The sequence below is a fragment of the Streptomyces sp. SAS_281 genome (assembly GCF_052542855.1).
This window is the reverse complement of sequence record NZ_JBMNDO010000002.1, coordinates 54,716-112,386: the sequence shown is the minus strand read 5'-3', so window position 1 is coordinate 112,386 and position 57,671 is coordinate 54,716. Positions and strand designations below refer to the sequence as shown.

Annotated in this window: 45 protein-coding genes (2 of these 45 running past the window's edge); 20 read left to right on the top strand and 25 right to left on the bottom strand. The window is 69.3% G+C overall.

The genetic code is table 11. The features are described 5' to 3' along the window. The 15 genes from ACN6LM_RS01750 to ACN6LM_RS01680 form a co-directional block, all read left to right on the top strand. Nucleotides 1-74, top strand: partial view of a hypothetical protein gene (locus tag ACN6LM_RS01750; RefSeq protein ID WP_445063521.1) — the end only. It extends 346 nt beyond the left edge of the window; the window shows 74 of its 420 coding nt (coding positions 347-420); the start codon falls outside the window, past its left edge; the stop codon is at nucleotides 72-74. A 10-nt stretch (nucleotides 75-84) separates the two neighbouring features. Then, nucleotides 85-498 (top strand): hypothetical protein, encoded by a 414-nt coding sequence (locus tag ACN6LM_RS01745; protein ID WP_445063467.1) that lies wholly within the window; start codon nucleotides 85-87, stop codon nucleotides 496-498. Nucleotides 499-539: 41 nt separating this feature from the next. Continuing rightward, nucleotides 540-1,337, top strand: a complete 798-nt coding sequence (locus tag ACN6LM_RS01740) for a winged helix-turn-helix transcriptional regulator (RefSeq protein WP_445063466.1) — start codon at nucleotides 540-542, stop codon at nucleotides 1,335-1,337. After that, complete coding sequence (locus tag ACN6LM_RS01735; protein WP_445063465.1) at nucleotides 1,334-1,852, top strand: regulator; 519 nt, start codon at nucleotides 1,334-1,336, stop codon at nucleotides 1,850-1,852. The genes ACN6LM_RS01740 and ACN6LM_RS01735 overlap by 4 nt, the downstream gene beginning before the upstream one ends. Further along, nucleotides 1,849-3,084: an MFS transporter gene (locus ACN6LM_RS01730; RefSeq protein WP_445063464.1), complete on the top strand. Its 1,236-nt coding sequence runs from the start codon at nucleotides 1,849-1,851 to the stop codon at nucleotides 3,082-3,084. Before ACN6LM_RS01735 ends, ACN6LM_RS01730 begins: the two co-directional genes overlap by 4 nt. A 35-nt stretch (nucleotides 3,085-3,119) precedes the next feature. Then, a complete protein-coding gene (locus ACN6LM_RS01725) occupies nucleotides 3,120-3,422 on the top strand; it encodes a hypothetical protein (protein ID WP_445063463.1) in 303 nt (100 codons plus the stop codon). Between the two features lie 42 nt (nucleotides 3,423-3,464). After that, on the top strand, nucleotides 3,465-4,694 hold the full coding sequence (locus tag ACN6LM_RS01720; protein ID WP_445063462.1) for an ATP-grasp domain-containing protein: 1,230 nt from the start codon (nucleotides 3,465-3,467) through the stop codon (nucleotides 4,692-4,694). Further along, on the top strand, nucleotides 4,691-5,563 hold the full coding sequence (locus ACN6LM_RS01715) for a DUF317 domain-containing protein (RefSeq protein WP_445063461.1): 873 nt from the start codon (nucleotides 4,691-4,693) through the stop codon (nucleotides 5,561-5,563). Before ACN6LM_RS01720 ends, ACN6LM_RS01715 begins: the two co-directional genes overlap by 4 nt. Before the next feature lie 30 nt (nucleotides 5,564-5,593). Further along, the gene (locus tag ACN6LM_RS01710) at nucleotides 5,594-6,082 is read left to right on the top strand and encodes a hypothetical protein (protein ID WP_445063460.1); all 489 of its coding nucleotides are present in this window, start codon (nucleotides 5,594-5,596) and stop codon (nucleotides 6,080-6,082) included. Between the two features lie 112 nt (nucleotides 6,083-6,194). Continuing rightward, nucleotides 6,195-7,928 carry an MSCRAMM family protein gene (locus tag ACN6LM_RS01705; RefSeq protein ID WP_445063459.1) on the top strand — a complete coding sequence of 578 codons (1,734 nt, stop codon included), beginning with the start codon at nucleotides 6,195-6,197 and terminating at the stop codon, nucleotides 7,926-7,928. 49 nt (nucleotides 7,929-7,977) lie between these two features. Further along, on the top strand, nucleotides 7,978-9,048 hold the full coding sequence (locus ACN6LM_RS01700) for an MSCRAMM family protein (RefSeq protein ID WP_445063458.1): 1,071 nt from the start codon (nucleotides 7,978-7,980) through the stop codon (nucleotides 9,046-9,048). Nucleotides 9,049-9,220: 172 nt separating this feature from the next. Further along, nucleotides 9,221-10,117, top strand: coding sequence for a DUF7019 family protein (locus tag ACN6LM_RS01695; protein ID WP_445063457.1), 897 nt, complete (start codon nucleotides 9,221-9,223; stop codon nucleotides 10,115-10,117). 248 nt (nucleotides 10,118-10,365) lie between these two features. Next, nucleotides 10,366-10,719, top strand: coding sequence for a DUF317 domain-containing protein (locus ACN6LM_RS01690; protein ID WP_445063456.1), 354 nt, complete (start codon nucleotides 10,366-10,368; stop codon nucleotides 10,717-10,719). Between the two features lie 98 nt (nucleotides 10,720-10,817). Continuing rightward, on the top strand, nucleotides 10,818-11,108 hold the full coding sequence (locus ACN6LM_RS01685) for a hypothetical protein (protein WP_445063455.1): 291 nt from the start codon (nucleotides 10,818-10,820) through the stop codon (nucleotides 11,106-11,108). 15 nt (nucleotides 11,109-11,123) lie between these two features. Further along, nucleotides 11,124-11,936, top strand: a complete 813-nt coding sequence (locus ACN6LM_RS01680) for a DUF317 domain-containing protein (protein WP_445063454.1) — start codon at nucleotides 11,124-11,126, stop codon at nucleotides 11,934-11,936. A 232-nt stretch (nucleotides 11,937-12,168) separates the two neighbouring features. Here ACN6LM_RS01680 and ACN6LM_RS01675 read toward each other — a convergent pair whose 3' ends face one another. The 3 genes from ACN6LM_RS01675 to ACN6LM_RS01665 all read right to left on the bottom strand — a co-directional run bounded on the left by ACN6LM_RS01675 (nucleotide 12,169) and on the right by ACN6LM_RS01665 (nucleotide 15,293). Continuing rightward, the gene (locus tag ACN6LM_RS01675) at nucleotides 12,169-12,864 is read right to left on the bottom strand and encodes a hypothetical protein (protein WP_445063453.1); all 696 of its coding nucleotides are present in this window, start codon (nucleotides 12,862-12,864) and stop codon (nucleotides 12,169-12,171) included. A 78-nt stretch (nucleotides 12,865-12,942) separates the two neighbouring features. Next, on the bottom strand, nucleotides 12,943-13,386 hold the full coding sequence (locus ACN6LM_RS01670; protein ID WP_445063452.1) for a hypothetical protein: 444 nt from the start codon (nucleotides 13,384-13,386) through the stop codon (nucleotides 12,943-12,945). A 164-nt stretch (nucleotides 13,387-13,550) separates the two neighbouring features. Further along, on the bottom strand, nucleotides 13,551-15,293 hold the full coding sequence (locus ACN6LM_RS01665) for a relaxase/mobilization nuclease domain-containing protein (protein ID WP_445063451.1): 1,743 nt from the start codon (nucleotides 15,291-15,293) through the stop codon (nucleotides 13,551-13,553). Nucleotides 15,294-15,377: 84 nt separating this feature from the next. Here ACN6LM_RS01665 and ACN6LM_RS01660 point away from each other — a divergent pair, with 84 nt between their 5' ends. Beyond that, nucleotides 15,378-15,863 (top strand): hypothetical protein, encoded by a 486-nt coding sequence (locus tag ACN6LM_RS01660; RefSeq protein ID WP_445063450.1) that lies wholly within the window; start codon nucleotides 15,378-15,380, stop codon nucleotides 15,861-15,863. A 9-nt stretch (nucleotides 15,864-15,872) separates the two neighbouring features. Here the strand turns inward: ACN6LM_RS01660 and ACN6LM_RS01655 are convergent, their stop codons facing one another. From ACN6LM_RS01655 to ACN6LM_RS01625, 7 genes are all read right to left on the bottom strand, one after another. Continuing rightward, a complete protein-coding gene (locus tag ACN6LM_RS01655) occupies nucleotides 15,873-16,298 on the bottom strand; it encodes a plasmid mobilization protein (RefSeq protein WP_445063449.1) in 426 nt (141 codons plus the stop codon). A 203-nt stretch (nucleotides 16,299-16,501) separates the two neighbouring features. Next, on the bottom strand, nucleotides 16,502-16,738 hold the full coding sequence (locus ACN6LM_RS01650) for a hypothetical protein (protein ID WP_445063448.1): 237 nt from the start codon (nucleotides 16,736-16,738) through the stop codon (nucleotides 16,502-16,504). Nucleotides 16,739-16,825: 87 nt separating this feature from the next. Beyond that, the gene (locus ACN6LM_RS01645; RefSeq protein ID WP_190044128.1) at nucleotides 16,826-17,017 is read right to left on the bottom strand and encodes a hypothetical protein; all 192 of its coding nucleotides are present in this window, start codon (nucleotides 17,015-17,017) and stop codon (nucleotides 16,826-16,828) included. Then, nucleotides 17,014-18,663 carry a hypothetical protein gene (locus ACN6LM_RS01640; protein WP_445063447.1) on the bottom strand — a complete coding sequence of 550 codons (1,650 nt, stop codon included), beginning with the start codon at nucleotides 18,661-18,663 and terminating at the stop codon, nucleotides 17,014-17,016. The genes ACN6LM_RS01645 and ACN6LM_RS01640 overlap by 4 nt, the downstream gene beginning before the upstream one ends. Then, nucleotides 18,660-19,301, bottom strand: a complete 642-nt coding sequence (locus ACN6LM_RS01635; RefSeq protein ID WP_445063446.1) for a WhiB family transcriptional regulator — start codon at nucleotides 19,299-19,301, stop codon at nucleotides 18,660-18,662. The genes ACN6LM_RS01640 and ACN6LM_RS01635 overlap by 4 nt, the downstream gene beginning before the upstream one ends. Nucleotides 19,302-19,459: 158 nt before the next feature. Continuing rightward, nucleotides 19,460-20,155, bottom strand: a complete 696-nt coding sequence (locus ACN6LM_RS01630) for a zinc finger domain-containing protein (protein ID WP_445063445.1) — start codon at nucleotides 20,153-20,155, stop codon at nucleotides 19,460-19,462. A 2-nt stretch (nucleotides 20,156-20,157) separates the two neighbouring features. After that, nucleotides 20,158-21,042: a helix-turn-helix domain-containing protein gene (locus ACN6LM_RS01625; RefSeq protein ID WP_445063444.1), complete on the bottom strand. Its 885-nt coding sequence runs from the start codon at nucleotides 21,040-21,042 to the stop codon at nucleotides 20,158-20,160. A gap of 837 nt (nucleotides 21,043-21,879) precedes the next feature. Between ACN6LM_RS01625 and ACN6LM_RS01620 the strand changes: the two genes are divergently transcribed. Then, a complete protein-coding gene (locus ACN6LM_RS01620; RefSeq protein WP_445063443.1) occupies nucleotides 21,880-22,821 on the top strand; it encodes a quinone oxidoreductase family protein in 942 nt (313 codons plus the stop codon). 86 nt (nucleotides 22,822-22,907) lie between these two features. Here ACN6LM_RS01620 and ACN6LM_RS01615 read toward each other — a convergent pair whose 3' ends face one another. Then, nucleotides 22,908-24,185, bottom strand: coding sequence for a helix-turn-helix transcriptional regulator (locus ACN6LM_RS01615; RefSeq protein ID WP_445063442.1), 1,278 nt, complete (start codon nucleotides 24,183-24,185; stop codon nucleotides 22,908-22,910). A gap of 270 nt (nucleotides 24,186-24,455) precedes the next feature. On the opposite strand from ACN6LM_RS01615, the gene ACN6LM_RS01610 reads away from it, so the two are divergent. Then, nucleotides 24,456-25,262: a helix-turn-helix domain-containing protein gene (locus ACN6LM_RS01610; protein WP_445063441.1), complete on the top strand. Its 807-nt coding sequence runs from the start codon at nucleotides 24,456-24,458 to the stop codon at nucleotides 25,260-25,262. Nucleotides 25,263-25,264: 2 nt separating this feature from the next. Beyond that, on the top strand, nucleotides 25,265-25,636 hold the full coding sequence (locus ACN6LM_RS01605) for a hypothetical protein (RefSeq protein WP_445063440.1): 372 nt from the start codon (nucleotides 25,265-25,267) through the stop codon (nucleotides 25,634-25,636). A 141-nt stretch (nucleotides 25,637-25,777) separates the two neighbouring features. On the opposite strand, the gene ACN6LM_RS01600 is transcribed toward ACN6LM_RS01605, so the two are convergent. The 5 genes from ACN6LM_RS01600 to metG all read right to left on the bottom strand — a co-directional run bounded on the left by ACN6LM_RS01600 (nucleotide 25,778) and on the right by metG (nucleotide 30,944). Beyond that, entirely contained in the window at nucleotides 25,778-26,074 is a 297-nt protein-coding gene (locus ACN6LM_RS01600) for a hypothetical protein (RefSeq protein ID WP_445063439.1), read from the bottom strand. Nucleotides 26,075-26,297: 223 nt separating this feature from the next. Beyond that, nucleotides 26,298-26,657, bottom strand: a complete 360-nt coding sequence (locus ACN6LM_RS01595; RefSeq protein ID WP_445063438.1) for a hypothetical protein — start codon at nucleotides 26,655-26,657, stop codon at nucleotides 26,298-26,300. Between the two features lie 92 nt (nucleotides 26,658-26,749). Then, the gene (locus ACN6LM_RS01590; RefSeq protein ID WP_445063437.1) at nucleotides 26,750-27,703 is read right to left on the bottom strand and encodes an FAD-dependent oxidoreductase; all 954 of its coding nucleotides are present in this window, start codon (nucleotides 27,701-27,703) and stop codon (nucleotides 26,750-26,752) included. A gap of 10 nt (nucleotides 27,704-27,713) precedes the next feature. Further along, nucleotides 27,714-28,928, bottom strand: coding sequence for a transcriptional regulator (locus tag ACN6LM_RS01585; protein WP_445063520.1), 1,215 nt, complete (start codon nucleotides 28,926-28,928; stop codon nucleotides 27,714-27,716). 291 nt (nucleotides 28,929-29,219) lie between these two features. After that, nucleotides 29,220-30,944, bottom strand: coding sequence for a methionine--tRNA ligase (gene metG, locus ACN6LM_RS01580; RefSeq protein ID WP_445063436.1), 1,725 nt, complete (start codon nucleotides 30,942-30,944; stop codon nucleotides 29,220-29,222). Nucleotides 30,945-31,299: 355 nt separating this feature from the next. On the opposite strand from metG, the gene ACN6LM_RS01575 reads away from it, so the two are divergent. After that, a complete protein-coding gene (locus tag ACN6LM_RS01575; protein ID WP_445063435.1) occupies nucleotides 31,300-32,013 on the top strand; it encodes a creatininase family protein in 714 nt (237 codons plus the stop codon). Between the two features lie 493 nt (nucleotides 32,014-32,506). On the opposite strand, the gene ACN6LM_RS01570 is transcribed toward ACN6LM_RS01575, so the two are convergent. The 9 genes from ACN6LM_RS01570 to ACN6LM_RS01530 form a co-directional block, all read right to left on the bottom strand. Continuing rightward, complete coding sequence (locus ACN6LM_RS01570; RefSeq protein ID WP_445063434.1) at nucleotides 32,507-34,651, bottom strand: UvrD-helicase domain-containing protein; 2,145 nt, start codon at nucleotides 34,649-34,651, stop codon at nucleotides 32,507-32,509. Further along, nucleotides 34,651-41,256: a DEAD/DEAH box helicase gene (locus ACN6LM_RS01565; protein WP_445063433.1), complete on the bottom strand. Its 6,606-nt coding sequence runs from the start codon at nucleotides 41,254-41,256 to the stop codon at nucleotides 34,651-34,653. Before ACN6LM_RS01565 ends, ACN6LM_RS01570 begins: the two co-directional genes overlap by 1 nt. A gap of 9 nt (nucleotides 41,257-41,265) precedes the next feature. Then, nucleotides 41,266-46,182, bottom strand: a complete 4,917-nt coding sequence (locus ACN6LM_RS01560; RefSeq protein WP_445063432.1) for an Eco57I restriction-modification methylase domain-containing protein — start codon at nucleotides 46,180-46,182, stop codon at nucleotides 41,266-41,268. Beyond that, a complete protein-coding gene (locus ACN6LM_RS01555; RefSeq protein WP_445063431.1) occupies nucleotides 46,179-49,115 on the bottom strand; it encodes a helicase-related protein in 2,937 nt (978 codons plus the stop codon). The genes ACN6LM_RS01560 and ACN6LM_RS01555 overlap by 4 nt, the downstream gene beginning before the upstream one ends. A 74-nt stretch (nucleotides 49,116-49,189) precedes the next feature. After that, nucleotides 49,190-50,260 (bottom strand): serine/threonine-protein kinase, encoded by a 1,071-nt coding sequence (locus tag ACN6LM_RS01550; protein WP_445063430.1) that lies wholly within the window; start codon nucleotides 50,258-50,260, stop codon nucleotides 49,190-49,192. Between the two features lie 54 nt (nucleotides 50,261-50,314). Further along, nucleotides 50,315-51,637, bottom strand: a complete 1,323-nt coding sequence (locus ACN6LM_RS01545) for a TIGR02679 family protein (protein ID WP_445063429.1) — start codon at nucleotides 51,635-51,637, stop codon at nucleotides 50,315-50,317. Continuing rightward, the gene (locus ACN6LM_RS01540) at nucleotides 51,634-55,953 is read right to left on the bottom strand and encodes an SbcC/MukB-like Walker B domain-containing protein (protein ID WP_445063428.1); all 4,320 of its coding nucleotides are present in this window, start codon (nucleotides 55,951-55,953) and stop codon (nucleotides 51,634-51,636) included. The genes ACN6LM_RS01545 and ACN6LM_RS01540 overlap by 4 nt, the downstream gene beginning before the upstream one ends. Then, nucleotides 55,950-57,344 (bottom strand): DUF2398 family protein, encoded by a 1,395-nt coding sequence (locus ACN6LM_RS01535; RefSeq protein WP_445063427.1) that lies wholly within the window; start codon nucleotides 57,342-57,344, stop codon nucleotides 55,950-55,952. The genes ACN6LM_RS01540 and ACN6LM_RS01535 overlap by 4 nt, the downstream gene beginning before the upstream one ends. A gap of 26 nt (nucleotides 57,345-57,370) precedes the next feature. Then, nucleotides 57,371-57,671, bottom strand: the 3' portion of a protein-coding gene (locus ACN6LM_RS01530; protein WP_445063426.1) for a TIGR02677 family protein. It continues 1,268 nt past the right edge of the window; 301 of the gene's 1,569 nt are visible here — the last part of the coding sequence; its start codon lies off the right edge, out of view; its stop codon occupies nucleotides 57,371-57,373.

The following is a 57,671-nucleotide window of genomic DNA, read 5'->3' as shown; positions in this document are numbered from 1 at the left end:
CCACCACCACCCTGGCCCCGCCTGCCGCCCCGGCACCTCCGCATGCCGGGGCGGCCCGGCCCCGCCGACCGTGAAAGCCCCCGCTTGCCCCATCCCACGTCCATCGAGATGGCCGGACGGATCGAGGACCTGTACGGCGCTCCGCTCGCCGACCTCGAAGCCTGTGCCCAAGACCAGCCACCCGGGATGCTCTCCGCCCTGCTCGGCATGCACACCGACCTCGCCCTCGCCGAGCGCAGCATCGACTTCCACCGTGATCAGCTCGCCCGGCTCCTGAACCCGGAACGGCAGATCGACCGGCACGAGGTCTCCCACCTCCTCGACGGAGCCCGCCGACTCGCCGAAGCCGTCGCCGTCCGCGACGCCCAGACCAAGTCGGCCTCCGCAGTTCTGCAGAGCCTGACCCGTACCTCGGCCCCGGCACCCTCACCGCCAGCCTCCGCGCCGCCCGTACCGGCTCCGCCCCGCCCGGCCCCAAGCGCGCCCCGAAGCCGCTGACCCGCAGGCGAATCCCTCTTCACTTCCCAGGAGTTCCTCCCTTGGCCATCACCGCTCTGCCTCCCGACACCGACGCCGACATCGCCCGGGTCACCGAGGCCCTCGCCATGATCACTCCGCGCTGGAACGTCAGGATCATGCTGGCGCTCTCCGGTCCGCCGCTGCGCTACAGCGAGCTGGCGGCCCGGGTGCCCTGGCTGCAGAACGGCCAGCTCCACCCCAAGCTCAAGTCACTGTGCGACGCCGGGCTCGTCGAGCGCACCGAACACACCGCGCGGCACGTCACCTACGGCCACACCGACCGTGGTGCCGCCCTGCTGCCGGTGCTGCCGGTGATCGTCGCCTGGGCCGAGGAGCACCTGGAGAAGCCGGACCGCCCGCTGCCCGCGATCGAGCAGGTCGAGGACAGCCTCATCCTGCTCACCCGGCGTCACGCCGCCGCCCTGCTGTGGGTGCTCAAGCAGCGCGGAGAAGTCAGCGGCCGGGCGCTCGCCAGGATGGTCATGCCCAGCAGCGACTGGACCAACGTCTACCCGCCGCTGCGCCAGCTGGTGGCCGACGGCCTGGTCGACACCGACGGGATCGGCCGGCCCTACCGTCTGTCCGCGGCGGGCGACGGCCTGGGGCCCGTTCTCGGAGCCCTGTCCGCGTGGTCCGCCGGCCAGCCCCTCAGCAAGGCCGGCCAGCATCCGGTCTGGGGGCATCCCCAGCTCACGCCCGCGCCGAAGGGATGGGTCAGCAACCAGTCCCGGCCGACGTGGCGCAACCGCGACCTCTTCTCCCACGCCACGCCCGCCCGCCCGGTGGCGGCCGTCCCGGCGGGAGGCCCGCGCCGATGACCACCCTGCTCACCTCCGCCGAACTGGACAAGGCCATCGTGCTGCTGGCCTCGCCGCCGCTGGTCCGGCTCATCACCGAGATCGACGACAACGGGGCGATACCGCCGCGACGGCTGGCCGGCATCCTCCACGACCTGTCCCCGCACCACCTGCGCTGTGCTGTCGAGACGGGCCGCGGCCACGGTCTCGTCCGGTCCGTACCCGGCGTCGGACTGGAACTCACCGAGGCCGGTTCGGCCCTGGCGGACCTCTACGACGCGACCGCCCGATGGGCCCGCCGCCAGAACTGTCCGGAGCCGGTCAGTGATTTCGGCAGTCGCGTCCGGCACACCTTCGATCTCCTGGCGACCTCGCTCGCGACCGAGCAGGCCGAGGGCTCCGCTTCCGCGGACACCGGGTCCTTGTCCGGCTCGGGGCGCGAGAGGGACCTCGGTGTTCTTCGCGACCTGCTGATCCAGTGGCTGAACCGTAATCCGCAGGTCACCGCGCTGCCCGAGCCTGAGCCGGTCGCGTGAGCGCAGCGGTCATGCCCCGGCACGCGCGCCATACCGCCGGGCTGGTGGGCGGCATCTACCTGCCGCGTACGGCGGACGCCCTGGCGTTCGCCATGTCCACCTACGGCATCCCGCTCCTGGTCCTGGCCACCACACGCTCCGCCACGCTGACCGGCGCCGCGTTCGCGCTGGAGTGGATTCCGAGGCTGGCGGCGTTCGGGTGGGCCGGGTCGGTCGTCGACCGGCGCGGAGCCTCCGTCGTCTTCCACCTCGCCTCGCTGGGGCGGGCGCTGGCCCTCGCCGCCGGCGCGGTCCTTCTCTACCTTCATCCGTCCGGCATCGTGGCGAGCGTGACCGTGATGGCGCTCGCGGCGACCACCGGCGTGCTCACGGAGTTCAGTTACATCGCGGCCGAGACCGCGGGTGCCGCCGCCGGCCGCCGGGCCGGTGCACGTGCCCACCGGGTCCAGGCCGTTCTGCTCGGGATCGACCAGACCGCGACCCTGACCGGCCCCGCGCTTGCCGGACTGCTCCTGCTCACCGGCCCGCCGCAGATGCTCGCGGTGATCACCGCGCTCTCGCTGCTCGCCGCGCTGCTCGCCCTGCGCACACCCCCCTCGCCCGTCGCCCCGGCGCGAATTCCCAAGGGGCAGACGAACGCCGGCCTGCTCACCGGATGGCGCACCATCCGCTCCCTGCCCGCGCTCGGCTGGCTCGTGACCGGGCTCACTGTGTCCAACCTGGCCACGGGCCTCTTCCAGGCGGCCGGCCCCGTGATCGTCGTCCAGCACTTCGGGCAGTCGACCACCGCCGTCGGCCTGGTCTGGTCCGCCGCCGCAGCAGCGACGCTCCTGGCCGTCACCATCTGCCGGTTCGCGATCGACCGCCTGGGCCTGTGGCCGGTCGGCGCCGCCTGCGCCGCCCTCGCCTCGCTCGCCTGTCTCGCCGCCGCCCAGGCCCCCGACTACCGCTCCTACCTGATCCTCGTCGCCCTCCTCATGGCGGGCGAAGGCGGCATGACGGTGGTCCTGCGCACCCTGCGCTCCCACCTCATCCCGCCGGAGAAGTTCGGCAGCACCCTGTCGGTGACCATCCTCATCCTCCTGCTGCCCTTCCCCGTCGCCGGCGTGCTGACCGCGCTCACCCCGCCCGAGGCACTCGGCCACGTCATCACCGCCTGCGCCGCCCTGCAGGCGCTCGGGCTGTTCTGCGCCTTCGCCCGCCTGCGCACCGATCCCGCCCTGCGCGCCTGACCCGGCCACGCTTTCCCCAGCCTGTGGAGACCCCCATGCCCGCTGTCGTTCTCGGCCCGAACCCTGCGCGCGGTCGCACCATCACCGAGCAGTTTCACGCCTTCGACGCACACAACCCGCACGTGTACCGAGCCCTGGAACGCCTGGCCGCCCGCCGTCTTGCCGCCGGTGCCACCCGCGTCGGCGTGAAGGACCTCTTCGAGGACCTGCGCCGCCAACTCCCGCACGGCGTCGCCGGGCTGAACAACAACTTCACCGCCCTCTACGCCCGCTGTCTGGTCGACGACCACCCCCGCTGGGCCGGCGCGTTCGAACTGCGCCGCCGCCGCGCCGCCTGACCTCCCCCGTCCCGCCCTCCACCGATACGGAGAAGCCCCTTCTTGTCTGCTCGCCCTCGCCTCCTCGTCGTCTCGCCGGGCGATGAGATCTATCGTGGCTACTGCCTTGAGCAGGTGGCCGCCGCGTACGACGTCGTCCTGCTGACCGGCACCCAGCCGTCGTGGGAGAAGCCGTACATCGTCGACCACGCCGTCGCCGACCTCGACAGCACCACCGACCTGCTCGCCGCCGGCCGCGCCCTCGCCGAACGTCACGAACTCGCCGGCGTCGTCACCTGGACGGAGTGGCATCTCGTGCCCACCGCCCGCCTCGCCCGCGCGCTCGGACTGCAGACGAACTCCGTCGAGGTGATGCGGGCCTGCCGCAACAAGGCCACCGCCCGCACCCTGTTCGCCCGCCACGGCGTGCCCTCGGCCGCCTCGATGAAGGCACGGTCCCTGGTGGAGGCCGGGCTGGCGACGATGACCATCGGCTACCCCGCCGTCATCAAGCCCGCCGCGTTCGCCGGAAGCATCGGCGTGATCCGCATCGACCGGCCCGAGCAGCTGCCCGACGCCTTCACTTTCGCCTCCGCCGGTGCCGACCAGAGCCGCGAGGACACCGCGGTCCTGGTCGAGGAGTACCTCGACGGCCCCGAAATCTCGGTCGAGTGCGTCACCCACCACGGCGAGACCACCGCCGTCGCCGTCACCCGCAAGAGCCTCGGCCCGGCACCGTACTTCGAGGAGACCGGCCACACCGTCGACCCAGACGACCCGCTCCTCGCCCAGGCCACGCCGGTCGCCGCCGCCGCGATCAACGCCCTGGGCATCACCGACGGCGTCCAGCACGTCGAGATGCGCCTGGTCGACGGCCGCCCCCGCCTGATCGAAGTCAACGCCCGCATCGGCGGCGACATGATCGGCCACCTCGTCCGCCTCGCCACCGGCATCGACCTGCCCAAGGCCGCAGCCGACCTCGCCTGCGGCCGTACCCCCCACCTCACCCCGACCCGGCACGAGACCGCCGGTATCCGCATGCTCTACCCGACAGCCTCCGGCACCCTCACCCAGCGCCACATCAACCAGGAATTCGCGGCCCGCACCCCCTGGCTGCGCCAGGTGCAGTGGACCCGCCAGATCGGCGACCCGATCCTCCTGCCGCCCCACGGGGACCTGTTCACCGCCCGGGCCGGGTTCTACATCGTCACCGGCCGCGACACCACCGAGGTCAACGAGCGCCTCGACACCGCCGCCCACGAGATCACCGTCACCACCCAGGCGGTCCGATGAGCCCCGCGCCCGACCCGCGCTCCGACATCGACGGAGACGTCTACGTCTCCCCGCGCCATCTCGCCGGCTCCCTCGCGATCGGCGACCCCGCACTCGCCCCACTCCGCGCCCTCGGCTGGGACCTGGAGCACGACGACCTCGGCAACGTCTACGTCAACTCCCCGGACCGCAAGATCCGCCTCGGCTTCCTCCCCGAAGGCGAGGACGACGGCCTGTGGCGGATTAACGCCTACAAGGACCCGTTCGGCCCGCCCGCGTGGGGCGTGTGCTTCAACGACTCCACCCCGACCGAGTTCGTGACCGCCTTCACTACCGCGCTCGCCGAAGCGTATGAACAGGGCCCCGACGCCTACCTCACACGCCCCGTGGCCGACAGCGCGGAGCACAACCCGTTCCACGCCGTCGCCGTGCTCGTAAACCGAGGCTGGCAGCTCGACCGACCCGAGCCCGACACATTCGCGGTCAAGGCCCCCGACGGGCTCGCCGCACTCCACTTCACCATCGGTCACCTCGCCCCGGAGGGCGAGCTGGCCACGCGCGCGGCCCGCTGGGAGATCTGGGCGGGCACCTCCCTCGACCGACCCTTCTGGTACGCCACCGCCAGCACCGACACCCCCGTCGCCCTGCTCAAGGCCGTCACCGAGTGCGTCTCCGACCCGGCCCCGCTGCCGCGCTGGCGTCAGGACACCCGCAGCTATGTCGAGGGCATGGCCCAGCTCACCTCCATCGTCCCGCCAAGGCCGCCGGCCCCGACCCCGCTCGACGTGAAGCGGGCCGTCGCATCTCACCGCCCGGCCACGCTCCCGGCCGCCAGCGTCCCGCGCTGGAGCACCACCAGTAGCCCGGCCCTGCCCGGTCCGCGCCGCTGACACCAGCTCGACCTCGACCGGAGACGCCGCTTGTCCCTGCTTGCCCCCGAGTTCTTCGCCGAACTGTGCCTCCCTTTCCCCGACAGCACGGTCGTCGGCACCTCCTACTACGCCACCCCCATCGCGGGCGCACCGCTGCGGCTGCGGATCGACTTCAGCCGCACCTTCCACGCGGACACGTACGGTGGCCTACGCCTGGCGGTCGTCCACCCCGACCGGGGCGAGATCGACGCGGTCGTGCTCGACTTCGTGGACCACGGCACCTTTCACCGCCGCGACGAGGCTCGCAACACCATGGTGAACAGCAAGCACTACGGCACGTTCGCCACGTACCGCCGGCCCGGAAGGCCGCCCTGGGAGGGCGCCGTCACCACCGGGCTGCGTGACGCCATCGAGCAGTACGCGGCCGTCTGGTTCCCCGGCGCGTGGGCCGAGCCCGCGCCGTCACGCACCGCAGGCCGTACCGCTCACAGGACCCCCGCTCTGCCGGCCGCCCGCACTGGTGGCCGCGCCCGGTGAGCCGAGCCTTCCCACCCCGTGCCGAGCGATTCGCTCAGCGCCTCCCAAGGGCGTCGGCCTCGGCCGATCTCTCTGAACTTCTTCCTCTCACTCGCACCAAGGAGTCTTTCTCGTGCATGCCCGTACCGTTCGCGGTGCCCTCCGAATCCTGGCCGTGGCCACCGCCGCCGGCGTGGCCGGCACCCTGGCCTGGACTCCCGCCCAGGCAGCCCCCGCTCCCGTCTCCTTGGGCCCCGGCTACACGATCCCGGACTCCGGGGGCAACGCCGACGCCTCCCACATCGGCGCCTACGGCCCGCCCGGCCCGGCCGTCCACGGAGATACCGAGACCTACTGCGCCGACCCTGAGCGCAAGGGCCCGGCCGACGCCGGCGGCTACGGCGCCCCGCGGCCGGTCAGCTCCTGGACGTCTTCGGTGACCGGCAAGACCATGCCGAAGGAGCGTCTCGCCCAGGCGGCGTACGTGATCGGCAAGTACGGGCAGACCCACGACAACGCGCAGGCGGCAGCCGTCGACGCCGTGGTGTACGAGTACCTGGCCGGCGGCACGTACGCCCTCGACGGCGCCCGCGGAAAGCAGCGCCTCGCCTACCCCGTCGTCTCGCCGACCGCCCGCACCCTCGCCCAGGGCTACATCGCCGAGGCCAAGCGGCTCGCCAGCCCCTACACGCTCACGATCACCCCGTCGGTGACGACCACCACCGCCGGGACGAAGGTCACCGTCGCCGTGAAGGTCGCCACGAGCGCGGGCGCCCCCGTGCCGAAGGTGACCGTCGCGCTGGCCGAGTCCGGCTCCGGCACCGCCTCGGGGAAGGTCACCACGAGCGCGAGCGGCACCGCCCAGTGGGAGTTCACCGCGAAGACCGCGGGCACCGCCAGCGTCACCGCGAAGGCCGACGGCCTGCCCGCCACCGACCTGCAAGTCCTCACCCCGAAGAACCCCGCCGCTCAGCGCATGCTTGTCGCCAGCGGCACCACGAGCGCGGAGGACTGGGCCACCGTCACCGTGGACGAGGCGACCGGCGGCGTCACCATCCGGAAAAAGGACCCCGAGGGCAGCCGCCTGGTCGGCGCCGCCTTCGAGCTCCTGGACAAGGACGGGAAGAAGGTCGCCGCGGGCACGACCGACGAGCACGGTGTCCTCGCCTTCGACCAGCTCCAGGCCGGCACCTACCGCCTGCGCGAGACCTCCTCCGGCAGCCCCGTCCACGACCTCGTGCCCGAGCAGACCATCACCATCACCGCCGGACGCACCGCACAGGCCAACCCCCTCGACGTGATCGACCCGTTCAAGAAGGCTGATCTGTCGGTGAAGAAGATCGACAGGAACACCGGCCGGGTGCTCGCCGGCGCGGTCATCGCCATCCAGGCCGACGAGACGGACAAGACCGGCAAGCACGTCCCCGGCAAGGTCGTCACCACGCTGACCACCGGCACGAACGGCACCGCCGAGGCCGACCTCGACGTCCTCATCAAGGCCGGAACCCGCTACTGGGCCGCCGAGACCAAGGCCCCCGACGGCTACCAGCTCGACACCACCCCCGTCGCGTTCACCGCGAAGCCCGGCGCCGACGTCACGGTCACCCTCGCCGACCAGCCCGTCCCGACCACCCCGCCGCCGAGCCCCAGCACCCCGCCCCCGGCACCGCCGACCACGCCGCCGGCCCCGCCCACGACGCCGCCGACCGCGCCGAGCACGCCCCCGGCCCCGCCGTCCGGCTCACTCGCCCACACCGGCGCGGACACCACACCGTGGCTGATCGCCGGCGCGACCGCTCTGCTCGCCAGCGGCTCGGGCCTTTACCTGTTCAGCCGCCGCCGGCGCACGAGCGACATGGCCAGCTGACCGTCGAGCGCACCCTCCCCGTACCGACCGCCAGCCCGGAGTTCCCGCTATGAAGCACCATCAGATCCTGCCCACGCTCGCCCTGACCACCGCGGCCGTGCTCGCCACGCCCGCTGCCGCCGTCGCCGCCCCGTCCCCCGAGCCGACTCCCTCAGCGACGGCCGCCCGCGCCGAGGCACCTACCCCCGAGGCGGGCAGCGTCGAGATCACCAAGAAGGACCAGGCCGGGGACGTGCTCTCCGGCGCCGCGTTCCTGCTGCTCGACGCCACCGGCCAGGAGGTCGGGGGTGGGAAGACGGACGTCCAGGGGAAGCTCACCTTCCCCGACCTCGCGCCGGGCGTCTACCGGCTCAAGGAGACGGCCTCCGGCAGCCCGCTCCACGAGGTTGTGGCTGACCAGGACGTCATCGTCACACCGGGCGCGGCCACCCGGCTGACGATCACCGACCCCTTCAAGGCTGCCAAGGTCCGCCTGCAGGCCAAGGACAGCAAGACCGGCAAGCTCCTGCCCGGCGCCACCGTGAACATCGGCACCGGCGGCTCCACGCTCCTGACGCTCACCACCGGGGCCGGGGGCACGGCCACCGGGGAACTGCCGGTGTCGAGCCGGAAGGCGCAGTTCTGGGTCGAGCAGACCAAGGCCCCCGCCGGCTACGACCTCTACAAGCCGTTGAAGACGTTCACTGCCGGCCCCGGCGCCCCGGTGACCGTGACCGTCACCAACGCCAAGAGCGCAACCGGTCCGAAGCCCACCCCCTCGGACAAGCCGACGCACAAGCCCACCAGCATCCCGTCCACTCCTACGGTCAAGCCGAGCAGCAGCCAGACCAGCGTGCCGAAGCCTGTGCCGACGGACGCCAACAAGCTGGGCGACGGCTCCTCGCCTACCGCTTCTGCGAACCAGTCGGCCTCCACCTCATCCACTGCCTCCGCAGCCCCGGCCGGCGACTCCACGCCCGCCACCCCGGCAGGAGCCCTCGCCCACACCGGCTCGGACGCCCTCGCGTGGATTATCGGCGGGGCCGGCGGACTGCTCGTCGCCATCGGTACGGCCACCGTGATCGCCACATCACGCCGTGTCTCGGCCGAGCCCGAACCGGACGACCAGGAGACCTTCTAGACCACAGAGCCCCTTCGACGCGCAGCCCCCGGGACACCCTTCCCGGGGGCTGTTCCGCATACCGTCTCGTCCCCGCTGCGGTCACACGTTTCGCCGAACTCGGAGCGATCCCGGGCAGAACGCCTAGAGTCCGGTGAAGCGGAGGACAGGTGCGGGAAGCGAAGGGGAACCCGTGGCACGAAGAGATACCGCCGGGCGGTACTTGTACTGGTCCGACCGCCGAGTGCGTGCTGTCGCCGAGGAAGTCGGCCTGTCCCTGGAACGTGGCTGGCGATGGAACTTCACCGTCAACCTGCCCATGACGCAGTTCCAGATCGGCGAAGGGAACCGCGCCCAGAGCCGGCTGCGGACGGCACAACGGCTCCTGCGCAAGCTCGGTCCTCTTGCCGCTACCTCCTTCGACGGCCCCCCTCCACTTTCTTACGTCCACGGCATCGGACATGTGGAGTTCGCCGAGTTCGTCGGCACCTACGCCACGAACAAGGCCGTGCTGTGCCACATCCGGACCCGCTGCCGAGAGGGACGCAGGGTGGACGTCGTTCTCTTCGGAAGCATGGAACACGTCGAAGGCTTCCGCCCCGCCGACGCGCTCGACGAGGGCTGGGTCTCATCCGCAGCCCCGGCGATCGAGGAACTGCTCCGCAGCCGAGGTACAGAGAACACCTGGCAGTGGGACGACGACCAATCCCGCGCCGTGGAAGCCCTCAAGATCGCCGTACAGCAGGGCCAGCGCCCGTACCAGGAACATGAAGGACGCCCCTGGACCCGCGGATACACCCTCGGCCACGACCGCCAAGCCCACTGGTGTGCCGAGATCTACGCCGACGTTGTTCTGGACGATGCCCGCTGGAACTTCGACGGATGGTTCGACCTCGCCGACGCCCACCGAATCGTGATCGGGGCTCCCCTATGGGTACGGGCGTTGCGGCCGGACACCCTCGTCCGCTACCAGGGGAGAAACGCTGGATGGCTCCGTCGCCTGCGCAGACACCGTATGCCCTCCGTGGAGCAGAGCCCGCCAACCCTCACGGCTCCCCGTAGCCCTCAGCGCGTCCGAGCGCCGGAATGAATGAGCAAGAGAGGCCGCCGTACGACACCTGCGCGCCGTACGGAAAACCGAGAGTGGGCCTCTTCGAGGGCCGATAGGGGCTTCGGTGCGATACAGGTGAGCAGCGCATCTGGCGGCAGCCTCTTCATCTGAAACCCAGTTCGCCGGGGGCAGACAGGAAAGACCTCGGAAAGACTGGCCAAGGCGGGCAGGGGCATGTCAACGTAGACGACCTCGTCAGAAAGCCCAGGTCAAAGAGGTGATAGCCCGTGACTGTGGCTCCCGTGAGCCCTGGATTCTCCACGAACGTGAAAGCACTTCGGCTTCGCGAGTGGCAACTCGGTCCCGGCCAGCCCGCGATCGTCATGGACCTGTTCTCCGCGGAGGATTTCCACCTCATTGTGGACGACCGCGCGGACGTGCACGTCAGCTCGAAGGACGGTCGGTTCTACCTTGGCTGGTTCCCGCTCGGCCGCCCCGGTACCAACGGGGAGGGATGGAAGATCGCCGTCACCGGTACGGCCAAGGTGCCCGGCTACTCCCTGTTGTTCGACACCGAGACGCCGGCCGAGATCGTGGCCGCCACCATAGCGCGCGTGCTGGAGACCTCACGCCGCGTGTGACAACGCGAGTATCCCTCTGAGCCCCTCGCTTCGAGGCGGCCGGCGGACCGCCGGCCGGTTCCACCGCTCATCGTTTTTCCCCACCCAGGAGGTACTTCGTGACGTCCCCGGAGATGACTGTCGGCGACCTCGCCGACCTCTTGTCCCGCTGTGACCGTGATGCTCCGGTCCGCCAGGCCATGAACCCGTTTTTTCCGGCGGCCCACCGGCTGGCGCAGGTCGTGCAGTCCGTGGATCAGACCGGCCGAACCGTCGTCTACCTCGCCGAGGGCCGGGACGAGAACAGCCAATTCGGTCACCTGCCCCCCGAGGTCGCCGTCGCCCTGACCTGGCAGGAACCCGTCCAGTCACCCCCACGCCGCCCCCGCCGCAGTGCCGGCGGCAAGTAGAACCGCATCGAGCCCTTGGAGGCGCCCCTGTACCCCGACTTTCCGCTCGTCCCGTCCACGCCGCCCGGCGGACAGCCCGCGTTCTGGGTTGGCCCCCGGCACCTGGCCGGTGATGACAAGCGCCTCTATGACACCGTCGCCGACACGCTCTCCGGCCTGGGCTGGTCGAGCCTGACGATCGTCCGCGGTCGCGACGAGCCGGACGGGGACCGCCAGGTCCTGCGCAGCACCGTCCTGCACATCAGCCCCGACACCCTCCGGTGGGCCCAATGGTGTCTGCCGGACGAGCCGTTCTATCTGGGGGAGCTGCCGATCGCCTGGCAGATCTCCGCCCGTCCGGGCACGAGCAGTCCGCTCGCTGGGTGGTCGGCCTACTTCACCCCCGATGTCCCCGGCGAGGCCGTGGCCGACTTCCTCGTCGCGCTCGACGCCCGGGACCAGCCCGTCGTGCCGTTCACCGGCCCGGAGGCGGTCCTCGACGCGGTCGCCGCACACGGCTGGCTCCGCGACATCGACCAGCCCGAGGCGGCAGCGACGGACCCGACCTTCACCTCGCACATCAGCCTCGGTGAGGTACCGCCCCTCATTCAGGACGGCGACCCGCGCGCGCTGACCACCAGCGCCGACGAGGCGGGACCGGCAGGGTGGCAGGCATGGGCCGAGCCCGCGCTCGGCGCACCGTGCCTGTGGGTGGCGTCGTTCGGCAGCAGCGTTCCGCACGACCTTGTCGCCGCCTTCGCCTCTTCCCTCAGTTCGACCGCACCGGTCCTGCGACGGGTCCTGCCCGAGGCCACCCACGAGCGGCTCCTGCGCGCGCCGGCCATCTAACGCCTGGCGGCCCCTCTTGCCCGACGCATACAGCCCGGCCTCCCTGTGGGAGAGCCGGGCTCCTTGCTGTTCGGGCCGGCCCACCTGCACACGATGCCGCCCCGCGTCGTCGAGGCCGACGCAGCATGTCGGTGGCGGCCCAAGCGGCACGCACTGACGGTCGGTGGACGCGCGGATGCCCCCGACCCGCCCCAGGGGGGCGGAGCCGGGGGCATCCGCGGATCGGGACCGGTCAGCTCGTCGCAGTGGCCTTGGTGAGGGCCTTGTCGAGGTGGCGGTCGACCAGGCCCGGCGAGCCGGAGACGATCAGCAGCAGACCGCCGTCGCGGACCGCGGTCTGCTTCACCACGGTGCTCCGCCCTCCGGCGGAGAACGTCAGGAGCTGGCTCCACCGCTCGTCGCCGAGCCCATAGGGTGCGGTCAGCTTCTGCGAGGCCATGTCGATCGGGGTCCCGCCCGCGACGACCTGATAGCTCGGGCAGCCGGTCATGGCGTCGAAGATCCGGCCTATGCCGTCGGACAGCTTGTCCGCGCTGTCGCTGTACAGCTCCTCGGAGACCTCGGAGGCGCTGTCGGCGTAGGCGAAGGTGACCTTCGCCTTGCGGGGGAAGGCGAGCGTGCCGCCGGTGGCCGCCTCGCCGCCCAGCTCGCTCAGGGCCGGACAGCCGATGACGGTGACGTCGTCGTGCTGGCTGGGGCGCTCCGGCTTGCGCGCGTAGCCACTGCCGAGATCGCTCTCGTCGAGCAGGCGCGTCTTCAGGATGTCCGAAGACAGCGGGGCGGCGTTCCGGTCGGAGCGGGCCGGCTTCCCGGCGGGGGAGGAGGTGGTGGTGTCGGGCTTCGTGCTGGGGGCGCCGCTGGTGCAGGCGGGTACGGCGAGGAGGGCGGCGGTGATGCCGAGGGCGGTGGTGGCGACGCGAACGCGCATGACGGTACTGACCCCTTGGTGCTTGGAGACGGGTGGTCAGTGCGGGCCCGCGGGCCCGGTGGGTTGTAGGGGTGGGGGTCAGTGGCCGAGGTGGCGCAGGCAGTCCTCGAACGTGGCGTGCGTCGCGTCCGCCGGCCCGGCGCTCCGGTTGTACCAGGCGGTGTCGAGGCGGGTCTCCTGCTGCTGGTGGCCGGCCCGGCAGCGCAGCCAGATCTCGTCGCGGGTGGAGAGGACGAGCCAGTCCCGGTACGCGCCGCACTCGGTGCAGGCGACCATCTCGCCGTCGAGGACGAGCGGCTGTCCCCAGGGCATCATGCGGCCGTCGAGCTGGTCGTGGCTGGGCACCCGCAGCTCCGGCGGAAGGAAGTCGTCCACCACGGCGACGGGCTCACCGCGCCCGGGTTCAGCCGCCGGCTTCCCGACGCCCGGCGGGACCCGGTCCTGCAGCCGTGCCGACATCTCGAAGAATCGGCGCTGCGCCTCGCTGGGCTCCGCCGCCCGGCGGCGTATCCGGTGAAACATCCTGACGTCCTCCTTCGCCTCGTCCTGCTCGCGTCATGATCGTGCCCCACACCTCCGGGAGCTTCAATTCACAAAGTCCACAGTGACCCTCGAGGAGGCCAGGACGGCGGCGGTGTCCCTGTTCCCGAACGCGTGCCGACACGCACACGTCCTGGCCGCAGGGCCTACCGGGTCTTTCCGACGGCGCCCTCCCCGCCGCGCCGTCGGCCAGGCGCGGAGGCCCGGGCTGCCGCCCTGCGCGTCGGGGACGAGCCGCCTGCCGTGCCGTGCGCGGGCAGTTCCGAGGCGTCGGCGGGCAGGTCGGCCATCCTCCGCATCCGCCACACCAGCACGTCGCTGACCGACTCCGCGGTGTCGAGTTCGCGGCGCTCGACCGCGTCGGACAGGAGGGCGGCGGGGTCGTGGCCGACGGCTTCGGCGTCCGCGATGGTGGCCGCCAGGGCGTACCAGCCGGGCTCGGCGAGGATTTGCTCGGCCAGTCCGGGCAGCGCCTCGCGCAGCACCACGGTCTGGCGCTGGAGCAGGGGCCGGTTCAGGCTCCGGCCGCGCTGGTAGAGCACGCCGAGGGGGCCGGCGGCGGCCTCCTGGTAGGCGGAGCGCAGGTGCTCGGCGGCCCGCGCGGCGGCGGCGGCCTGCTGCGCGTGGCCCTTCTTCGCGTGCCAGTGCGCGGCGGCAGTGATCAGGAAGAACAGCATGTCGACCGCCATCGCGGTGCTCGCGCCATCCTCACCGCGGCCGAGGGCCGGGCCGCCGTGGACGAGGTCGCGGGCGGCCTGGCGCAGGGCGCGGTCGTGTCCGCGTACGGCGCGGACGTGGGAGCGAGAGGCCCGTTCGAAGGCCGTTGCGGCCTCGCGAAGTTCGCGGCGGGTGTGGGCGGCGGACGTCTTCGCGAGGGCGTCGAGGATCTCGCCGGCCGCAGCGATGTGCGCGGCGGCGACCGCGTCGTCGCCGTGCTCGATGACAAGCATGGCCTGCCACGCTGCCGATGCCGTCCTACGGCGGGCAGCGGCTGGAGTGCTCGGTCCCGTACGGGCAGCGTCCTCCGGCCGGGGAACGGGGGCGTCCTGGGCGTCGCCGGACCAGCGCTCCCGGATGCGAGGCAGCGAGAGGTCGGGGGCAAGGCGCGCACCGGGGTAGAACACCGGCTCACCGTCCCGGTTCCGGTCGTCGGGCAAGGCGACCTTGTATCCGAGGAGGTCCCCGGAGGGCGCGGTGCGCTTGCGGATCAGCAGGCCGGCGCCGGCGAGCCGGTCGAAGAACTCCTCCTCGCTCCTCGCGCCGGCCACCGCACGCCGCACCGTCTCGCGCAGTTCCTCACGAGCCGTGCGCTCGCGGCCCTGACGGGCGGCCTTGTGGCGTTCGGCGCTGGTGGGCCGCTTCGCGGCCGTTCCGTCCCCCTTGTTGAGCCGGCGCAGGCCCAGTTCCACTTCGAGAGCGCGGGCCTGCGCCTGGACGCGGGCGGCGTCGTTGTCGAGGTCCGGCTTGTAGCCGTCCTCGCGGACCAGGGTGGCGACGATGTGGATGTGGTCGTCAGCGTGACGGACCGCTGCCCATCGGCAGCCCGCCCCCGTCTCCGGATCGTCAATGCCGGCAGCGGCGACCATACGACGGGCTATGTCACCCCACTCCTCGTCGGCCAGGATGCGGTCCTCGGCGCCGTTGCGCACCGACAGATGCCACACGTGCTTCTTCGGACGCTGGGCCTGGTCGATGTTCTCGACGGGCTGGTCGAGGAGCTGCTGGAGCTGCTGGAGAGTCGCGGTGGCGTCGCGGCCGGGGTCGGGAGCGTTGTGGTCCCAGGAAGCGACCAGATGCGGGTCGGTGTGCTCCTCGAACTTGCCAGGCCCGTAGAGGTAGTACAGGAGTCCGATGGTGCGCTGCCCGCGCTTCTGGATCCGGGGAATCATGCTGCTGCCCTTGACTGGTTGATCAACTGGGATGGCCGCGGGGAAGACGGCGTTCCATGCGCCGAGGGCGGGAAGTATCGGCGCATGAGCTGGATACCGCCTCTCGCCGCACTGCTCGGAGTCCTGCTCGGAGCGGTCGCCACGGCGCTAACGGATCGTCGGCGATGGCGACGGGAGGCGGTCGCGCGGCTGCTGGAACTGCGTACAACGCTGTACGCCGAGTACCTGGTCGCGACGGAGGAAACGGGAAGGGACCTCCTGCGCGTGCTGCGAACCACCGCGGTCGAGGAACGGGAAGCGGCGGCCGAGGCCGCGTTCGCCGCCTTCAACCTTGGTGCTGCGCGACAGCGGGTACACGTCCTGGCCCCGCTCGACGTGGTTCGGGCGGCTGACGAGATCTTCCGGAGACTGCGACGTGCGTGCGACTACGTGGCGGCTGCGGACCCAGGTGACACCGCAGGTCTTCTCGCGATGAAGAACGAGGTCGGAGTCGTACGCGACCGGTTCCAGGAAGCCGTTCGGCGCGACGTCCGCAGCCTGCTGGCCGGCAGCGCCTCGTGGTCGGCATGAGCTGCTCGATCAGTCCTGTTCGAGCATCCGGTCGGTGACCACCTGCACGCGAGCGACTGCCCGCTGCACAGCCGACACGACCGCGTCGAGTTCCGCCGGCTGCCCGCCGCTGTTGATGGCGCGGGCGACCTGGTTCAAGTTGTTGCCGACTTGCCCGAGATGACGGCGCGCGGCGAACAGCTCGGCTATCAGATCTCGGTGACCCGCGATGACGGCAGCGGTGTTCTCGGCGTCCTCGGCCGCAGCGAGCCCGGCCCGCACGAGGTAGGCGGGCAGGCTCTTGCGGGAAGTACGTGCCGCGGCGGTCAGACGGGTCCACTCGTCATCGCTGAGACGGACGTTGCAGATGCGGGCGCGCTTGTTCTTCTGGGGAGAGCGCTTACGAGCGACGGGGCTCGCAGCGGCGCTCGTGCAGCTTCGTGGCGGCTCCTCCACCCCTGGCTGCGATCCGCCCTCGGTCGCCGCCTGACGGTCCAGCGCCCCCCGGTGCTGGACCGCTCCCGCCACCCCTGGGGCGGGAGATGGCCAAGCTGCCGTCCCCAACGGGGAAGAGTAGCTTGGCCGATAACTTGCTCGCCCCGAGACCGAGTTGTGGTCGCGAGCAGGTTCCGGGGTGGTGCCGTTCTGGGTGGGGTACGTCATCGGGATTCGGGCCTCGTGGAACGGATGTGGAGCTGGATGGCGGCGGCCAGTTCGAGGACGTCGGCCGGTCCCGCGAGGACGCGCACTGAGCCGTCGGGATGGCCCTGGACGAGCCACTGGCCGGTGGGTGCGAGAACAGCGGCGTGTACGAGCCGCCGGCGGACCAGGACGTCCGCCCAGGCGCCGGCCTCGGCGACCGTGGGCTCGGATGACCGAGGAGAAGGCGGAATCACGGCGTACCTCCGTAAGCGGGGCGGTGGCCCGGCGCGAAGCCGGGCCACCCATGGCAGATAGGACTGCTGAGCTGGGGCTTTGCAGGCTCAACCGCACTCGGGGCAGCGCCCGACATGGCCACTGAGGGCCCGGGCCATCCGCTGCTTCGCCGATGCAGCCTGCTTCGCGCTGGACTTCGCCGCCGGACTGCCCTCGTACCGCTTGGAGTGGGCGAGCATGAAGCCGATCTCCCGCTCGTACTGCGTACGGATGGTGGTGAAGTAGTGGCAGGTCTTCATCGGGCATTGCTCCTTGTCGTCGTGGTGTCGATGCTCCGCAGCTCCTGGAGGACGAGGCTCAGCCGGTCGTTCCGGCCACCCTTCAGTCCCTCGCGGCGGAGGATCTCCCGAAGCTGGACTCGGGTGATGGCCGGGTTGCCGTCCCGTTCGAGCAGGGCGGGGACGTGAGGGAGGACCTGCTGGACGAGCTGGTCCACCGGCTGCTCCGACTCGCGCGACGGGCGCTGTGCCTGAGGGGTGCGGCGGCTTCCGCGCTGCCCCTTGCCCTTGGCCCTGGTCTTCGAGCTGGTCTTCCGCCGGAGGGGGACCTTGTGTCCCCGGTCCCCGGTGGGTTCGGTCCCCGTGTCGGTGTCGGTGTCGGTCGGTCCCCGGTCCCCGGTGGGTTCGGTCCCCGTGTCGGTGTCGGTGTCGGTGTCGGTCGGTCCCCGGTCCCCGGTGGGTTCGGTCCCCGACTCGGCGCCCCTCGGTCCCCGATGCGAATCATGCGCCTGAGCAGGCACTTCGGCAGCAGGGCCGTCGGTCCCCGCGCCGCCGGCGGTCCCCTCGTCGGGGTCCGGTTCGACGGGGACGGTCCCCGGGACGGTGCTCACGTCTGGCGTCTCGGTCCCCGTGTCATCGCCCTCGGTCCCCGCGACTGCTGGTGTGTTGAAGTCCCAGTTTTCGGGGACCGGTCCCCGTGGGGAGCCCGGTCCCCGGTCCCCGTCCTCCGACTCGCCGGGACCGTGGGGACCGGCTACGGGGACCGGTGCTTCCGAGGTCTCCTGCGCGGGGACCGTGGCAGCCGCGGTGGTGGTAAGCCCCGGGGACCAGGGAGAGGGGAGCGGGACCGTGGCGAGGGCGACCGCATGCCGGCGGGCGGCGAGCTGGTCGAGCAGCTGCGTGCGCTGGAGGGGGTCGGTGCCGACCGAGGCCCTGGCGACCGCCTTCGACAGCCGTCGGGCGAGCCGCCGGCCTCGCCAGCCCTCCCGCCGCTCTGGAGTGCGCTCGGCGAGGCGGGCGGCCAGGTCGACCGCGCGGGCGGTGGCCCGGTCCCGGGTGATCTGCGCGGCGTCGCGGTCGCGGGCGGCGATGCCGAGGCGGGACAGCAGCCGTTCGCGCGCCTCCCGTCCGAGGACGGCGAGCAGGCCGTGGGAGGCGGCGCCAGGGGTGCGAAGCCGCAGCTCGATTCCCATGGCGAGGTGCCACAGCATCGCCGCCATGACCGGGCCGACGAAGGCCCGGACGGTGCCACCGACGGGACCGCTCTCGGCATAGGCGGGGATCACCTGTACTCCGGTGATCACCCACACCAGCGTCCCGGGCAGGCCAGGTGCGCCCTGCGTGGCCAGGTTCTGCCGCGCCATCAGCGCGGTCGCGAAGAGCGCCAGTTCGGCGGCGGCGAACATCCCGGCACGCTCGGCGGTGCCGGCCATGTCGAGGTAGTCGGCCGCGAAGCGCCACGACGTGTCGGCGCTGTAGGCGGTGCAGCCGAGGGCAGCGAGGGCGGCGACCTTGACCGCCGGACCGCCGACGCGCTTCTGCGGGTGGGCTCCCCGGCGCCGGATCGTCCAGGCGACCAGCACCAGGGCGAAGGCGGCGGGGACGCCGGCGACGAGGAGGAGAGGGAGGTCCGGAGCGGCACCCAGGGACAGGACGGGGTGGGTCATGCGGCCTTTCCAAAAGAGGCGGGCGTCACGGTCGACGCTGCCTGGCGGGACACCGGCTGGCGGGTGCCGGGCTTGGTGGTCGCGGGGCGGCCCGCTGCTGGAGCGGTCTTCTGCCGCTTCTTCTTGGGCCGGGGCACACCCTGGCGGCGGTCGCGGTCGAGCACCTTGTTGGCCGCCTGCCGGAGCAGGTCACGGGCGTGCTTGGGGCTGATCTGCAGGCCGGCGGCGAGCCGGGCGGGCCGCCAGCCCCGGACGTAGGCGTGGTCGACGACGACCTGGCGCTCGGCCTCGGTCAGGTGGACGTTGCGTCCCTGGAAGAACGCGGTCACGCGCCGGTAGTCGAGGCGCTGGGGCAGTCCGTCGTGCCACGGGCGGCGCTCGGCCTCGGTGAGCCCGCCCCAGATGCCCTCTTTGAGGACGTTCTCCAGTGCGTAGTTGAGGCAGTCGCTGCGCACCGGGCACCAGCCGCACAGCTCCTTCGCCTCGGCGATGGCTTCGTGGTCCCGGGGGAGAGGGAAGAAGACGGCGTCGGCGTCCTCGACATCCATGCCGTGGCACGCTCCGCGGGTGTGCCAGCTGGTGTCTGCGATGCCGCGCAGACCGGTGGCCGGCGAGTCGTGGGTGGTGATGTGGCGCAAGGGGTTCTCCGATGTGCTGCCGCGTCGGCAGGCCAGGGCGGTGCTCGGCGGGCGCGGCGTCGGGTGCCGGCTGCGGCGCGGGAGCGTGCGCCGCAGCCGAGGCGAGACGGTGGTGGTCGGTGGTGCACCGAGCGGGGTGCACCAGCCATGGACGCCGGTCAGACCATGGCCGGCTGCTGGGCCTGCTGGGCGGTGGCGAGGTCGAGGCGGCCGGGGTGCGGCGTGGCACGCGGCGCTGTTCCGCGTACCCCGTCGTCGGGACCGATCCGGCGTCGGCGGCACGGCTCACCGGGCTGGGCCAGGCACCAGCCGCAGCGGACGCCGAGCGGGTCGGGCTGGCCCTGCGCGACGGCGACCTCGCGTGCTGCCCGGGCGGGCCGGTAGGGCGCGAGGGCGGCTCGGGCTGCGGGCGGTATGCAGGAGCCGATCTCCCGCAGTCGGGCCTCCAGCTTCGGATCGACCCCGCGACCGCTGGTGATCGCCCGAGCCTGTGCGGGCTGCGCGAGGCCGGCGGCGACAGCGCGGCGGGCGCCGGCCAGCTCGGCGGTCCAGGCGGCCTGGTCGTCCGGATCGACGGACGGTGTGGGGTCGGAGTGCCTCGCCAGGCGGTCGCGCCGGTAGCTCTCCCAGGGACGGGCCACGTCCGCGGGAAGGATCTGGTACGGCGAGGTGCGGATGTGCTGGCGGGCGGCGACGCGGGCGTCCCAGCCGTGCGGGGTGGCCATCGGCACGTCGCCGAGCAGCTCGTGCCACTGGGCGAGCTGGTCGCGGGCCTCACCCGGGTCGGTGCGGATGGTGCGGGGGTCGAGCCGGCCGATGTAGGCCAGCAGGGCGGCGATTTCGCGGCGGTCCACGGTCAGCCCTCCGTTCCGGTCGGCTCGTCGAGGGCGGCGAGAAGGGCGGCGGTGTGGGCCTCGGCCCGCGTCATACCGCCGGGGGCGGCGGAGGCTCCACCCTGCACGGCGTAGAGGTTCGGGCGGCTGGGGGCGTGCTCCCGGGCGATCCAGGAGCGCCAGTCGGTGGCCCAGGCATCCGCCGGCCTCGGCTTGAAGGCCGCCCGGTGAGCACGCCACTTCGTGTCGGCCGCCCGCAGGCCCTCCTGGCCGAGCCGGTCGAGGTGTCCCTGCTCGCGGGCCCAGGAGTGGGTGGCGGGGTCGACCTGCCACTCGCTGGCCGAGATGACGGCAGCACCACTGCTGTACCTACGGTTCAAATCAGGTTCACTACGGTTCTGTGTGCCGGTTTCCGGTACACCGCTGTGCCGGTTTCCGGTACGTCGGGGTGCCGGTTTCCGCCGGGGCCTGCCGGTTTCCGGTACTGCCGGAATCCGGTCCCTCGCGGGGGATTCCGGTACCTCACGCGGCCGGATTCCGTACCGCCGCAGGACCGAGACCCGGAGGGCGGGGGCGGCCTCGTGCTCGCCCGCCGGCGCCTGGTCGGCGTCCTCGTCCTGCGCGGTCTCTGCCGCGGCCTGGGCGGCGAGGGGGAGGCGGTAGACCGTGCTGCGCTGCGGGCCCGTGAGGTCGTCGAGCTGCTCCAGCTCACCGGCATGCACCAGGCGGTCGATGGCCTCGCGCACCGTGGAGACGGAAGCGCGCGTGCGCTTGGCCAGGCTGGACAGCGAGGCCCAGGAGACGCACTGCTCGTCGGCCACCCGGTCGGCTATCGACAGCAGGACCAGGCGCGCGGTCCCCCGGCTGGAACTGTGCTCCCAGACCCACTCGCGGGCTTCGCTGCTCATCGGCCGCTCCCGGCGACGGGGCGGAGCCGGTGGTTCGCCGGGGCAGGGGAGGCGGGCTCCGTCGCGGTGCGTGAACGCGCCGGGGCGGAGGTGGCTGCCGCGCAGGCCAGGCGGAAGGGCCTTTTACGCAGGGCAGGAGGCATGCGATACTCCTCGTTGCAGTGTTGCCATGCTGACGCGCCCCTCGGAAGGACTCAGCGTGGTGATGGTGGGCAATCCCCGCCCTTGCCGGGGCGGACATGCCACTTAGCGTTCGGCGTCTGGGAGTTCCCGCTCCCGGGCGCCGTCGCTGTATGCAGACCTACACGGTCTGGTCGGTGCGTATCTCGCTCCTCACGATCGCGGTGCCGGGCGGGCTGCCCGGAGGACGACGAACATACGCAGGGACCCGCGTCAAGATCCAGACTTGGTTCTTAAACTCTGTAGAACTTGTTGCCCCATCAGGTGCAGGCGCCGAAGGCGCAGCCTGCACTGCAGAGAGATCGTTTCCTGGCGGGGCGGCGACGACGCCCGTCATTCGCCCTGGGGAGTGGCCTCTCCCGGACTCCGCCACCTTTTGCCTGGGATTAGCGCCCTGACGGGTCGCGCGGTGGGCGCTGTCCGGTGTGCGGGCCGCCACAAATTGCGCCACGTGCAATTTAGCGGAAGTGATGCGGCTCACTGTGAGAGTTGTTTCCTGTCCGTAGGGCTCTAAGAATTGAGGTGGAATTTATGCCTGCCAGGCCCTGCGCGTCAAGGGTGGTTTAATGTCTCCGGAATTTGCGCGTGGCGCAATTCATTCAAATTGCGCGTGGCGCAATTTCGTCGAATGATCTTGAAGTGCTGAGAGGCGAGAAAGTGCGAGCTGTCACTATGTCCAGCCACGGCGGCCCGGAGGTCCTCCGGCTCACGGAGGTCCCTGAACCAGAGCCGACGGCCGGACACCACAGGGTCGAGGTCCTCCAGGCGGGGGTGAACTACGCGGACCTGCATGTGCGAGAAGGGGACTACCTGGCCGGTGTCACGCTCCCGTACGTCCCTGGCAACGAAGTGATGGGCTACAGCGACGGGCGGCGGGTGGTGGCCCTGACGCGCGGCGGCGGATATGCGCAGGTGGCCTTGGCTCACCGCCGCTCCACGATCCCGGTCCCGGACGACATCGACGACGCCACGGCGATCTCGTTGACCCTCCAGGGCAACTCGGCCTGGCACCTGCTGCACACCGTGCTGCGCATCACCCCGGGGGAGACTGTGATCGTGCCCGCAGCCGCCGGCGGCGTTGGGTCCCTAGCAGTGCAGCTCGCCAAGCGGGCCGGAGCCCGCGTTGTGGCCCTGGTCGGCACGGACTCCAAGCGAGCTCTGGCCCTCGGCCTTGGGGCAGATGCCGTCGTCGACAGCACCTCGACAAGCCTGGCCGTAGACCTGAAGGAGGCGACCCGTGGCGCAGCCGCCGCGGCGCTGGAGATGACAGGCGGCGACACCCTCCATTCGACCTTGGAAGCCCTGGCGCCCATGGGCCGGATGGCGGTCTACGGAAGCGTCAGCGGCATCGAGACCACCATCACCACCCGCGACCTCATGGCTACCGGCAAGACGGTCAGCGGATTCTGGCTCCCCCTGCTGTTCGGGCATCGGACCGCGCTGCGCGACTCCATGACCGACCTCTTCCAGGCCGTACGGCACGGGGAACTCGCCGTCCCGGCGCCCACCGTGTACCCGCTGAGCGAAGCGGCTCGCGCGCACGAGGACATGGCGGCCCGCCGAACCACCGGCAAGGTCGTCCTCGACCCCGCTGCCTGACTCGGCTCGGTATCCGGCGCGGCTCGGACCCCGGTGCTCCGCCCCCACGAGGGGAGGGGTGAGGCTCGAGGTCGAGCTCGCTGCCGTCAACCGACCGGCTCGTCCAGCTGCTCGCGCAGGTCACGCAGAACCACCAGGCGCTCCGACAGCTCGGCGATCATCGTGTCCAGCTCACTGCCGGCCTCTCCTGCGGAGGCCGGCAGTGTCGTGCGCAGAAGCTGCTGGTACTCGCGCACCACGCCCCGCCGGGACGACTGCGGCACGAGACGGCTGAGCGTCGCCTCCACGGAGAGCGAATTCACGCGCCACCCGCCACCGTCCTGCCGATACGCCCACACCACGGTCCGGTCCTGCGGGTTGAGCGTGAGACGGCACCCAGGGCCAGCCAGAGCGCTCAGCTCCGGCAGGTCGATCGCCCCGTTGCCCGCGAGCGCTGCCGCGTCCTCCGGAGAATCAGCCCACCCAGCCTGCGCCCAAGAGGCGTCCCCGATCCCCTCGGAGCCCCCGGCCCCACCCGCTGACAGCGCATTCGGCTGCTGCACGGATCCGGGCTGGAGTTCGTGCTCGCTGCCGAGCCAGGTGATCACCACCGCCCGCAGGTCCGGGTGGCCTGCCGGGAAGAGGAGGTGCGAGACGACCTCGACCTCCTGGAAGTCAAACCGTGGCAGGCGCATGCGGAATCGGTTGCCGTCGCGATGGGCGACCACATGGGGGCTTTCGTCCCACAGTCGACGGCAGTCTGGGTCCTCGTAGATCTCGCGCAGCAGGGAGGTCATGAAGCGGTCGGCCTTATGGCGCGCCAGGAACATGCGGATCATGGCCAGGTACACACGGGCATGATCTTCCCAGCCCACGTACTGCTTGCGGGCGTCCGGGTGCAGCAGGGCCCAGCGCATCAGGTTGGCGTCCGGCTCGACGACCCAGGGGTACCAGTCCGCCATCGCCCGGTTATAAGCGATCATGGACCAGCGGGCGTCGGTTACATAGGCGGGGTGGGGCATCTGCTGGTCCAGCAAGAACTGCAGGGTGCGTAGCTCCGGAGGCTCGCCCTTCGGCCTGGCCCGACCGATCAGAGCACCGCCCGGGGTGTAGTACAGAAGCGTCTGACGCTCGTCCGGCCCCAGATGGAGCCGCTCGACCAGCTTCTCGACCGCGTCATGGGGAAGGCGGGGAACCGCGCCCCGTTCCAGCTGCCCGTACCACTTCTCGGACATGCCGATGGCGTGCGCCACCTCTGCCTGAGGGATCGCGCGTCCACGTCCCTCCCTCAGCCCCGCAGCGAGGCGCCAGGCCCGGAGCAGACCGGCCAGCCCCATCAGCTCTTCCGGGCCGAGTTCTCCCTCGTCGCTTTCTCCGAGACTCATGCGGCACCAGCTCCCATCACGTGCCGCCAGCTTGAGGCAGCCCGAAGGAGGCGACAACTCGAGTCCCGCCGGCAGGGGCGCGAGGCCCCTCTCCTGCAGAGTCCTCAGAAGCCCAGCCCGGACCGGTAGTCGTGTTCCGGTAGCCGTGTTCCGGTACTCCAGTTCCGATTCCGCCCTGAGAACGTGTGCGAGCCGGGGACGGAGACGGCTTTCCGTCCCTGAACTTACACGTCGGGCACCAATCATCCCGCTATTAGTTCTGGATTCAACATGGCATCTGAGCGCCCCAAGGGGAGCAGCCACGCAGAGCGAGTGATCCGGGTCATACAGGCATTCGCCGAGCTCCCCGGAGACACGCATTCGCTGAAAGCCATTTCCGAGCACACGGAATTGGATCCTGCGGTGGTTCACCGCATTCTCGCAGCCCAGGTGGCCGCCAAATGGGTCGAGCGCGTAGGCCGCGGCAAGTACCGGCTCGGCAGTCACGCGGCCCGCGCCGGGATGCAGGCGATGGCCGGCATGTATGACGGCCTGGACCAGCACGAGATCCTCGTCGACCTGCAAGCGGACTGCGGCGGCCTCGTCCTCTTCTACAGCCTCGCCTCCGTCGGCGCGCGCCGCGTCTGCACCGACTACGCGATCGGCAACTACTGCCCGGACGACTTCGGCATGACCGCGTACGACATCTTCACTGCCGGCTGCTCCCTGCGCACCGGCGCCTCCGGACGCACCCTGCTCGCCTACGTCCCCGAGAGCCTTCGGGAGATCGCGCTCGCCGAACCCATCCCCGAGACCGCCGGCCCGGGCGCACTCGGCAACGACGACCTCCTCGCGACCCTCGACGGAATCCGCGTGCTGGGCTACGCCGTCGGACGCCAGGAGTGCCTGCCCGGTTGGGACTCGGTCGCGGCCCCGGCCCTGTGGGGCGACACGGCACTCGGCGTTGTCCTGCTCCTCAAACCCCTGGGTGATATCCCGAACGACATTACCGATTACATCGACCAGGTCCTGGGAGCCGCCCAGCTCATCAGCCTGGCGGCCACCCAGGGTGGCCGGAACCCCCAGCTAGTCGCCTGACCATGAGAAAGCGCAGCCGCACCGTGCCCTTCTTCACCCACGTCCAGACCGCAGACGAAGCCCAGGCCCTGATAGCAGATCTCGCAGGCACGGGCCTGCACCGTCTCGACGCGCTCGGACGTCACCTCGGCCCCGTTCGACTCGGCCTCGATCCAGAACACAAGGAGATCTGGTGGGCTGTGCCCGACCGTGAGGCATGGGCTGTGGAGTCGACGACACCAGGCCGGTTCCTCGACCTCATCAGTGAGCGTGCTGATCCAGCCTGGGCTGATGAACCCCTCGCGCGTGCCGATTACCAGCGCATCCTCGACACGCTCATCCCGTCTGTAGGAACACGGCATGCGGGGCGGCTCGGCGCCAGGCAGAACGGCTGAGGACGCCGCCGCCTTGGCGGCTACGCGTCACCCCCAGGGCCTCCTCCCTGTTGGCGGCGCAGCACCCCCTGGGCTGGGTTCGCCATGCTGGCCGCCTCGGCCGGAATGCCAGCCTCTTCGTGGCCCACCGCTCCCTGGATGTCAGTCTTCGTCGGTGGCTGCCTGTTCCTCGACCTTGGCATCCTCTACCACCCGCTCGATTTCCGTGTCGACTCGACGCAGCTCGTCGACCACCAGACCCCACGCCCGCCCGTGCAGCTCTTCTGGCACCTCGTCCTGGATGAACTGCGACAACCGGCTTATCTGCATCTCGGCGTCGTACTCGCTCGCGATCGTCGGCGAGGTCGCCACGGCCCACACCAACCGGCCGACCGCCGCGCCCCCCCGGCCGATACCGCCGAGCACCGCCCCGAAATCCGGCACTGTCCCCTCCTCCACCTTCAGCAGTCTGTCGATTCTGACTGTGCGGGCCAGCGCCGTCCCAACCGTCCCAGGCAGATGGTGACGGACGCACGGCATGAAGGCCACTCAGCAGCCTGCGGATTCCTGCTCTGTGGCCTCCTCCAGACCTTGGCAGGTAGGAGCGCTACCAGGAGATGGGGTCGGCGAGTTCGATGACGGGCTGGCGACCGGCCTGGGGAATGCCGAGGAGGGCGCGGGCCTAGTGGACCGCCTGGAACTGCTCGGCTGTGGGCGGCGCCCAATCGAAGAGTTCCAGGGCCTGCTTCGGGGTGGCCAGGATCTGGACGTAGGTGGGACCGATGGCTGGATCGACAGGGGTGGGGCCGAGGCTCGTGGGGTGGCGGTGTAGCGGACGCGCGCACAGGGTTCGTCGGGGGCACAGGTACCCGAGATACCGGGTGCCGGCGAGCTCGGCCGCGGCCTCCTTACGGGCTTCACGGATCAACGTTGTCTCGGGGTCTGCGTGATCCGTGGGTTCCGGTGTGCCGCGGGGCAGCCAGGCCGCGCCGTTGTTGGGGTCGAGGAGGGCGAGGACACGCCCGTCCGGGACGAAGCCCACGCCCAGGACTGGCGAACCGTGGGGCCGTCGGGGACGTCTGCTCCTTCAAGGCGCTGGGAGGAGCGAGAGACGTATCGACCAGCGACCTGAGGTCACTTCAGGTCAAGCAGCATCCGAGCCTCCTCGGCGCAGCCCCACGAGAGCGTGACGCCAGCACCCCCGTGCCCATAGTTGTGTACGACGACGGTGCCATCCTTCCGACGCTCGGCCTCCACGCGGACTGCGGAGCGGGTCGGGCGGGCGCCGATCCGGTGTTCCAGGACGCGGGCCTCAGCAAGGCGGGGTTCGACCTCGGCGCAGCGGGCCCGGATGTTGGCCGCCGCCGTGTCGTCGGGGGCGAGGCTGCCTTCGCCGTCGATAGCCGTACCGCCCAGGACGACCGTGTCGCCATGAGGGTAGAAGCACAGCAGGTCCGGAGAGAGGCCGGTGTCCTCAGAGAAGAACTCGGTCAGCCCCGGGTTGGTGACAACGACGTGCTGGCCGTGGATGGGCCGAAGGTCATGGTCCGGGACCAGTTCCTGGGCACCCAAGCCCGTGCAGTTGACGATCACGGGAGCAGGCGCGGCGTCCGTGAGCGAGGCCAGACGCCGCCGTTCGACCGTTCCTCCAGCGGCGTCGAGCCGGCGCAGGAGGTAGCCGAGGTAGGTGGACATGTCGATCAGCGGCACAGTGAATCGGTAGCCGGCGGTGAACCCTGCCGGCAGTTCGGCCGGCTCGCACGGTCGGAAGCCGGGCAGAGTGGTGGCCCAGTCCGGCGGGGCTTCGGCCGTGCGGGATGCCTCGATGCCGCTGGTGAGCCGGACGCCTGTGGCCGGGTCCTCGGCCAGCTCGCGGAAGATCTCCAGGGATCGCTGTCCCCACTGGTCGACCTTGTCCTTTGGCTCGACCAGGTATGGCCCCCACATCGCCCCGGCCGCCAGGGAGGTGACGCCCGGCACCTGCTCAGCGATCACGTGCACCGAAGTTCCGGCCTCGGCGAGAACGACGGCGGTGGTGAGTCCCGCCACCCCTGCCCCGACAACGACAACGCGCTCCCCTGCGGTCATGATCCTGACCCTAACGGCCAGGTGGCGTCGACGGGGCGTGTTCGGGGAGGGCGTGCTCCAGGGTTGGCAGGAAGCTGCGCACGTGGGCGTTGCGCTGTCGGCGGCGCAGGTCTGCGGCGAGCTGATGGAGCAGGGCCGCGCTGCGTGGCGAGCGCACGACGTCGAGGCGGTCAGCGACGATCTGGCCGATCTGGCAAGCGGCCTCCAGGTCACCATGAGCGCTGTGGCCCAGGGCCAGCCAGGCCCCTTCGGACATGGCCCTGCGTTGGCTGGGGTCGCCGCGCGGGACGTCGTACGCCCCAGAACGCAGCATCTCCGCTCCCTGGGCGAGGAAGCGCCGTCCCCTCGTGCCACCGTCCGCCTTCAGCCGGGCGCGCCCCATCTGGATGAGGCCATAACCGGCCTGACAGTCCAGGTGGTTGTCGGTGAGGAAGTACATCCAGCGAGGCTCCTCCTGGTCGCCGTCCCGGCTGGCGATCAGGTTACGGGCGGCCCCGCGGATGTGGGCGAAGTCGTTGTCGCGGCCGGCGGTGGCGTACGCGTACGCGAGCCGGGAAAGGACGGATGCCCGTACGACCGGCGGCGCGGCGTCGCTGGCGCGGCGGGCGGCCTCGCAGAGGATGTGGGCACACAGGGGCAGGTCGTTGACCTGGTGTGCTGCCCGCAGCGCCGTGGCGAAGTAGCGCTGTGCCAGACCATGGTCGGCAGCGTCGAAGGCCATCCAGCCGGCCAGCTGGCCGATCTCCGCGAGCGCGCGGATGAGGCGGCTCGCGACGTCGGGAGCATGACCGCCCTCGCGGATCAGCAGGCCGACCGCACGGAACTGGGCGTCTACGTAAGGGAGATGACGTGCTCCACCGTGCTCGTCGTCGAGCGCGGAGAGTAGGGGCAGGTGCTGTTCGACCTGGTGCACGAGCGGATCGGCGCCTGCGGACGGCATGATCCTGGGCGCGTACTGTCCGCGCCCCGCAGTGCCGTCGAGGTACTGGGCGACGATCGCGAGGAGCCCCGCGCCCGAGATCGCGAGGAACCGGCGTCGGTCAACGAGCCCTCCCATCACCCAGTCCTCCACGATCGCCTCCATGCCCTGCACGGTCCAGGGCCGCGCGAGATCCGTGTCGGCCGGAACGAGCGCCGAGGAGTCACCCACGCGGCCCTGCCAGAGTTCGGCCACCGAGACAGGTCTACCCAGTTCCTGGGGCGACGAGGGGCGCGCCGCCCCCAGTGATGGCGCCGATCTTGAGTCGCTGCTGGCGACGCTTACGCGCAGCCGATACCCGTCGCCTCCGTGCCGTCGCCATGGCCCTCCCCCTGGTTCAGCACAGCAGGATCAAGGAGGCGGCCCCGAACCGTAAGGGCGCCGATCAGCCATTGGCTGATGTCGTCCGCTCGGCCTGCTGGAGGGCGGGGGAGTGACCTGCCAGTGCCGCATGTGCCGAAATCAGCAGGGGTCCGGGAGCGCGCACACCCGTACCGCCCGATGAGAGTCGGGACGGTACCGGTGCGGGGATGCCTGTCAGGCGTCCGGGGCACCGCCGAAGCGCTCACGGTAGGACTCCAGGTCCTCCTCCGTGATCTTCGCGAAGAGCACCGGCGGCACCGTGAACGCGGTGCCGGCCGGGACGGTGTCCAGGGACTTGGCCTGCTCCGCGGTCACCCAGGTCGCGGTGTCGTTCTCCAGGGCGAAGGCGCCGCGCATGGCGGCCGACGAAGTGGGGATGAACGGCTCGGAGACGACCGCGTACAGGTGGATCAGGTTCATCGCGGTACGGAGGGTCAGCGCGGCGCCGTCGGCGTCGGTCTTGATCTCCAGCCAGGGGGCCTTCTCCTCCAGGTAGGAGTTGCCGGCGGACCACAGAGCGCGCAGGGCGGCGGCGGCCTTGCGGAACTGGAGGGCCTCCATCTGCTCCTCGTACTCGCCGAGCAGCCGTGCGATCTCCTCGCCCAGCTTCGCCTCCGCTTCGCCGGCGGCGTGCCCGGCGGGGACCTCGTCGCCGAACCGCTTGCGGGAGAACGACAGCACGCGGTTGACGAAGTTGCCGAGGGTGTCCGCCAGGTCCTTGTTCACCGTGGCGGTGAAGTGCTCCCACGTGAAGGAGGAGTCGTCCGACTCGGGGGCGTTGGCGATCAGGAAGTAGCGCCAGTAGTCGCTGGGCAGGATCTCCAGGGCCGCGTCGGTGAAGACGCCGCGCTTCTGGGAGGTGGAGAACTTGCCGCCGTAGAACGTCAGCCAGTTGAAGCCCTTGACGACGTCGACCTTCTTCCAGGGCTCGCGCACGCCGAGCTCGGTGGCCGGGAACATCACCGTGTGGAAGGGGACGTTGTCCTTGGCCATGAACTGCGTGTACCGGACGGTGTCGTCGGCCTCGTACCACCACGACTTCCAGTCACGGGCCTCGCCGTCGGAGGCGGCGTCCGCCCACTCCTTCGTCGCGCCGATGTACTCGATCGGAGCGTCGAACCAGACGTAGAAGACCTTGCCCTCGGCCGCGAGCTCCGGCCAGGTGTCGGCCGGCACCGGGACGCCCCAGTCCAGGTCACGGGTGATGGCGCGGTCGTTCAGGCCCTCGGTCAGCCATTTGCGGGCGATGGACGTGGACAGGTGCGGCCATTCCGCGCTGACGCCGGCGATCCACTCCTCGACCTCGGGCTGGAGCTTGGACTGCAGCAGGAAGAGGTGCTTGGTCTCGCGGACCTCCAGATCCGTGGAACCGCTGATCGCCGAACGCGGCTCGATCAGGTCGGTCGGGTCGAGGACACGCGTGCAGTTCTCGCACTGGTCGCCGCGGGCCTTGTCGTACCCGCAGTGCGGGCAGGTGCCCTCCACGTACCGGTCCGGCAGGAAGCGCCCGTCGACCGGCGAGTACACCTGCCGGATCGCCCGCTCCTCGATGAAACCGTTCTCGTGCAGCTTCCTCGCGAAGTGCTGGGTGATCTCGACGTTCTGCTGCGAGGAGCTGCGCCCGAAGTAGTCGAAGGCCAGCTCGAAACCGTCGTACACGGCCTTCTGCGCGTCGTGCGCCTGCGCGCAGAACTCGGCGACCGTCAGCCCGGCCTCCTTCGCGGCCAGCTCGGCCGGCGTGCCGTGCTCGTCGGTGGCGCAGATGTAGAGGACGTCGTGACCGCGCTGGCGGAGGTACCGGGAGTACACGTCCGCCGGAAGCATCGACCCGACCATGTTGCCCAGGTGCTTGATCCCGTTGATGTAGGGAAGCGCGCTGGTTACCAGGTGTCGAGCCATCCTTGGATGCTCCATTTCGTACGTACGGCGCCGGTGGCGCTGCCACGGCGGGCCCAGGTCGGAGGCCGCAAACGACGCGGACCAGGCAGGTCGCGAGGGAGCGTCACCAACACGCGGTGACGGATTGGGAATGCAGCCACCGCCATCGTATCGAGGGCGCTGGATTCCCTTCGCGGTGATTTCGGCGCTGGCTTGGACGGCCGAAAGTGCTCGGCCGTCCGGGACAGGCGGCCAAGCGAGTCCCGTACGGCCGAGGCATCCCTCATTCTAGGGCCGGGGGCTACCGCGGAGTCGTTGCTGAAGGACCGATGTAGTCGGTGTGAGCCCACACCGTGGCCGACGAAAGGGGAGTGCTGTGAACCTGTTGCCAACCGCTACGAGTACCGATGTCGAGGAGCGGCAGCCGTGTGTCGCTGTCCTGCCGATCGGTTCCTTCGAGCAGCATGGCCAGTACCTCCCGCTGATCACCGACACAGCGATCGCCTGCATCGTTGGTCAGGAGATTGCCAGTGCCTACCCGGTGCACCTGCTTCCACCGATCACGATCTCGTGCAGCCACGAGCACGCGGCGTTCCCGGGCCCGGTCAGCATCAGCGCCAGGACCCTGTTCGCGATGATCGACGACATCCGGGCATCCCTCGCGCGCTCCGGAATCGACAAGCTCGTGATCATCAACGGCCACGGCGGGAACTACGTCCTGTCCAACGTGGTTCAGGAGGCGAATGTCGACGGCCCGACGACATCCCTGTTCCCGCTGGGGCCCGACTGGTCTCGCGCCCGGGAGTGCGGCGGACTGGTGTCAGACCGGCACGGAGACATGCACGCCGGCGAGATCGAGACCTCGATCCTGCTGCATGCCGCTCCCGACCTTGTCCGTGACGGGTTCGCCGACGCAGACCACGATGGCGGTGATCGCCTGTTCCTGCTCGTCCGGGGGATGAGCGAGTACACGAAATCAGGGGTCATCGGCTTTCCGTCGCATGCCACGGCGGATAAGGGGAAGGCCGTTCTGGACAGCCTGCGATCGAGCTTCGCGCAGCACCTTGAAGCGCTGGGTGAGTGGACCTGATCGCGCTGGAGTCTGCCGTACGCAACCTTGGCGGTCGGGGCGTGACCGAACGTTCCTCCCACGAGTTCCGCCCCTGCCGTGCCAACCGACAAGCCGTGCTTCCACCGGCCTGCTCGAGGTCGCCCCAGACTGCAAGTGCAGAGCCGTACCGGATCTCCTTCAACCGACACCGCCGCCGATGAGCGTTCCAACGGGGGCGGTGTCGGCCGACTTCTGCGCTACGAGGAGGTCAAGCCTCGCTGAATGGCGATCTCCACGGGGGAAGGACCATCCTCCCCCGCAATCTGAATCGGCTGTGCCGGGTGCAGCGGCGGCTGGCCGAGGAACCGCGGAACCGACCCTCGGTGTGGCTGCGTCGCGGGCACCAAGAACGGATGGCGCAGGAACACGTCCCCCGCCCGACCGGTAGCCAGTACTTGAGGGGGTCCGGAGGTCGCCTCGAGAGGTCCCGTGGCCGCCAGGTCGTCACTGCTCAGTAGTCAGGTGTTCCTTCCTAGGCGGCAGGATCGCGGAAGAATTGGCTGGGGCGGCCCGACCAGGTGATCGACAGCTGCTCGCGGGCGCGCGTGGCGGAGACGAAGAGCAGGGACTGCTCGCGGCGGAGGTCTGCGGCGTACTGGAGGCGGTCCTCGGTCTCTGGGGTGACAGCGCTGGGCAGCGGCATGTGCTGGGCGCCGGCTCCGACGATGGCGACAGCGCGGTACTCGAGCCCCTTGATGCGGTGCATCGTCATGACGTGGACGCCTTCGTCGGGGTCGGGGACGCGGTAGTCCTCGACCTTCACTGCCGCTAGCGTGGCGTCACGCAGTGCCTGAACAGCGCTGTCGGCGATCGCGTGGGTTCGGGCTACTACCGCGATCTCGTGGGGCTTGATCCCTTCCTGCTGCCAGATGTCTACGCGTTTGGCCAGCGCTGTCATCTCTTCGGAGGGGGTGCGATAGCCGGTGGTTTCAGGTCTGGCCCCCGCCAGGACGGAGCGGTATCCGCGGAGCTGTTCCGGGTTTCCGTCGAGGTCGTCAAAATTGGAGTCGCCGAGCAGGTTCAGGGAGGCGGCGAGGATTTGCCGAGTGGTGCGGTAGTTGAGGGTCAGCCGCTTGGAACGGCCACGGATCTTGATGCCGTGGGCACTCAGGGACGTCCGGTTGTCGTAAATCCGCTGGTGTGCGTCGCCGACGATGAACAGGTCGTCGTCGCCGTCGGGGACCAGCGCGCGCAGCAGCTTCCAGTGGGCGGCGTGCAGGTCCTGCGCCTCGTCCACGACGATGTGACGGTACGGTCGCTCTTCGTCGGACCAGCCGGAGGCGATCCGGGCTGCCTGAACGGCGAGCTGGGTGACGCCGGCGGCCTTTTCACGGTCGAGTCTGCGCTCGAATTCCTCGACGAGGGACCAGACCTCGGCGCGTTCGGGGCGGTTGAGGCGTCGTCCGCGCCCGGCGCGGCTGGCGGCGAAGTACTCGTCGCGGCTGCGGATGTCCTGGGCCAGCACCACCTGCTTCCACTCGGCATCGAGGAAGCGGCCGTCGAAGCGGGGCGTCTGCTGCTCCTGGGAGAGTTCGATCCACCGGTTGAGGATCTCGCCGTCCTTGAGTCTGCTGGGCGCTTCCGCGCCGAAGGTCTCCTTCACGGTGCCGTAGGCGACCTTGTCGATGTTCCGTACGTCGACCTTGGCGAGCAGCTGAGCGCCGCCGAGGTCCTTGAGCATGGACTTGAGCAGGTTGGCGAGGTTGGTGGTGAAGGTGGTGAGCAGGATGGCCTGGCCGGCGGGCAGACGTTCGGCTAGGGCCTTGACGCGGTGCAGGGCCACGACCGTCTTGCCTGTTCCGGGGCCTCCGGTGACGCGGACGGAGCCCTTGTAAGGGGTCTTGCGCTCAGCCAGCGCCCGCTGTGCCGGGTGCAGGAAGATCCGCCAGGCGGACAGGGGCTCGGTGAGGATCCGCCCGAACTCGGCGAAGTCGCCGGTGACCACGAAGGCTTCCTTGGTGGCGGGGCGTTCGATCGCGGCCTCGTAGTCCTGGGTGTCGACTTCGTCGTCGGTGGCCGCGAGCGAGCTGACCTGCTCCCAGACCTCTTCGACGGACATGCCGTCGGCGAGGCACAGGATCACGTCGCGAGCCAGCTTGGGCAGGGTCTCGACGATGCCGAGGACCGCGTCCTCGCTGCGGATCTCGCGGAGCGCCGGAACGATAGAGGTGTGAACGCCCAGTCGTTCGAAGTCAGCGTCGGAGACGCCGGCGAACAGCGACGGGGTGTCGGGTGCGATGTCGGCGGCCTTCGGCTGTCCGCTGAGCGTGCCATAGAGGCTGCCGAGGTTGATCAGCTCGATGCCGCCGGTGACCTTGTTGATGTCGAAGAGGATGTTCGCGGCGAAGTCGTAGGCGTCGTCGTGAGGCAGCACAGCGACCAGGTAGTAGATGCGGTCGGCGTAGTGCATGAGCACGGCCCGGTAGTTGTCGGTGACGCGTGCGGTGCGGACCCTCTTGTCCTTGGCGCCCTTCGGCGGCTTCAGGTTGAGGCCGTTGGAGTCCGGGTCGCGCTGCATCTTCATGATGAACTGCAGCACCTGCGGCTGGACGGAGCCGTCCAGCGCGTCGTAGGACCTCCCGAAGACGTCCGCCATGATCACCTTGGCGCCGGACATCAGTTCCCCTCCAACTTCTTGATGAGCTCAGTTACATTCACGGCGCCGGCTCTCGCGACATACCATCCGTCGCGCGCGAAGAGGGCGTCTCGCCGCTCGTCCAGGTCGAGGAAGACGGCGACCTTCTCCTCGGGCCAGGCGAGTTCGGCCTGGATCGCCTGGTCTCCGTACTCGAAGCCGATTTCCGGGACGTCGATGCGTCCATTGCGGGCTTCCTTGACGAGAGCGCGCAGGACGTCCTCGACCTGGGACGAGGCCCATTCGATCGCTTCGGTCCATGCCTGGGGCAACGCCTGCTGGGCCCCTGCCTCCGTGGGCAGAGCACTGGTCAACAGAGCCACGGTGTGCGGATCGACCTGGTCACTGGTGGATACCGCGACCTGGTGGAAGGAACGGGGGAGTTCGTCGCCGCCGGAGGGCTGCAGGAACTGCAGCAGGTTCGACCAGCGCAGCCAGTCCGTCCAGCGGTCCTTGTGCTCGCTGTCTGCGATGGCTTCGGCTCGGTCGTCGAGCACAGCCAGTGCGGACCATGCCCGCATGTCCGGTTGCTTGCTGCGCGGCTCGGGGCGGCGGTCCAGCAGGCCGATGATCCGCGTCTGGCCTGTGGTGCGTGCATCGAACGCGACGGCCTCTGCGGCCGAGGCCGAGGCCGGCAGGTTCGCGCCGCGCAGTACGTCGTGAAGCACCCGTCCGGTCACTTCGCGGTCCACCGGCTGCGGGCGCGCCGCTGCTCCGAAGCCGCCCAGCAGGCCGGCCGACCGTCGAGCCCACTTGGCGCGATCGGGGTCGGCGAGGAACTCCAGCAGGGTCTCGACCGGGTTGCGAAGCACGGGGTCCAGGGTGTCGTCGGGGCGGGCCTGGCCAACCAGGCTCTGGTGGATCTGCCGGGCGAGCTGGAGTGCAGTATCCGTGTGAAGGGGCCGGGCATGGGCACGAACCTGCTGGCCTTCCGCCGCGCCGCTGACTCCCGCTGCCCACGTCATGACGTCGTCCCAGGTCAGCTGCCAGACCAGCACCCCGTCCGCTCGGAGGGCCGCCCGCTTGGCAGCGTCGTCGGCGATGCGGTTGACCGTCTCGCTCGCGTGGAAGGCGAAGCCGTCGAGGAAGACCGCGACCCGTTCCGCTGGGCCGTCGGTGCGCTCCAAGAGGAAGTCGGGTTCGCTGGGCACCGCGGTGTTCATCCGTACGTGGTCCCGCATGCGCCAGCGCGTGGCCGCATCACCGCGGGTGAAACGGAGTTCGTGCTCCACTCCGCCCTGGCCGGCCTTGGCAGCGACCGATCCGTCCTCCTCGTCCCTTCGGCCCCAGGTGATGAGGGTGCGAACGAACCGGTCCTCCAGCTCGCTGTCGACGAGCTGGTCGATGCGGACGCCGGAGAGAGTGTCGACGGCTTCGACCGCCCAGTCCTTGAGGATCTCGTCCAGGAGTTCCTTCGCGATGCGCAGCGAGACGTGCGGATGTTCGCTGCTGGATACGAAGGGAAGCAGGCAGCGGTGGCAGGGCGTGCGCTGCTCCTCCTTCTGGCAGGGGCAGTCCCGTAGCGCTGTCTGCGCGAGGGTCAGGACGCGGTGCAGCACCGCGGCGTCCGCCAAGTGCTCCAGGTAGCCGGTGCCGCCGGGCATCGAGTCGTGCAGGACGAGGAACCGTCGTCGCAGTTCCTGGCTGTCGCCGGGCATGCTGTCGGTGACCACACGGATGTGGTCGGGAGCGCCGCCGAAGTGCTTGGTGATGCCCAGGAGCAGGGCCGCCTTGAAGGAGATGAGGCGGTCGGCGAGGTCCATCGTGGAGACGGGCAGCAGGATGCGCAGCGCCTGGGTGGTGAGCTCGTGGGCGAGCAGCAGCTTCTCCGTCGGCTCGTGGGCGACGCCGTCGTCGCGGTGTGAGCACCAGTACGCGTGCCGGGTGCCGATCCGCTGGGCCGAGGGGTCCCATGCCTGCGGGTGGGTGCCGCGCACACCTCCGCATTCCAGGCACGTCTCGAAGCCGGAGACCTGGACGTCTTCTCCGCGGATCGCGTGGGTCGACCCGGGTGCGGCTGAGGGTCCGAGGTTGATCGAGCGGATCGTCGCCACGCGGGCGAACTCGACGCCGAAGGGCAGGCCGCTGCCAGAGCGGCGCCACGCCCTCAGCCCTTGCGGCTGGTCCTTGTCGATGTCGACGAGCGTGACCACGTCGAACTGTTTCCGCTCGCGTTCGTCCCGCTCGTCGGTCAGCCGGGCGTCTTCGCGTCGCTCGCGGGCGAGGACCCGCTCGGGCACCAGCACCTTGTGTACGGCCCCCGGGTCGGCGATCTGCGGTGCCTTGCAGCGCGGGCAGGCGGTGATGTCGAGCCCGGTTTCCTCGGTGGCCACGAAGCCGCATTCGGGGCAGAACCGCCACAGGGCGTACGCGTTCTCGCCGCCGCCGACACCGGTGCCGAGGTCTACGGTGCTGACGATGAACTTGTAGCCGTCGCTGTGGAAGATGTTGCCGGGGGCAAGTTCGGTCAGCGCGAGCCGGGAGCCGCGGCCGTAGTCGGTCGAGCTCTCGTCGAATTCCCCGTCGCTGTCCTTCCACCACAAGGTGGCGTCCAGGACGGTCGCTTCGTCGTGGAGGGTGTAGTTGGGCAGCAGGCCCAGCCGCACCAAGGCGTTGATCGAGTTCTCCGAGACGAGGGCATCCCGGCGCTTGCGTACGGTCCGCTGCTCGGCGAAGAGCTGGCGCCGCTGCTTGTCGCGTTCGGGATCACCGGAAGCGGTCGACAGCGCGTCGAAGGCCCGGCCGATCTGCCGCATCCTCGAGCGCAGGGCAGCCACTCGCTTGTTCCACGCACTGGCCGCGGCTCCGACGGCTTCCTCTAGGCCCTGGGCGGCGAAGTGCTGGACGCCCTGGGCCGCGGCCGGGGTCATCGCGGGGAACAGAGCGATGAACGCGTCGGACAGCTGGGCATGGCGGGTGCCCGCGACGTCGAGGAAGCGCCTGAACCAGCCGTCCTCGGCCAGGCCATGTCCGAAGAGCTCCCCGATGCGCGGAGGCATGGGGCGTTCGGGGATCGCCGTGCCTTCCCACAGGCTGCGGTCCGCGGCGCGGTCGAAGAGGAAAGCCAGGTACTGGCGGCGCAGGATCTCCGAGGCGTCCAGGTAGCAGTCCGGCGGGATGATCCGGCCCGCCAGCATCTGCTCCGGAGCGTGCAGGTAGTAGTGGCTTCGGGCGCCTCGCGGTACGAAAGTGACGGTGAGCGAGTTGCCGGTGCTGCGGCCCGCCCGGCCGATCCGCTGCGCATAGTTGGCAGGTGCAGGCGGCATGGAGGCGAGAAGGACGGCAGACAAGTCGCCAATGTCGATACCGAGCTCAAGGGTGGGCGTGCAGGTGAGAACGTTCGGGTCGAAGGCCGAGGCCCGGTTCTTGAAGGCAGCTTCAACATGCTCACGCCGCTCGCGGCTGAGCGCGCCGGTGTGTTCAGCGGTCAGTACGTCGCCTGGACGGTCGATGGTGTACAGGTGCCGGTAGTAGTCGGCGGTGTAGTCGCGGTCGTCCTCTACGAAGTGGCCCGAGCAGTGGAACCGCAGGCACGAGGTGCCCATCCAGTCCTGGCGGCGGCTCGGTGGCACGGTCTGCCGCCAGGTGCAGGTGTCGCAGCGCACCCCGCACGCGTTCACGCCGTCTTCCCCACCTGGTGCGGCAGCGTCGTCGATGCGGTGTATGAGGACGTTGCGGGGCTTGAGCGCGTAGACGAGCGCGCCGCCTTCGGCGTGGTAGGTGGCCAGGATGTCGTGCTGGGCGAGCAGCTTCATGGCGAGCTCGGCCACCGCTCGTGCCTCACGCCGGTCGCAGCCCAGCGAACGGTGCCCCCAGTCCGCGAACCAGGTGTTGTCGCGGGTCAGGGAGTCGAAGCCGGTGGTCCCGGTGCTGCCCGATACCGGAAACGCAGGGGCGGCGAGGCCCCTGGGGAAGGCAGGCATGCCAGTGGGGCGGCCTCCCCAGACCGGCCAGCGCCTTGCGCCGGCCTGCCGGATGTACTCCTGCAGCCAGGGGTGATACAGAGCCCCGCGCAGGCGGAGTCGCTCGGCCAACCCGCGCAGGAATACTGCGTACGCCCCGTCATCTGGAGGCAGTGAAATCTGTCCCGGCAGGCGCTGATGCCGCTCCCGCAGTTCGGCGCAGAGCGCGGGCAGATCCTTGAGGTCGACCTCCGCGGCAGCGGTTCGGGTCAGCTCCAGTGTGCGGCCCAGACGGGAGCGCAGACCGAACTCCATGAGGGTCTGGAAGACCATACGGCTCTGCAGCATGTCCGCGCCGGCATCACTGAAGTCCTCTGTTTCGTCGAGGAGGGTGAGGATGTCCGGGTTCTCTCGCAGGTCGGGCGGGACGATAGAGGCGAGTTCGCTGCGCTTGCCCGCGCCTGCGGCCGTCACGACAGCCTCGGCGGCGTCAGCGGCGAGATCATGTACAGCGACAGGCTGGCCTGTGGTGAGGTGATTGGTAAGCAGACCGCGGAAGGTGAAGCCGAAACTGCGGTTGGCGATGAACGCGGCGCGGTGGGTGGCGTCCTGCACCGAGTCGGTGAACACGAGCAGCTTCCGCTCGTCGCCGGCGAGTCCCCGGTCAGAGAAGAGCTGTGTGGTGGTGACCGAGGCGAGAGTGGCGGTGCCGGCACCGAGGAAGCGCATGCCGTCGTCGAGACCACACGAGGGGCACTCCTCGTCAGGGGCTGCGGGCAACGGCCCGTGGGGTGTGATGACCGCGACGGTGTCCTCGGTCGGGTTGGTCGTCAGCCGCTCGTTCTCGGCGTGCAGGTGCAGTACGGGGTACTCGTCCGGGCGAGCCCGGAGCATCCAGCGCACGGCCCGCTTCTTCTGCGCCGAAGCCTTGTAGATCTCCAGGGTGTTCGTCTTGAGCTGCTGCCACTCCAGTTCCGTGGACAACGCAGCCCAGCCGGACCGCCCGCAATGACGGCAGTACACGGCAGGAAGATGCCGCCGGTAGGGCGGCCCTACAGGGCGACGCGACGCATCGGTCCGCTCTCCGCCCTCCCCGGCGCTGTCGACCTCCGTCGGCTGATAGATGGCGAGGTTGGCAGGGTTCGGCCGGGAGTCCCCGGTCGGCCCATCATCGTCGTACCAACGGAAGTGGGGCTCGGCGGTCGCCGCACGGATGACGCGGCGGACCTCACGCACCCAAAGCTGGGCCTCAACCCGTAGGAAAGGGCCAAGCTTCCCCGTCACCGGGTGCAGGGTGCGGGCGTGCGAGATCAGTGCGAGGATCCGCGCGAAGGCGAGCTCGACAAGCCGAGGGTCGCTGCGCGCTGCCTCATCCCAGGCCGGCCCGCCACCGCGCTGGGCGAACTCGCGGGCGATGTCGGGGATGGCGACCGGGCTGCTCCCGGCGACGTCGAGGATCGCCTTGACCAGGATGTGCTGCTTGAGCTTGGTGCCGATCTGAACCGGATCACTGAGGGGCTGGCCGAGCATGAGCCGGGCCAGGTCCAATAGCGCCGACTCGTCGTCCAGGGGGTCGGGCAGCGCCGCCAGAGCCGCAGGGGCCGGCGAGGGGAGCAGGAAGTCGGGGTCGGTGACGACCTCTCCGGGCAGCAGCCGGTTCTCGCCGATGAGCGCGGCGTCGGGAAACGGTGTCCCGAAGACCTTCTCCGCGAACTCACGCAGCAGCTCCCGATCGGACCTCTCAGGCCCGTCGAGGGCCAGGGACGAGGAGCCGCTGGGCATTCCCCCGCCGAGCGTCGCCGACGTCGCCACGGGCGTGATGTCGCCGAGAGGGCGTCCCTCGCGGGCTGCCCCGGTGGCTGCGCCGAGGCGGCGCAACAACATCGCCACGTCGGTGCCCTGGGCGCCGTCGTAGGTGTGGAACTCGTCGAGGACGACGAAGGCCAGGGAGTCTGATTTCCAGAGCGGGGCATCCGGAACGCGCTGGAGCAGGAGATCCAGCATCTTGTAGTTGGTGAGCAGGATGTCCGGCGGGTCAGCACGGATCGCGTCCCGATCGGTGATCAGGTGCTTGATGGTGGGATCGCCGGCGAGGCACGTCGCACCAGTGTCGCGGCCGTACAAGCCGGGCTCGTTCTCGTCTTCGTCCGATGCCGAGCGCGGGCCGGAGGCACCGCCGATGTAGATGCCGGCCGTGACGTCCTTCAGCGCCGCCTCGGTACCGAGGAAGTCATCAATGCGGCGAGCCTGGTCATCGGCCAGGGCGTTCATCGGGTACAGCAGCAGGGCCTTGACACCCCGCTGTCCCGCGGCACGGGCACGAGCGCAGTGGTCCAGGATCGGTACGAGGAACGACTCGGTCTTACCGGATCCGGTGCCGGTGGTGACGATGGTCGGTTCCGGCTGACGCCCAGCCTTCGAGGACAGCCGCTGCCAGGCCGCGGCCTGGTGCGTGTACGGCGTGAAGTCCTTCGGGCACCAGTCGAGTGCGGACTCCCAGCCTGAGCCTGCCTCCCGGAAGGGGGTGCGCACACGCAGATATGGCCCCCGGAACAGCCGGCTCTCCGGCCGCTCCAGGAACGCGTCGAGTTCGTCGCGCACATCGTCATCGGCCAGTGCAAAGCTCGTCGTCAGGTAGGTAGCGAGGGCACGGCGAAGGTCCGCGGCGACCAGAGAGGGCAGCATGACGGCGTCTTACCTGCTTTCTGCCGGAACGTCGGCGAGGACCTGCTCGGCTTCGGCCGCGCCGAGGAGGTTGCCGTGATCCCCGTGCTCGGCGGCGTACGCGGCATAGTCGCCGTACTCGCCAGCGAGTAGCCGTGCGGTGAAGTCGGCGTGGGCCCGCGTCATCTCGGCCTCGCGGTCAGGCTTCACCCAGCCGTCGGGAACCTCGGGAGTCGAGTCGCCGGCGCGGGCGGCTTTGACCCACGCCTTGACGTGGGCCGTCTCCTCGGGGATCTGCCGGACGCCTACGTTGTGGGTGGCCGCCCCGATCTTGTGGCCATCGGCGGCATAAAACGCTTCCCATTCGTACTTGCGCAGCACAGCGAACTGCGAGCGATACATCGCACACAACTGCTCAGCGCTCAGCCCAAGCATCACGGCTGCTAGGGCGTCGATCTCCACCAGCGCCATCCGGCGGTCGTACTCGGTGCGCAGTGGGGTGGCCATGGACCAAGCCCTAACGACCTCATTCAACGGGGGGCGAACGGAGACGGTGTCCGTCCAGCGGTCTCTCTGCCAGGCCGACTCGAAGAGCTCCTCCCACAGAGGGGCGTAATCACGGGTCAGACAGTTGAGACGTAGGGTCCGTAGCAGAAGGGGAGTGGTAAGGGGATGGGAAAGCGGGCTGGGGAAGCTCCGTGCTAGCTCGATATTGACCTTGGAGGCGCCGGAGACCTTGACCAGGTAGTCATAGACGAGCGAAGCCCAGAGTCCAGCGACGACGCCGGTGCCACGGTTTGAGCGGAGGGCAAGGGTGTGAACCGCATCTACGTGAGTTGGCCCGGGAGGCAGTAGAGCGGGCTGAAGCGAGCGCTCGGTATTCGACGTGATCATTCTGCGCCATGTCACCCGGAAGAAGTCTCCCGAAGGCACGTTGCCCCAGGACCGCCGTGCCGCGGCGAAGTCCACCTTCGAGCACGCCCGCGCGTAATTGGTACGCGGCACCAAGGTTTCGGGGAGTTCTTCCAAGTCCCAGTCGGTGTAGTCCTTGTTGGATTTGCAGCCCGGGTTGGGCTGCTTGGCGAAGGGGGTGGCTACTGAGAAGTGGGGGCCCTGAAGCACAGCCTCGTCCCAGGAGGCAGGCACGGCGCTGCGCTTCTCGATAATTCCCTTCTCCCTGGAGGTTTTCTCATTCAGTTCGAATGAGAACCAATAGGGGTGATCGTGTAGCCGTTCACCAAAGGCGGCGAGGACTTGAAGAGCTTGGTTGTCCTCCACTGTCACTGGACGTAGCACCCTGGCTTGTTCGGCTGGGGTGTCCGGTTCATCGATGACGGCGGCCCAACTGGCGAGCACACCCCGGTCGACGTGCACGATGCGATCCCTGTGGGGACGGAGGTCCCAGCCCCCCTCGGGAAACTGGATCCCCGGCAGTGGCCCTTCGCCGCTGTGGGTAAAGGAGCCGTCCACGATGGAGGGATGCACGGCGCGGGCGACCTGGAGGAAGCCGATCTCGCGAGGGGGACCATAGACGCTAACCCCGAAGGGCTTGTTATTGTCGACATCTTCGAATAGCAGAATGTTGTTGCCATATTGGAAGTGCCGCCTGAGTCTGGCGTACGTGGAAGCACGGAAAGCGCCACCCCGGGGGACGGAGAAGTGGTTCTCCTCGTGAATCAACGCAACTGTGCCCTTTTGGCCCATGCTGCGCCAGGTCCGCTCCATGAAGTTCAGATAGAGGTTGGTTCGAAGCCCACTCAACATCGGGTGGTCAACTGCCGAGCCCAGGTGCGCGTCGCTCCCCACCCAGGAAGAGAGGTCGGCGAGGTAGGCCCGCAATACTCCGGGTTCGGCCAGTGCCGTCGCCCGCCGATCTGTTCTAACGTCCTCGGTTGCTTGCTTCTCCAAGCCGAACCAGGCGTCGTACTCTGCTACTGCGAGATCGTCTTTCCACTCGGAGTTGAGCCACGGCGGGTTGCCCACCTGAAGGTCGAAGCCGCCTTGGCTGAAGACGTGCGCGAACTCCAGCTCCCAGTGGAAGAAGCCTTCCCGACGACTGATCGCGTCGATCTCGCTCAGCCAAGGGAAGCGCAGGGCGATCGCTGGCATCTCGGCGCACTGGCTCATCAGCCGGTCGTTGGAGTCGTCCACGGCGAGTTGGTCGAAGTCGCCGGTGTCGCCGAAGAGGCCGAAGAGGTCGTCGTGTCCTGCGGTGCTTGCCTTCTTGATCCCCTTTGCCTTGGCGGCCTTCGCTTTGGCCGGCGGCACACCTAGGACGGCCTCGCAGAAGTCCAGCCATTCGGCCAGGTCCGGGGGCTCAGGTGTGTCGCGCTGGCCCACTGGCCAGAACCAGAGAGCGCACCAGGCGTCCATGACCAGCTTCAGTCGGCCCAGCGGGGCGCCAGGCTCTTTGAGGGCTGCCTCGATCCGCTCCCGTGAGACGGCTCCCGAAGATAGGGGCAGCGGCCGGTCCGGCTCCACCTCCCAAACGGCGATGTCACGGCGAATCTCCTTCTCAGAGATGACGAGCCGCCGCCTGGCCAGCTCCCAGAGACGCTCGACTCTGGTGGCCAGGGTCAGGAGCCGCTTGCCCTGGGTGACACTCGGGGTGGAGGCGGCTCGCTTACGCCACTCGGCAAGCTGATCCCGGTCTTCCTTGGCTAGCTCCTTTGCCTCGCCCGAGTCGGCTACCGCTCCCCATCCCTTTGCCGGGAGCAAGAAATGATGGATCTCCTCGCCGTCCTTGAAGGCGCCTTCGACCATGCCATCCCTCAGCGGGCGGTCGACTGGTGCTGCGGTCAGCCACGCCTTCTTCTTCAGCGTCTCGGCGGCGTACACCGCGCGGCGCGCACCAATGAGGGAGTTACCACGGCGCAGGTGGAGCCCGAACCATGGGGCCTTGAGGCCCTCGTGCATCGCGTTGAGCCACAGCGACACCTCGGCCAGCTCGACTGCGGTGTGATTGAGGTCCACGCCGTAGCAGTTGTGGAGGGCCAGGTACGCCTTGACCTTCTGCAGCTCTGCCTCGTACTGGTCCGGCGGCAGCTGCACGTCCTGGCCGCGCTCTACCGAGAGCTCAGTCATGCGGCGGCGCAGATACTCGGCGGCGAGCTGGTTGATGGCCTCGTTGAGGAACGCTCCCGAACCGAGGGCCGGCTCGCACACCACCAGGTCCAGGATGTCGCGAGCCTTCGTGATCTCGCCATCCTCGTCGAGCAGCTCGGCCAGAGCGTGCTTGACCGTACTACGGGTGAGTACCTCGGGGGTGTAGTACGAGGCGGAGCGCTGCCGCTCGCGGCCGGAGAGGCGGTAGACGAAGGAGCCCTTCTTGTGCTCGATCCGCCTGGGTACGCCTGTGATCTCGTCGGGGCGCTTGACGAAGACTTCGTCGTCGTAGTTGTCCGCTTCGCGCTGGGGGACGACCCATGTGCCGGCCAGCCCGTCCGAGTCCGGCTTGGCTACCTCGTACAGGTCCTCGGAAGCGAAGAAGCCGGTGTACGACATCAGGCCCTCGTACACCGCGCCGAGTTGGTTGATGCCGAGCTGGGCGTAGGAGATGAAGCCTTTGCCAGTGCCTCGGCTGAGCATGAGGCGGTTCAGCACCCCCCACAGCACCTTGTTGCGCAGCCGGGTGTCGACGCGCTGGCCGTCGATGCGTACCGATCCGATCAGCGGCGTGGCATTCGCGTGGAACAGGTCACTGCGCAGGGACTCGAAGCGGATGCCGTCCGGGGCCAATCCGGTGTCGCTCGGCTCCTGCTCTTCCAAGGCGTGGTGTCCCTGGTCGACGAGACGGAACAGTAGATCCAGCGACTCGTGGAAGTGGAAGCCGTCTTGAGCCTCGTTCGGAAGGTCGTACGAGACGAGTTCACCAAGTCGGCTTAGCCCGTAGCCGTCCTGGTAGGCGTCGTCCTTGCTGGGCAGGATGCCCAGTTCCGGTCGGGCTTCTGCGTACAGCAGGAACAGAATGCGGTACAGGTAGCGCAGTGATTCGCGGGTGAGTCGGTTGGCGAGTTCGCTGCTGTCGCCGAGCTCGGAAGGGTCGCCATCCTGATCGTGGATGCGGTCCAGGATCTCCTGGGCGATCAGTTCGACGGACTGTCGCAGGCCCTCCCGCAGCTCTTTCGAGACGCCGACGGCGTGTTTGCGGCCCTTGTCGACGAGGTTGTCCAGGAATCCAGCGGCGCCGCCTGCTGTCAGCAGGGACTCCGCACCGAACAGGGCTGAGACGGCTTCCAGTTCGCCGCCGTCGGCGGCCAGGTTGCGGTCGAGCGCGGCGTCGATGCTGACGCCCAGGAATCGGCCCTCGTGCCACGCGGTGCGGTCGGCGAGCAGCACTGCACCGCCGGCGAGCAGGAGTACGAACCTGGGCGCGTAGGCGTCCTCGCTGCCGAAGAGGAAGGTGACGGCGTCCGCCGCACTGGTGATCTCGTTTCGGCCGTCGAGGGCGATGGGCGCGAGTAGCTGCGCGCCGCCGTCTTCGACGTCGGAGGCGACGAGTTCGGCGTCCGTGCTCCAGGTGACGTCCAGCGCGATCAGCTCGACACCCCCAGGCCCCTTCACAGCGAAGGCGACGGGGACTTCGCGGGGCTTGTCGCTGTGCATGACCTCGAAGACGCCCCGCTGGACCCTGGCGTGGGTGTCGTCCTCGCGCTCTGGAGGCTTGTCTCCACGGGGGATGTAGGCGAGCGCGGCGAGGAGAGCGTCGTTGAGCTTGCGCAGCTCGGATCCGCCGAAGTCGTCCTTCTCTGTGATGCGGACCTTGGCCTTGAAGTAGTCGCGGCCCAGGTTCCTCACGCCGGAGCGGGACGTGGGTGCTCCGGACCGGTCCGCTGCAGTCCAGCGTTTGCGCAGGTCAGCGAGGTCCTTGGCGAAGAGCTCGGCGAGGTAGTGGGCGGAGATGTACTCACCGCGGTTGATGATCGCTTCGAATGCCACGGTGGTCACGCACCCTTCTGTTCACTGGCTGCGGCGGCGGGGACGAGTACCCCGATCACGCGGATCATCGAGTCGCCCTGGGTGGCGAGCTGCTCGATCAGCTGCTCGACCTCTATTGCGGTGGTCTCCACCCGCTGTTCCTCATGCTCGCGTCGGATGCCGAGGGTGAGTTGCTCGAACGTCGAGTGGCTCGCCTTGCGCCACGCTGCCAGGCGCTTCTCATACTCAGCCAGTTGCTCGATCAGCGGTTCTTCCTGGCTGCTACGTAGTGTGAGCAGGTGCCGCCGTGTTGCCTCGACCGCCCGTGGCACCAGGGCGCGCAGGACATCGATGTCCCCGGCGAAGGGCCGGTTGAGCATCTTCGGCTGCACGCCGGCCCGCTCCAGGACACCGACCAGATCGTCATCGAACACAGGGCTGCCGTGCTCCAGTCCGGTCACGGAGGACCAGGCGAGGACTGTCGGGTGGCCCTTGGCGTTGGAGTACATGCCCTGCATCAGGAACACCGGCCCGGGGACGTCGGCCGTGATGACGGGCGCGGCGTTGCGGGTGAGCCGGACCAGGACCTTGTCGGTGAGCCACTCCACCACCGGGTGTTGGTCGGTGAGGTAACTGACGTCGGGCCAGCCGGAGGTCTCGCGCCGCTCCTGCTTCGTGATCGCGCCCTTGGTCCTCTCGCCGCTGCGCTCGCGGGCGCGGTCCAGGCGCTGCTGAGCGAACCCGGGATCGAACGTGACCCTGAGCTTCTCGAGCACTCCGCGCTCGTCCAGATAGGTCTGCGGGAGGACGAGGAGGCGCCGCTGCAGTTCGCGGTCCGGGGCGAAGGAGAGCATCTCGGGGTAGTCCGTGTCCCACGCCTTCCCGATCTTCTCCTCGGGATTGCCGTAGACCTCGTCGAGTGCCTCCTCGACGAAGGCCCGAGTCGAGGCGAACAACTGCGGTACGCGGTAGTGGCCCCCTGACCCGTCGACGGTGTGGTGGGCCATGAAGAGGTTGAAGGGATCGACCGGCTGTGCGGGGACGATCTCGTCGAACATCTTCCCGTCCGCGAGTCCTGCCTTGATTGCGTTCTCCTCCGCCTCCTCGTCGCGCAGCCCGAGGATTGAGGCGGCCTCCCCGAGGGTGCGGTGGACCTCGTCCTCGCGTTCCAGCAGTCGCCGGGAGACCAGTCGGTCCGCGGAGGGTACATCGGGGTTCTCGTCCTGGCGGACCAGCAGCAAGGCGCGGACTTCTGGCGACGTCTGCTGGCCGTAGCGGTCGATACGGCCGTTGCGCTGCTCGATGGTGATCAATGACCAGGGCAGGTCGTAGTGGATCATCTGGTGGCACTGGCGGTGCAGGTTGACGCCCTCGGACGCGATGTCACCCGTGAGCAGGACGCGCAGCTCGCTGTCCGCCAGGCCGAAGTCCTTCACGGTCCGCTGCTGCTCGTCGTCGGGCCGGCCGCCGTGCAGCTGGCGGATCGCCCCGCGCCCCTGCTCCTCGCTCACCTCGAAGCCAAGCTCGCCGGGCAGGGCGTCATGGAGCATCTGCAGGGTGGCCCGGCGCTCGGAGAAGATGACGACGCGCTTATCGGACCCCGGCCCGATCCCCATACCCTTCAGCTCGTCGACCAGGCGGCGGAACTTCGTCGCATCCTCCACCGTGGCCTCGCCGGCGAGCTGCCCCAGCCGCGTCAGCGCCGATCGCTCTGCGGCGCGCTGCGCACCCTTTTCCGGGTGCTTCTGTGCGTCCTCGTCGATGCGCTCGATCCGGTTCTCTACTGTCTCGGCCAACGCCTTGTGCGAGGAGAGGAAGGCTTTTAGGAGCGTATACGGGAACAGCCGGGCGCCCTTGCCGCTCACCGGAGCCGACTGGCCCGCTTCCGGCCTGATCCAGACGTCGTATAGCTCTTCAAAGATTTTTTGTTCGGCGGGGTTCGCAACGCAGTCGAAGGCCACGGGCGGCTTGCGGGTGGCCCACTTGTGACCGATCTCTGCCGAGACGTCGGGGGACATCTTGTGCCTGCGGACGTACAGGTGGTCGAGCTGTGTCTCGTCGTAGTCGCTCGTGTCGGGGATGGCGGTCGGGTCGAGCAGGCTCAGCAGCTCACCAAACGACTCGCGCTGACCGTTGTGGGGTGTGGCGCTGGCGAGGATCAGGGCGTCGGTCCTCGGGGCGAGCAGCCCTGCGAGCCGGTTGTTCTTGGTCCCGGTGTTGATCAGCTTGTGTGACTCGTCGATGACGACGGCGTCCCAGGTGACCTGCATGAGGTGGCTGCGCCAGCGGTCAGAGCGCAGGGTGTCGATGGAGATGATCGCGCGCTTGTAGTACGAGAAGGGGTTGCGGCCGGCTGGGATGTTCTGGCGGATGCGTTCGATGCCGGTTGAGTCCAGGCGTACGAGGGGGATCGCGAAACGCGTCCACAGCTCGTGCTGGAACTGCTCCAGGATGTGCTTGGGCGTGACGACGAGGATGCGCTCGCCCCTGCCCCGGCGGATGAGCTCCGACAGCAGCAGCCCGATCTCCAGGGTCTTGCCCAGTCCGACTGCGTCGGCGATGAGCAACCTCGGGCGTAGACCGCGCAGGGCCGCTCTGGCGGGCTCGCGCTGGTAGGCGAGGTTGTCGAGGAGGTGTGTGCCGACGGTGGCGAGCCGTTGTTCGGACAGCGGAAGCGGGGTCTTACGGATCAATGCGTCGATGAAGAGCCGGGAGCGGCGGCACTCCGGGGAGTCGTCGACGACGAGGTCCGTATCCTCGGGCCGCAGAGGGGTGACCCGATCCAGGGTTTCGTGGGCGAAGAAGACAGCTCGCTGGTCGCGCACGAGCGGGGAGATGCCGCGGACGTCCAGGCGCGTGCCGTCGTGCGAGGTCTCGGACACCTCGACGACCAGCCAGTCCTCGTCCCGTGCACGGACCTGCATGCCCGCGGCGAATTTGGCTGTGCCTGCGGAGCTGGTCACCAGGTTCCCTCTTTCGATCACTGTCTATTGCCTTGTCGTGCTCTACTACGTATCCCGCTGTGCACCCGGCGGAATTAGCCGCCGAAGTCAGATCGCCGGTCGCGGATTTTTCCGCGCCAACGGTCAGCCCAGGGGGCGCCCTCGCCACTGGACGCGCCGGCGACGGCAGGTTCCGCGGGCGATACCTCGTCCCCGAGCTCCGGACCCGCAAGACCCTCCGGAGCTGACACTGACTTAGGAGGATTCGGCGGCACCGGAGGCGCACCTTCCACCTGCAGAACGTCCGTGAGGAACGCGCCAGGCAGCGGCGGGTAAAGCGGACCACTGACCGGCACGGCGTGCTCGAGCAGCCGGTCCATGGCTGCCTCCAGCACACTGTGGGCGGTCGGCCGGTCCTCCGGAGAGTAGGACAAGGCACTGACAATCAGTCCTCGCAAGCTCTCGGGCAGGCCCGAGAGATCGGGAGGAACGTCCAGTATCCGCTGTACCGGAATATCGGCGTAAAACGGGGGGTGCCCAGTCGCCGCATGCACGAGCGTCGCGCCCAGGCTGTACACGTCCGCGGCTTCGCTCGCCTTGCGGGAGTCCATGGCCTGCTCCGGCGCCATGTACACAAGGGTGCCGACCGGCACGTCGCCGGATGTGAGGCCGGTCGCACCTCCGACATGGCAAACGCCGAAGTCGATCACACGAGTGCCCTGTGTGGTGACGAGCACGTTGCTGGGCTTCAGGTCGCGGTGAAGAAGCCGGACAGAGTGGATGTGAATCAGAGCATCGGACAGACTCGCGGCCAGCCACCACGCCCCGAGCTCACTCACGGCGCCATGCTGGTTCAGCAGTACATCGAGCGAGGGCGCGTGGACGTACTCGGTGGCGATCCAGGGCTGCTCCGCGTCCGGGTCAGCGTCCACGAGCGCCGCGGTGTGGAATCCACCGACACGCCGGATCGCCTCCAGTTCCTGGGCGAACCGCTGACGGAAGTACGGCTGGTCTGCCAGCGCCGGCTTGATGACCTTGATCGCCACGGGGCGGGGGCTGCGGTATCCGAGGTAAACGACGCCCATAGCGCCCTGGCCGAGACGCTGAGTCAGTCGGAAGCCCGCGATTTCTCGGGGGTCGTTCTCCCGCAGCGGCTCGAACACCATCGCCCCCCGTTCCGCGACCGGGCAGATGAAGGCGAATGCGCCGGACGCGATGCGTCACACGTCAACAACGCTGAGGTTATCAGCGTCACGGGCTACCTCTTGTGCCTCGCTGGATCTTGTCCGTGACTCATATGACCAATCGGCCAGGAGTGTGTCGGCGACCGCCTCCTCGTAGACAGCACGGTTCTCCCTTTCCATGACCTCTGCGAGCTCTGGCTCCCAGCAGGTGTCCTGCCGCCTTCCGCTCAGCCGGACATGATCGCTGTCGGCGCGAACACCGCTGAGGTAGTCCGCAGCACTCATTCGCCAGGGTTTGGCGTGATAGCGGTTACGGAGCTGGTTCGTCATGTCGATGCCGGGCCAGTCGAAGTCCCCGTGGTAGAGCAAGGTGCCACCGGCTCCGACGACCAACCGCGCCAGCCGGTGAAAGGCGGTCGAGGGGCGCCCCTCGGTGCAGATCAGCGGCGGACTGCTGGCACCGAGCTCACCGGCGGCACGACGGAGCACGGCCGGGTTCTCGCAGACGTACACCGTATGCAGATTCACGGCGATCGGAAGGGTGATGAGCTGGTGGAGGGTGATGTGGAATGGAGTGCCGTAGCGGGCGGCGTCGGTGAGCCACTGGCCCAGCCCCTGGCCGGTCGCAGGGAGGTTCAGGACGAGGACACGGCTGGCCAGATCATCGACGATGACGTCGAAGGCGTCCCACAAATCGCGCCGACTTTCGGCCCCTGATCCGAGTGGGACTCCGCGTGCCATGGCCAAGGCCCGCAGGACCAGTGTCGGCAGAGAGCCGCGGCCGGGATTGAGGGCCTTGGTGTCTCCTGTGGTGGCGTCGGCCAAGACGGGCAGCATGATCGGTGGAGCGTCGCTTGGCCGGCTGTAGAGGTGTTCCAGGACGCGGACGGCCTGCCTGAAGAGGTGGGTGTCCTTCCTATTGATCAGCGCGGTGATCGTGCCGTCGGATGCGAGGCCGGCCAGCCACTGCCGGTACCAGGCATGCTCGGCATGAAGCGGGCTGGCCTCGCCCTCAGCAAGGATCCTCCGCCGGGCCTGATCGAGCACGGTCCGCTCATCGGCGCGAAAGCGCAGCTCGGGGCCGATCCGTTCCAGGACGTCGCGGAGCGACATGCCCGTGACGTTGCGGACGCTCTCCTCCAATGTTCCGAGGGGGATGGTGATGCGGCGGACATCGGCCGACCGGTACGCACCGGTGATGCCGATGACAGCGGTGCGTTCGGCCGAGGTCGGGTTGGCCAGGCCGATGGAGCCCTTGACCTCGCCGCCGTTGCGCTCGAGCGAGCGCCGGGCAGCAGCCAGGAGCCGACGGAACTCGGGAGCCCGGTAGCGCTCGTATGCCTCTGTCGACCCGGTCATTCTGTCTCCTCGACCTTGTCGTTCGTCGGCTGGTCCTCGGGGATGTCCGCGAGCAGTCCTGCCCCTGCGGGAACGTGCCGACGGGGCGCGAAGCCAAGGAGTTCGGCGGCAAGATCGTCGGATCCGGGGTACTCGAGGTCATCGAGGATCTGTTCGCCGTCCCAGACCAGCAGCATGGCGGAGACGGTGTGGGACGCCTCGTCGTGCTTCATGTCGTAGTGGGAGATCTGCGGCACGTCAGGGTAGGTGATCCACAGGTCGTAGCCCGTCATGAAGAGGTCGAGGTCGAACTTGGCCGTGAGGGCGAGCAGGTCGGGGCGGTACTTCTCGTCGATGCCGGCGAAAGCTTCGTCGAGGGCGATCAGCCGCGGGCAGGTGGGGTAGGCGGAGCTGTACTGCGCATGGGCGGCTGCGAAGAGCGGAAGGTGGATGGAGGCGGACTTCTCGCCGCCGGACATCACGCTGTGCTTGGCCTTGGTGAGCAGTTCTCCCTTCTTCCGCTCCTCCTCGCTCATGCCCGGCCGGAACAGCCGGAGTTCGAACTTGCGCCAGGCGCGATAGTCCAGAACCTCAGCGATCACCTGCTGGTAGCTCCTCTTCTTGTCGGCAGCAGCCCTCGCGCGGATCTGGCTGCGTAGGTGGGAGCGGAGCTCGGCCAGTCCTGCCGGTCCGAGACCGGAGGCGTCCTTGTCGAGCAGTTTGTTGACGGCCTGCTGGGAGTCGGTGAGTGCGTCGGAGGTGATCCAGTTGATGCCCACGGTGGTACCGGAGGACATCGGCTTGGAGCGGGTATCGGCGTCCATGCTTTTGACCAGGTCGCGGGCGGCGACGGTGCGATCATGGATTTGCTCGGCCAGCCCGGTCAGGAGTCCGTCCTCCAGGACGGTCCGTTCCCTGTCTTCCAGCAGTACGCTCTGATCGGCGAGCTGTTCGGCCAGGCGACGGGCGAAGTCCGTTACGGGGGCGGGGCCTTCGCTGTCGGTGACCCGGGCCAGGATGATGTCACCGGCTGGCTCCCACTCGAAGAGGTAACCCTGATCAGATTCCAGCAGGGCTGCCTCCAGCGCGGTGATAGCGCTAGAGATCTTGGATGTCACGGTCTTCAGGAGGCTCGAGGTGATCGGCCGGCCCCGGGTCGCCTCATCGAGCGCGTTGACCAAGGAAGCGACGGATGCGGGGACGACGCTCTGGGCGGCTTCGATGCCCGTGAGGGGAATGCCGGGCGAGGTCAGGCTGTCCATGAGGGCCTGGACTGCCTGCTCGGGGCTCGGCCACATGTCGTGGGGCAGCCAGATGGTCTCGGCGTTCGCTTCGAGGAGGCCGAGAAGGTCGGGCCGGGCATATGGCTCCAGCGTGAGCGTGGTGCGCACCTGCTCCGCCACGGCCGTGGCGAGTGCGGTACGGCCGAACTCCAGGGCATGGTCAGCCTTCAGAAGCCGGTCTCGATGCTCTTCCGCGTCCTTCTTCGCACGGTCGTACGTCTTCTGCGCCGTGGTGAGCTGCTCCTCCGCGTCCGTGATCTGCTGCAGAATCTCCTGCAGAGGAGCTTCGAGCGTCGCTTCCTGGGTGCGCAGACGTTCCTCCTGAACGGCGAACGCATCCCTACGCGCCTGTAGCGCCTCAGCCTGCTCTGAGCAGGACTCGGTCTGCGCTTCGATGATCTCCTTGCGGCCGGCGATGTCGCGCTCGGCCGCATCGGCCTGCTCACGGCAGGCGGAGAGCGCCTTGCCGGCGTCGGCGAAGTCGTCGATGGCCTGCGCGACGTTGTCCAGCTCCTCACGAAGCGTAGGCAGCCGTGCGGCCGTGGCAGCATGCCGAAGCTGCCGATTCTTCTCATGGGTGCGCGCAATCGCCCCGTCGAGCCGCTTGCGGGCTTCGGAGAGGCGGCGGCGTGCGCCGGCGGCCTTCTCCGCCACCACCGCCACCTGACCCACCGCCTGGATGATCGGTTGGGTGCGCGGGAGCTCATGCCGGGCGCGGTCGAAGTCGTCGCATGCTTCCTGCGCGTACCTCTGCTGCTCTTCAATGCCGGCGAGCTGAGCTTCCAGGACGGCGATGGATTCTTCGAGCAGGCGCAGCCGCTCGCGCCGGCGGGCGGCTCGTGCCGTGGCCCCGATGTACTCCGGCTGATCCTTGGGATGCGCACCGACCTGGATGCCGAGGCAGAAGTGCGAGCCGGTCGTAACCGCAGGAGCGCGCAGCGCGCCGTCCGTCGCAGGGACGTCGTCCGTTACGGCGACGGACGCCAGGACAGCCTGTACGGCCGCGGCGGAGACGAGCTGCTGATCTTCGACGACCAGTACGTCGGCCAGGGTGCGTCCGGTCGGCCGCTGCGCGGGAGGCAGTGGGCGCAGATAGGCGTCGCCGACCTTGTCGTGCAGTGCCTGGTCGGTCAGCGCAAGGTTGGGGTGCAGCCAGGCGGTGAGCAGGCCGGCCGCGTACAGGGCGCCCTCCACCGCAGCCGCATGATCGTTGGGAACATCCTCGGCGAACCGCACAAGCTGCCACAACGGCGCACCGGGCCGCGCATCGCGGCTGGCGGGGCGCAGGTCACTGGGCGGGGGCGCGTCGTCGCCTTCCGCTGCCACGGTGCCGCGCTCTGCTCGCCTGGATCGCAGGGCCTCCGCGACGTCGCTGTACTCCCGCTTCAAGTTCTCGACGCGGGTCAGAGCACTGGTGCGGCGCTGGTCGGTGAGGGAACGAAACTCCTCCGGCAGCGAGGCCGCTTCGGGTTCCCCCACCGCGGCGATGGCAGTACGCAGTACGTCACCGTCGGGGGCGACCAAGACCGCGGTGTCATCACTGCCGCTCCAGCGGCTGATGAACTCCTTCAGCTCCTGGTCGGCCGTGGCGCGGACGATCTCGAGCTTCTCAGCTGCTGCGGCGGATTGCCGCTCGGTCTCGGTCAGCTCACCGCTCGCCGCGTCAGCGTGCTCCTGCTCGCGCTCCTGGTCCTTCGCGGCGTTCTCGGACGCGCTGAGGTGGACGCGTACGTCCTCCACTTCGCTGCGACGCGCGGCAACCCGGCCTGCCACGTCCGTGTCCAGATCGGCACCGAGATCCAGTGTGTCGTCGTCGTGCAGGATGCCGCAGCGGCGCGCCGCGTCCATGAGACTGTGGGTATGCCGAGAAGCGGCCTTGCGCAGCTCATCGTGTCTCAGGAGAGCCCGCTCAGCCTCCCCTTTGAGGGCAGCCAAGCCCTCCTGGGCCCGGTTGAGGTGGCGGCCACTCTCCGCGATGCCCTGGCGCTCGTTGCGTACGCGATCGCGCAGCTCCTCGAGACCGTTCTGCTGCTTGATAGCGTCGTGGTTCTTGTACTCGGCCAGGCTCGCGCTGAGCTCATTGCACCGGCGTTCGGCGGTATCGCGCTCATGCTGTGAGGAGGCCAGCTGCCGCTCGGCGGTGCGGTGGTCCTCCGCCGCCTCCATGATCGTCTCGCACTGCGCGGCTGTGTCCTGAATGCGCCCGGTGACCTGGTCCACGCGGTCACGGGCATGGGCGCGCAGATAACTGGTGTATTCACGCAGGAAGGTCCGGACCGCGGTGTCCGCCCCCGTCAGTGCGTTGAGGAGCGCTTGGATCTCGGCGAGGTTCTCGAAATCGCGGGCGGCCTGCAGGATGAGGTCCTCGTCGACGGGGCGCAGGCCGGCGGTGAGGGTGTCGGACACCTTGACCGGGTCGAGGTCCTTGGCCAGCAGAGGACGCCGTAGCTGGAGCAGAAGGTTGACCAGCTGGTTGTAGCGCTCGCGGCCCAGCCCGAACAGCCGGTCATCGATCGCCTCCCGGTACGCCTCCGCCGTAGCGTAGGTGGCTCCTTCACCCAGGAGCTTCTTCAGAGCGTTCTCCCGCAGCGGGCGCGAGGCGGCGTCCAGCAGGCCGAAGTCGATGCCGACACGGCCGTCGGTGACGAAGAAGAAGCGGGCCGGCGTGGACATCGGCTTGGTCACCCGCATGCCGATCCCCACGGTGACGGCTTCGAGGACCTCTCCGTCGGGTGCGGTGCGGGCGAACTCCATCCACACATAGCCGTATGCGGACTCCTGCCCTTTGTAGAGCAGGTTCGACTTCATGGTGCGCTCCTCGCCGCTGAACGGATCGAGACGCCTCGCGTCGAGGACACCGTCCAGGACCAAGGGGAAGAGAACTTCCAGGGCCTTGGTCTTGCCGGAACCGTTGTGCCCGCGCAGGACCAGGCGTCCGTCGGCGAAGACGAACTCCTCGTCGGTGTAGTCCCATAGGCCGATCACTCCGGCGCGGGTGGGCTTGAAGCGGACCTCCGACCGGTCAGCGGTGCGGGAGTGAGGGATGAGCGTCATCGAGAGGTTTCCTCAGTGGGGAAGTCAAGAGCGAACTGGCCGTCGTGCGCGGGGCGCGGTAGGACGGCGGTGATATTGCGGTAGCGGCCGGCCGCGGGCCGGACCAGAATCCCGCCGGGGACGATGTGGACCAGGCGCAGGTCCGCCAGGAGCGCGACCGCCTCCGCCAGTAGCCCGCCGGGATCGGCCTGCCACTTGTTGGTGAAGGACGAGGGGCCGAACTCCTCATAGAGCTCGGTGATCATCTGCTCCAGCGTGCCGTGTTCCACGAAGGGCAAGCCCGTCTGCCCCTCATGCTCCGGGGAGTCCGGATCGGCCTCGGCCGCGTGCTCGCCAGCATCCGCGTGCGGGTCGTGCGCCAAGGCTTCGAGCGTGCCCGCCTGCGGCAGGGCCATATCGATGCGGCTGAGCAGGACTGCGTGTTCCTCTCCTGGATCGGTGGGCAGGAGGTAGTGAAGGCTGCTGGCCCGGTCCGGGTCTTCCCGCAGATCCGCGATCTTCGCGAGTATCAGCCCGGCAGTCCGGTTGACGGCTCCGCCGCGGCCGGGGAACCGCTTGTCCGTAAAGTGCCCTGTGGTGTCTACGAGCATGATGCCCTCGGCCCGGCGCTCGATAGGCAACCCGGTCAGCCGTGCGATGTCCTCGGCCAGGGTGGGCTGGCGCAGTGCTATCGCGGTCTCCGCGTCGGTGTCGCTGAAGTAGACCACCGGGTACTCGATCAGCAGCCGACGGGCTCGCTGGGCAGCAAAGCGGCGACGGGGGTCGCGCCCGGTGCCGGCGGTCGGAGTGTCCAACAGCCCAGCAGCGCTGACCAGGTGCTGCAGCGGTTTGTTCGGCCGGAAAAGCGCCGCGCAGGTGTCGTGGTCGATGTCGAACAGCGCGTCCCCGCGGTCGTGGTCACGGGCCCAGTCCTCCATGGAGCCATCGGAGATCCGCAGTGCCCCCCGGTCGACGAGCCAGTCCATCACGTCAACGACCGCGTCCTTGTGACCTGGTGCGGTCGCATCGAAGCCCAAGTGCTCGATCGTGTTCGCGGACGGCGTGAGCAGTTTGACGAGATCGGCGAGGTTGATCTCGACGCGCGACCTGTGCAGGCAGGCCAAGATCAGACAGAGGTAGGCCAGCCGCCGCCGGTCGAAGGGTCGCTTGCTCTTCACCGTGAGGAACGCCTGGCTGGCGTCGAAGGCGTCCAGCCGCCGCAGCAGCCGTGCGTGACGGGCGCTGGTCTGCAAGGAGTAGCCGAACAGGTGATGGAAGTCCTTGGCCAGTTCGTCGGCCCATTGCAGCACCAGCGCAAGCGCCTTGGCCCGCGGGTAGCTCTCGGTGACGATGCCATGCAGCAGCATGAGCCGGGCCGCTTGCTGGTACGAGCCAAGGTCTGCGGTCTCCACGGAGGCGGCTACGCGATGGGCGGGCATCAGGACTTCTCCGTTCGGCTTCGGCGCATCGCACCATGGGGCTTGATCTCCAGGGCGAAGCCGGGCAGGTGCAGCGTGCCGGTCTCGGTCCGCAGCTGGCTGCAGCGCTCGTTCGGGATCAGGCGCAGCGTCAGGACGTCGCTGCTGCCGGTGCCGGAACGCAGTCGGCCCGCGACGACCGTTCGCACCTGCAGGGCGCGGGTTAGCAGCTTGAGCACGGCGCGGGTCTCCGCCTCGTTCAGCACCCGGTCGTGCGGCCCATGGTCCAGGAGATCCTTCGCGGCCTCCCGGTCCGCGGCC

Coding starts and splice junctions, on each gene's coding strand:
- ACN6LM_RS01610 (WP_445063441.1), top strand. CDS start 24,456: ATGGCATCTGAGCGCCCCAAGGGGAGCAGCCACGCAGAGCGAGTGATC.
- ACN6LM_RS01725 (WP_445063463.1), top strand. CDS start 3,120: ATGCCCGCTGTCGTTCTCGGCCCGAACCCTGCGCGCGGTCGCACCATC.
- ACN6LM_RS01645 (WP_190044128.1), bottom strand. CDS start 17,017: ATGAAGACCTGCCACTACTTCACCACCATCCGTACGCAGTACGAGCGG.
- metG (WP_445063436.1), bottom strand. CDS start 30,944: ATGGCTCGACACCTGGTAACCAGCGCGCTTCCCTACATCAACGGGATC.
- ACN6LM_RS01625 (WP_445063444.1), bottom strand. CDS start 21,042: ATGAGCAGCGAAGCCCGCGAGTGGGTCTGGGAGCACAGTTCCAGCCGG.
- ACN6LM_RS01590 (WP_445063437.1), bottom strand. CDS start 27,703: ATGACCGCAGGGGAGCGCGTTGTCGTTGTCGGGGCAGGGGTGGCGGGA.
- ACN6LM_RS01700 (WP_445063458.1), top strand. CDS start 7,978: ATGAAGCACCATCAGATCCTGCCCACGCTCGCCCTGACCACCGCGGCC.
- ACN6LM_RS01715 (WP_445063461.1), top strand. CDS start 4,691: ATGAGCCCCGCGCCCGACCCGCGCTCCGACATCGACGGAGACGTCTAC.
- ACN6LM_RS01550 (WP_445063430.1), bottom strand. CDS start 50,260: ATGGTGTTCGAGCCGCTGCGGGAGAACGACCCCCGAGAAATCGCGGGC.
- ACN6LM_RS01660 (WP_445063450.1), top strand. CDS start 15,378: ATGAGCTGGATACCGCCTCTCGCCGCACTGCTCGGAGTCCTGCTCGGA.
- ACN6LM_RS01570 (WP_445063434.1), bottom strand. CDS start 34,651: ATGTCCGGCGCCAAGGTGATCATGGCGGACGTCTTCGGGAGGTCCTAC.
- ACN6LM_RS01540 (WP_445063428.1), bottom strand. CDS start 55,953: ATGACGCTCATCCCTCACTCCCGCACCGCTGACCGGTCGGAGGTCCGC.
- ACN6LM_RS01605 (WP_445063440.1), top strand. CDS start 25,265: ATGAGAAAGCGCAGCCGCACCGTGCCCTTCTTCACCCACGTCCAGACC.
- ACN6LM_RS01640 (WP_445063447.1), bottom strand. CDS start 18,663: ATGACCCACCCCGTCCTGTCCCTGGGTGCCGCTCCGGACCTCCCTCTC.
- ACN6LM_RS01735 (WP_445063465.1), top strand. CDS start 1,334: ATGACCACCCTGCTCACCTCCGCCGAACTGGACAAGGCCATCGTGCTG.
- ACN6LM_RS01545 (WP_445063429.1), bottom strand. CDS start 51,637: ATGACCGGGTCGACAGAGGCATACGAGCGCTACCGGGCTCCCGAGTTC.
- ACN6LM_RS01670 (WP_445063452.1), bottom strand. CDS start 13,386: ATGTTTCACCGGATACGCCGCCGGGCGGCGGAGCCCAGCGAGGCGCAG.
- ACN6LM_RS01565 (WP_445063433.1), bottom strand. CDS start 41,256: ATGCTGCCCTCTCTGGTCGCCGCGGACCTTCGCCGTGCCCTCGCTACC.
- ACN6LM_RS01675 (WP_445063453.1), bottom strand. CDS start 12,864: ATGCGCGTTCGCGTCGCCACCACCGCCCTCGGCATCACCGCCGCCCTC.
- ACN6LM_RS01615 (WP_445063442.1), bottom strand. CDS start 24,185: ATGAGTCTCGGAGAAAGCGACGAGGGAGAACTCGGCCCGGAAGAGCTG.
- ACN6LM_RS01665 (WP_445063451.1), bottom strand. CDS start 15,293: ATGATTCCCCGGATCCAGAAGCGCGGGCAGCGCACCATCGGACTCCTG.